At 39.9% G+C, this 57,671-nt stretch carries 49 protein-coding genes, 2 tRNA genes and 3 pseudogenes (1 of these 54 running past the window's edge); 30 read left to right on the top strand and 24 right to left on the bottom strand.

The features are described from left to right. Positions 1-235: 235 nt before the first annotated feature. The 20 genes from FTU90_RS09325 to galE all read left to right on the top strand — a co-directional run bounded on the left by FTU90_RS09325 (position 236) and on the right by galE (position 23,071). Positions 236-442 carry a hypothetical protein gene (locus tag FTU90_RS09325; RefSeq protein WP_373687592.1) on the top strand — a complete coding sequence of 69 codons (207 nt, stop codon included), beginning with the start codon at positions 236-238 and terminating at the stop codon, positions 440-442. A gap of 153 nt (positions 443-595) precedes the next feature. Continuing rightward, positions 596-1,873: a Vi polysaccharide biosynthesis UDP-N-acetylglucosamine C-6 dehydrogenase TviB gene (tviB, locus tag FTU90_RS09330; RefSeq protein WP_180072429.1), complete on the top strand. Its 1,278-nt coding sequence runs from the start codon at positions 596-598 to the stop codon at positions 1,871-1,873. An 18-nt stretch (positions 1,874-1,891) separates the two neighbouring features. After that, positions 1,892-2,917: an NAD-dependent epimerase/dehydratase family protein gene (locus FTU90_RS09335; RefSeq protein ID WP_180072431.1), complete on the top strand. Its 1,026-nt coding sequence runs from the start codon at positions 1,892-1,894 to the stop codon at positions 2,915-2,917. Between the two features lies 1 nt (position 2,918). Beyond that, the gene (locus FTU90_RS09340; protein ID WP_180072433.1) at positions 2,919-4,436 is read left to right on the top strand and encodes a hypothetical protein; all 1,518 of its coding nucleotides are present in this window, start codon (positions 2,919-2,921) and stop codon (positions 4,434-4,436) included. Next, positions 4,433-5,773: a Coenzyme F420 hydrogenase/dehydrogenase, beta subunit C-terminal domain gene (locus FTU90_RS09345; protein ID WP_180072435.1), complete on the top strand. Its 1,341-nt coding sequence runs from the start codon at positions 4,433-4,435 to the stop codon at positions 5,771-5,773. Before FTU90_RS09340 ends, FTU90_RS09345 begins: the two co-directional genes overlap by 4 nt. Position 5,774: 1 nt before the next feature. Continuing rightward, a complete protein-coding gene (locus FTU90_RS09350) occupies positions 5,775-6,920 on the top strand; it encodes a polysaccharide pyruvyl transferase family protein (RefSeq protein WP_180072437.1) in 1,146 nt (381 codons plus the stop codon). 3 nt (positions 6,921-6,923) lie between these two features. Beyond that, positions 6,924-7,898, top strand: coding sequence for a glycosyltransferase (locus FTU90_RS09355; RefSeq protein WP_180072439.1), 975 nt, complete (start codon positions 6,924-6,926; stop codon positions 7,896-7,898). After that, entirely contained in the window at positions 7,895-8,977 is a 1,083-nt protein-coding gene (locus FTU90_RS09360; protein ID WP_180072441.1) for a glycosyltransferase family 4 protein, read from the top strand. Before FTU90_RS09355 ends, FTU90_RS09360 begins: the two co-directional genes overlap by 4 nt. A 31-nt stretch (positions 8,978-9,008) precedes the next feature. After that, positions 9,009-10,094, top strand: a complete 1,086-nt coding sequence (locus FTU90_RS09365) for a glycosyltransferase (protein ID WP_180072443.1) — start codon at positions 9,009-9,011, stop codon at positions 10,092-10,094. 54 nt (positions 10,095-10,148) lie between these two features. Further along, positions 10,149-11,498 (top strand): phenylacetate--CoA ligase family protein, encoded by a 1,350-nt coding sequence (locus FTU90_RS09370; RefSeq protein ID WP_180072445.1) that lies wholly within the window; start codon positions 10,149-10,151, stop codon positions 11,496-11,498. Position 11,499: 1 nt separating this feature from the next. After that, positions 11,500-12,639, top strand: a complete 1,140-nt coding sequence (locus FTU90_RS09375) for an EpsG family protein (RefSeq protein WP_180072447.1) — start codon at positions 11,500-11,502, stop codon at positions 12,637-12,639. Further along, positions 12,636-13,778, top strand: coding sequence for a glycosyltransferase family 4 protein (locus tag FTU90_RS09380; protein ID WP_180072449.1), 1,143 nt, complete (start codon positions 12,636-12,638; stop codon positions 13,776-13,778). Before FTU90_RS09375 ends, FTU90_RS09380 begins: the two co-directional genes overlap by 4 nt. Further along, on the top strand, positions 13,779-14,387 hold the full coding sequence (locus FTU90_RS09385) for a sugar transferase (RefSeq protein WP_180072451.1): 609 nt from the start codon (positions 13,779-13,781) through the stop codon (positions 14,385-14,387). It abuts the gene before it with no gap. After that, positions 14,387-15,040, top strand: a complete 654-nt coding sequence (locus FTU90_RS09390; RefSeq protein WP_180072509.1) for an acetyltransferase — start codon at positions 14,387-14,389, stop codon at positions 15,038-15,040. Before FTU90_RS09385 ends, FTU90_RS09390 begins: the two co-directional genes overlap by 1 nt. Positions 15,041-15,071: 31 nt before the next feature. Continuing rightward, a complete protein-coding gene (locus FTU90_RS09395; protein WP_180072453.1) occupies positions 15,072-16,247 on the top strand; it encodes a DegT/DnrJ/EryC1/StrS aminotransferase family protein in 1,176 nt (391 codons plus the stop codon). Between the two features lie 113 nt (positions 16,248-16,360). Beyond that, a complete protein-coding gene (locus tag FTU90_RS09400) occupies positions 16,361-18,235 on the top strand; it encodes a nucleoside-diphosphate sugar epimerase/dehydratase (RefSeq protein ID WP_180072454.1) in 1,875 nt (624 codons plus the stop codon). A 12-nt stretch (positions 18,236-18,247) separates the two neighbouring features. Next, positions 18,248-19,123 (top strand): UTP--glucose-1-phosphate uridylyltransferase GalU, encoded by an 876-nt coding sequence (gene galU, locus FTU90_RS09405; protein WP_180072456.1) that lies wholly within the window; start codon positions 18,248-18,250, stop codon positions 19,121-19,123. 15 nt (positions 19,124-19,138) lie between these two features. Further along, complete coding sequence (locus FTU90_RS09410; protein WP_180072458.1) at positions 19,139-20,395, top strand: nucleotide sugar dehydrogenase; 1,257 nt, start codon at positions 19,139-19,141, stop codon at positions 20,393-20,395. 35 nt (positions 20,396-20,430) lie between these two features. Next, positions 20,431-22,062 (top strand): glucose-6-phosphate isomerase, encoded by a 1,632-nt coding sequence (gene pgi, locus FTU90_RS09415; RefSeq protein WP_257222403.1) that lies wholly within the window; start codon positions 20,431-20,433, stop codon positions 22,060-22,062. After that, on the top strand, positions 22,055-23,071 hold the full coding sequence (gene galE / locus FTU90_RS09420) for a UDP-glucose 4-epimerase GalE (RefSeq protein WP_180072462.1): 1,017 nt from the start codon (positions 22,055-22,057) through the stop codon (positions 23,069-23,071). The genes pgi and galE overlap by 8 nt, the downstream gene beginning before the upstream one ends. Positions 23,072-23,148: 77 nt before the next feature. Here galE and FTU90_RS09425 read toward each other — a convergent pair whose 3' ends face one another. The 6 genes from FTU90_RS09425 to FTU90_RS09450 all read right to left on the bottom strand — a co-directional run bounded on the left by FTU90_RS09425 (position 23,149) and on the right by FTU90_RS09450 (position 32,455). Further along, positions 23,149-24,519 carry a phosphomannomutase CpsG gene (locus tag FTU90_RS09425; protein ID WP_180072464.1) on the bottom strand — a complete coding sequence of 457 codons (1,371 nt, stop codon included), beginning with the start codon at positions 24,517-24,519 and terminating at the stop codon, positions 23,149-23,151. Between the two features lie 196 nt (positions 24,520-24,715). Next, positions 24,716-26,305: a Tn7-like element transposition protein TnsE gene (locus FTU90_RS09430; protein WP_159516577.1), complete on the bottom strand. Its 1,590-nt coding sequence runs from the start codon at positions 26,303-26,305 to the stop codon at positions 24,716-24,718. Beyond that, a complete protein-coding gene (locus tag FTU90_RS09435; RefSeq protein WP_005268147.1) occupies positions 26,298-27,839 on the bottom strand; it encodes a TnsD family Tn7-like transposition protein in 1,542 nt (513 codons plus the stop codon). Before FTU90_RS09435 ends, FTU90_RS09430 begins: the two co-directional genes overlap by 8 nt. A gap of 26 nt (positions 27,840-27,865) precedes the next feature. Beyond that, complete coding sequence (locus FTU90_RS09440; protein WP_159516578.1) at positions 27,866-29,548, bottom strand: AAA family ATPase; 1,683 nt, start codon at positions 29,546-29,548, stop codon at positions 27,866-27,868. Continuing rightward, entirely contained in the window at positions 29,545-31,665 is a 2,121-nt protein-coding gene (locus tag FTU90_RS09445; protein ID WP_180072466.1) for a Mu transposase C-terminal domain-containing protein, read from the bottom strand. Before FTU90_RS09445 ends, FTU90_RS09440 begins: the two co-directional genes overlap by 4 nt. Then, positions 31,652-32,455 (bottom strand): heteromeric transposase endonuclease subunit TnsA, encoded by an 804-nt coding sequence (locus FTU90_RS09450; RefSeq protein ID WP_060513852.1) that lies wholly within the window; start codon positions 32,453-32,455, stop codon positions 31,652-31,654. Before FTU90_RS09450 ends, FTU90_RS09445 begins: the two co-directional genes overlap by 14 nt. Positions 32,456-32,883: 428 nt before the next feature. Here FTU90_RS09450 and FTU90_RS09455 point away from each other — a divergent pair, with 428 nt between their 5' ends. Both FTU90_RS09455 and FTU90_RS09460 read left to right on the top strand, forming a co-directional pair. Further along, positions 32,884-33,150, top strand: coding sequence for a DUF1778 domain-containing protein (locus FTU90_RS09455; protein WP_039890759.1), 267 nt, complete (start codon positions 32,884-32,886; stop codon positions 33,148-33,150). Continuing rightward, on the top strand, positions 33,140-33,625 hold the full coding sequence (locus tag FTU90_RS09460) for a GNAT family N-acetyltransferase (RefSeq protein ID WP_180072468.1): 486 nt from the start codon (positions 33,140-33,142) through the stop codon (positions 33,623-33,625). Before FTU90_RS09455 ends, FTU90_RS09460 begins: the two co-directional genes overlap by 11 nt. A 607-nt stretch (positions 33,626-34,232) precedes the next feature. Here FTU90_RS09460 and glmS read toward each other — a convergent pair. From glmS to FTU90_RS09505, 9 genes are all read right to left on the bottom strand, one after another. After that, positions 34,233-36,071 carry a glutamine--fructose-6-phosphate transaminase (isomerizing) gene (gene glmS / locus FTU90_RS09465; protein WP_180072470.1) on the bottom strand — a complete coding sequence of 613 codons (1,839 nt, stop codon included), beginning with the start codon at positions 36,069-36,071 and terminating at the stop codon, positions 34,233-34,235. Between the two features lie 12 nt (positions 36,072-36,083). Further along, positions 36,084-37,448, bottom strand: coding sequence for a bifunctional UDP-N-acetylglucosamine diphosphorylase/glucosamine-1-phosphate N-acetyltransferase GlmU (glmU, locus tag FTU90_RS09470; protein WP_180072472.1), 1,365 nt, complete (start codon positions 37,446-37,448; stop codon positions 36,084-36,086). Between the two features lie 20 nt (positions 37,449-37,468). After that, the gene (locus tag FTU90_RS09475; RefSeq protein ID WP_180072474.1) at positions 37,469-37,990 is read right to left on the bottom strand and encodes a phosphatidylglycerophosphatase A; all 522 of its coding nucleotides are present in this window, start codon (positions 37,988-37,990) and stop codon (positions 37,469-37,471) included. Continuing rightward, a complete protein-coding gene (gene thiL, locus FTU90_RS09480) occupies positions 37,968-38,885 on the bottom strand; it encodes a thiamine-phosphate kinase (protein WP_074383718.1) in 918 nt (305 codons plus the stop codon). Before thiL ends, FTU90_RS09475 begins: the two co-directional genes overlap by 23 nt. A gap of 18 nt (positions 38,886-38,903) precedes the next feature. Further along, entirely contained in the window at positions 38,904-39,353 is a 450-nt protein-coding gene (nusB, locus tag FTU90_RS09485; RefSeq protein WP_004728813.1) for a transcription antitermination factor NusB, read from the bottom strand. A 4-nt stretch (positions 39,354-39,357) separates the two neighbouring features. Next, positions 39,358-39,828 (bottom strand): 6,7-dimethyl-8-ribityllumazine synthase, encoded by a 471-nt coding sequence (ribE, locus tag FTU90_RS09490; RefSeq protein ID WP_004280926.1) that lies wholly within the window; start codon positions 39,826-39,828, stop codon positions 39,358-39,360. Positions 39,829-39,846: 18 nt separating this feature from the next. Next, the gene (gene ribBA, locus FTU90_RS09495) at positions 39,847-40,962 is read right to left on the bottom strand and encodes a bifunctional 3,4-dihydroxy-2-butanone-4-phosphate synthase/GTP cyclohydrolase II (protein ID WP_180072476.1); all 1,116 of its coding nucleotides are present in this window, start codon (positions 40,960-40,962) and stop codon (positions 39,847-39,849) included. 404 nt (positions 40,963-41,366) lie between these two features. Next, on the bottom strand, positions 41,367-42,878 hold the full coding sequence (locus tag FTU90_RS09500) for an aldehyde dehydrogenase family protein (protein WP_180050399.1): 1,512 nt from the start codon (positions 42,876-42,878) through the stop codon (positions 41,367-41,369). A gap of 347 nt (positions 42,879-43,225) precedes the next feature. Beyond that, entirely contained in the window at positions 43,226-44,188 is a 963-nt protein-coding gene (locus tag FTU90_RS09505; RefSeq protein WP_179999835.1) for an alpha/beta hydrolase, read from the bottom strand. A gap of 366 nt (positions 44,189-44,554) precedes the next feature. On the opposite strand from FTU90_RS09505, the gene FTU90_RS09510 reads away from it, so the two are divergent. Further along, positions 44,555-46,255: an NAD-dependent malic enzyme gene (locus FTU90_RS09510; protein ID WP_005094687.1), complete on the top strand. Its 1,701-nt coding sequence runs from the start codon at positions 44,555-44,557 to the stop codon at positions 46,253-46,255. A 269-nt stretch (positions 46,256-46,524) separates the two neighbouring features. Here FTU90_RS09510 and FTU90_RS09515 read toward each other — a convergent pair whose 3' ends face one another. After that, positions 46,525-46,761 (bottom strand): VF530 family DNA-binding protein, encoded by a 237-nt coding sequence (locus tag FTU90_RS09515; protein ID WP_005173763.1) that lies wholly within the window; start codon positions 46,759-46,761, stop codon positions 46,525-46,527. Between the two features lie 115 nt (positions 46,762-46,876). Continuing rightward, a pseudogene (locus FTU90_RS09520) lies at positions 46,877-47,082 on the bottom strand (type II toxin-antitoxin system HipA family toxin); the annotation flags it as partial. Positions 47,083-47,428: 346 nt separating this feature from the next. Here FTU90_RS09520 and FTU90_RS09525 point away from each other — a divergent pair. After that, positions 47,429-48,520, top strand: coding sequence for an ATP-binding protein (locus tag FTU90_RS09525; protein WP_074383713.1), 1,092 nt, complete (start codon positions 47,429-47,431; stop codon positions 48,518-48,520). Between the two features lie 48 nt (positions 48,521-48,568). On the opposite strand, the gene FTU90_RS09530 is transcribed toward FTU90_RS09525, so the two are convergent. Further along, positions 48,569-48,877: a helix-turn-helix transcriptional regulator gene (locus FTU90_RS09530; protein ID WP_005173768.1), complete on the bottom strand. Its 309-nt coding sequence runs from the start codon at positions 48,875-48,877 to the stop codon at positions 48,569-48,571. A 354-nt stretch (positions 48,878-49,231) separates the two neighbouring features. Between FTU90_RS09530 and acnA the strand changes: the two genes are divergently transcribed. Further along, positions 49,232-51,988 carry an aconitate hydratase AcnA gene (gene acnA / locus FTU90_RS09535; protein ID WP_180072478.1) on the top strand — a complete coding sequence of 919 codons (2,757 nt, stop codon included), beginning with the start codon at positions 49,232-49,234 and terminating at the stop codon, positions 51,986-51,988. A gap of 267 nt (positions 51,989-52,255) precedes the next feature. On the opposite strand, the pseudogene FTU90_RS09540 reads toward acnA, so the two are convergent. The 5 genes and pseudogenes from FTU90_RS09540 to FTU90_RS09565 all read right to left on the bottom strand — a co-directional run bounded on the left by FTU90_RS09540 (position 52,256) and on the right by FTU90_RS09565 (position 54,361). Beyond that, positions 52,256-52,518 (bottom strand): annotated as a pseudogene (locus FTU90_RS09540) (helix-turn-helix domain-containing protein). Continuing rightward, entirely contained in the window at positions 52,478-52,840 is a 363-nt protein-coding gene (locus tag FTU90_RS09545) for an MbcA/ParS/Xre antitoxin family protein (protein WP_180072480.1), read from the bottom strand. The pseudogene FTU90_RS09540 and the gene FTU90_RS09545 overlap by 41 nt, the downstream one beginning before the upstream one ends. 128 nt (positions 52,841-52,968) lie before the next feature. Next, positions 52,969-54,009, bottom strand: a pseudogene (locus FTU90_RS09550) (site-specific integrase); the annotation flags it as partial. A gap of 155 nt (positions 54,010-54,164) precedes the next feature. Then, a tRNA-Gly gene (locus tag FTU90_RS09560) sits at positions 54,165-54,240 on the bottom strand. Positions 54,241-54,288: 48 nt separating this feature from the next. Next, positions 54,289-54,361 (bottom strand) — tRNA-Gly (locus FTU90_RS09565). A gap of 234 nt (positions 54,362-54,595) precedes the next feature. On the opposite strand from FTU90_RS09565, the gene FTU90_RS09570 reads away from it, so the two are divergent. From FTU90_RS09570 to FTU90_RS09590, 5 genes are all read left to right on the top strand, one after another. After that, positions 54,596-54,904: a BolA family transcriptional regulator gene (locus tag FTU90_RS09570; RefSeq protein WP_005094610.1), complete on the top strand. Its 309-nt coding sequence runs from the start codon at positions 54,596-54,598 to the stop codon at positions 54,902-54,904. A 9-nt stretch (positions 54,905-54,913) separates the two neighbouring features. Continuing rightward, on the top strand, positions 54,914-55,306 hold the full coding sequence (locus tag FTU90_RS09575) for a SirB2 family protein (protein WP_159516716.1): 393 nt from the start codon (positions 54,914-54,916) through the stop codon (positions 55,304-55,306). A gap of 95 nt (positions 55,307-55,401) precedes the next feature. After that, positions 55,402-56,238, top strand: a complete 837-nt coding sequence (locus tag FTU90_RS09580) for a ParA family protein (protein WP_005094607.1) — start codon at positions 55,402-55,404, stop codon at positions 56,236-56,238. A gap of 13 nt (positions 56,239-56,251) precedes the next feature. Beyond that, a complete protein-coding gene (locus tag FTU90_RS09585) occupies positions 56,252-56,644 on the top strand; it encodes a hypothetical protein (protein ID WP_180072482.1) in 393 nt (130 codons plus the stop codon). 193 nt (positions 56,645-56,837) lie between these two features. Next, positions 56,838-57,431 carry a hypothetical protein gene (locus FTU90_RS09590; protein ID WP_005094603.1) on the top strand — a complete coding sequence of 198 codons (594 nt, stop codon included), beginning with the start codon at positions 56,838-56,840 and terminating at the stop codon, positions 57,429-57,431. Between the two features lie 21 nt (positions 57,432-57,452). On the opposite strand, the gene FTU90_RS09595 is transcribed toward FTU90_RS09590, so the two are convergent. Then, positions 57,453-57,671: the 3' portion of a DedA family protein gene (locus FTU90_RS09595; protein ID WP_074383709.1), read on the bottom strand. Its footprint extends 420 nt past the window's final position; 219 of the gene's 639 nt are visible here — the last part of the coding sequence; the start codon falls outside the window, past its right edge; the stop codon is at positions 57,453-57,455.

A 57,671-nucleotide genomic window follows, 5' to 3' on the forward strand; every position in this document is an offset into this window, starting at 1 on the left:
TGAATTTGCTGCCAGATATCATCGGTGAGAAGAGTACGTGCCATTGAAAAAATATAGAAATCAAAAGAGCTTAAAGGAGGATTTTAAGTATTTAAAACCAATTTTTCAAATGAGGACACGCCCTAGCTCAAGGCTACATCGGTAAGATCTTTGGCGATCGTGGCTACATCAGTGAAGTTTAAAAGATAAATTAGCGAAGCAAGATATTGAATTAATGACCTACCATCGCGAGAATATGCGGCCAGTGGAACTATCATCAGACGATGAAGCAATGCTGAGACAGCGGAATAAAATAGAGACCATCTTTAGCTTATTGAAACAACAATACAACTTGGTAAGCAGTCGCCATCGTTCCATTTCAGGTTATTTCGCTAGGATTTATGCATCGTTATGTGGTTATCAAATCTGTTATCAAAATAAGCCTCAATTTACAATGATGTAAAACTAGGCTTATCCATGATTCGGATTAGTTAAATATTTTCTTATTTTTTTGTTTTTTGGTGTTAAATCACAACAGAATTTTCATATTTTTCTGCTAGTATGCCTGCCGAAAGATTTAATCTTCATAAGTACAGTACATAAATAAGGCGTTGAAATGCTATCTATTGCAGATTTAAAAATTGCGGTGATTGGTTTGGGCTATGTGGGCTTACCACTTGCAGTTGAATTTGGGAAAAAAGTACCTGTAGTTGGTTTTGATATCTACCAGAAACGAATTGATGAACTTAAAAGTGGTCAAGACCATACCCTTGAAGTTTCCCCAGAAGAACTCAAACAGGCAAATCAACTTAGCTATTCAGCAAATTTAGAAGATTTAAAAAGCTGTAACTTTTTTATTGTGACTGTACCTACCCCAATTGATGAATTTAAGCAGCCAGATTTAACGCCGCTTGTTAAAGCCTCGACCAGCATTGGACAGGTACTGAAAAAAGGCGATGTGGTGGTGTATGAGTCTACGGTATATCCGGGTGCGACTGAAGAAACCTGTATTCCGGTTCTGGAGCAAGTGTCAGGCCTGAAGTTCAATCAGGACTTTTTTGCTGGTTATAGCCCAGAACGTATTAACCCAGGCGATAAACTGCACCGCGTCACCAATATTCTGAAAATTACCTCAGGTTCTACTCCTGAAGTCGCAGAACTTGTTGATCAAGTGTATAACCTGGTGATTGAGGCAGGTACACATAAAGCGACTAGCATTAAAGTGGCTGAAGCGGCAAAAGTGATTGAAAATACCCAGCGTGATGTCAACATTGCTCTGATTAATGAACTGGCTGTGATCTTTAATAAAATGGGAATTGATACGGAAGCAGTTTTGCAGGCTGCCGGTACCAAATGGAATTTCTTGCCATTCCGTCCAGGTCTGGTCGGTGGACACTGTATTGGTGTTGATCCGTACTATTTAACCCATAAAGCGCAGTCTATCGGTTACCACCCTGAAATTATTCTGGCGGGTCGCCGTTTAAATGACGGTATGGGGGCTTATGTAGTGACCCAGCTGGTCAAGGCGATGATCAAGAAAAAAATTCAGGTCGAAGGTGCCAAGGTTCTGGTTTTAGGCTTAAGTTTTAAAGAAAACTGCCCGGATATTCGTAACACCAAAATTATTGATATTGTCAATGAGCTGACGGAATACAATATTGCTGCCGATGTGTATGACCCGTGGGTAGATGCGGGCGAAGCTCAACATGAATACGGAATTACTCCAGTCGCAAATCTGGAACAGGATCAGTATGACGCAGTGATTCTAGCCGTTGCACATGATCAGTTTAAAGCCATGGGTGTTGAAGTATTACGTGCCCTAGGTAAGTCCGCACATATTTTATATGACCTGAAATATGTACTGGAACAATCTGAATCTGACCTTCGTCTGTAATTTATAGGGATCATAAATATGAGCCAATATCAAACTGTATGCGAGCAATTACAACAAGCACCTAAAACCTGGTTAATTACCGGTGTGGCAGGCTTTATTGGCTCAAATTTATTGGAAACCCTGTTAAAGCTGAACCAAAAGGTGGTGGGTCTGGACAATTTTGCCACAGGTCATCAGCATAATCTGGATGAAGTGCAAAGTCTGGTCAAGCCTGAACAGTGGGGAAACTTCAAGTTTTATGAAGGTGATATCCGTAATTTTGCAGACTGCCAGACAGCATGTGCGGGTGTGGAGTATGTCTTGCATCAAGCCGCCTTAGGCTCTGTACCACGTTCGATTACTGATCCGATTACTACCAATGCAGCCAACATTACCGGCTTTTTAAATATGCTGACTGCTGCACGTGATGCAGAAGTGAAAAGCTTTACCTATGCCGCCAGCAGTTCAACTTATGGTGACCATCCGGCACTACCTAAAGTGGAAGAAAATATCGGCAAGCCACTTTCGCCTTATGCCGTCACTAAATATGTCAATGAGCTGTATGCTGAAGTCTTTGCTCGGACTTATGGGTTTAAAACTATTGGCCTGCGTTACTTCAATGTTTTCGGTAAGCGCCAGGATCCGAATGGTGCCTATGCAGCGGTGATTCCAAAATGGACAGCGACTATGATTGTTGGTGATGATGTTTTCATTAATGGTGATGGTGAAACCAGTCGTGATTTCTGCTTTATTGAGAATACAGTTCAGGCCAATATTCTTGCAGCAACTACGCAAAATGATGAAGCTAAAAATCAGGTTTATAATGTGGCAGTAGGTGATCGTACTACTCTTAATGATTTATTTAATGCTATTAAAGCTGCGTTAAATGAAAATGATATGAATTATACGAAAGAGCCTGTGTATCGTGATTTTCGTGCTGGGGATGTTCGACACTCACAGGCGAGTATTGAAAAAATTAAAGAAAATTTAAATTATCAACCAACGCATACAATAGGTATAGGAATAGAAATTGCAATAAACTGGTATTTAGCTAGAAATAACTAGAATGTCAAAAAATTCTATAATTCTAAAAAATGCTTCGTATTTAGTATTCCGTACTCTACTCATTAGTTTGATAGGGTTATTTACTGTTCGTGAGGTACTTAGACTATTAGGCGTTGAAGAGTATGGATTATTTAATCTAGTTTTTGGTATTGCGGCCTTATTTGCTTTTATCAATGGTGCAATGGTTTCATCTACTCAAAGATATTTGTCATATTATATTGGTAAAAAAAATAACAAACTATTTGAAGATGTCTGGAATAGTAGTTTATTGCTACACTTATTAATAGCAGTCACTGTTTCGGTTGTTCTACTCGGTATAAAAGACTTAATGTTGAATAGAGTCTTATCTATTGATTTAAACTATATGGAATCTGCAAACTTTATATTCTACTTTGCTATAATTTCTATTTTTATTTCAATATTTCAAGCACCTTTTAATGCATTGATATTAGCAAAAGAAAAGATGTCTTTTTATGCAGGATTATCTTTGTATGATGCTATTTCTAAATTAGGAATAGTTTTTTGCTTATATTTCACGCAAGAGTCGTTGTTGGAAAAGTATACAATTTTGTATGTAAGTTCAAGTTTGGTGGTCTTTATTATATATGTTTTATATTGTTATAAAAAGTTTGATAAAAAAATATATTTAAAAGTTTCAAATGTTCCTTTATTAAAGGAAATGTTTTTTTATTCTTCATGGAATATTTCTGGTAATTTTGCTGCTATTTCTAAAATACAAGGCATAAATATTTTACTGAATATTTTCTTTGGAGTGATAGTTAACTCTGCATATGCTATAACAAATACAGTTATAGGTGTGGTGGGTGGTTTAATAAATTCAATTTCTACTGCGATTAATCCACAGATATATAAAAGTTATGCAGAAGAAGATTATATGCGTAATAGCTTATTAATTAATATTGGGTCAAAATTTAGTTTCTTTTTTTGTCTCCTAATAGTTTTGCCAATCTTATTTAATACTCAATATTTATTAGAATTATGGCTACATGAAATTCCTAGGTATTTGATATACTTTGTACAGTTAGCATTGGTTATTATGCTAATAGATTGTCTTTCAGGAACATTAATGACGGGAATACAGGCAACAGGGAAAATTAAAGTATATCAAATTATAGTAAGTATTTCAGTTTTCATGAATCTTCCTTTATCCTATTTAGCATTACAATTTATACCTAAACCATGGGTTATTTATTGGGTTGCATTATTGATGTCTTTTGTAAGCTTAGGGCTAAGATTATATTTTTTAAAACATTTGGCTAAATTTAGTATAATCGTATATATCAATTCAGTTTTGGTCAAAATAGCTCTTGTTTTATTTTTTTCAGTATTTTTCTCTTGGTTTTTGAGAGAACTTTTTGAAATTGATGATCAAATGATTTCATTTCTTTTATCATCAATTATTATAGTATTAATTGTAGTGGCTAACATCGTTTTATTTGGGCTTTCAACTATAGAAAGGCAGTTTATACAAAATAAAATAAAGGTTTTTTTAAAATGAGTATTGATTTGATTGTTAAAAATCACTTATGCACTGGTTGCGGAGTTTGTGTTTCTGAGGATCAAACTCATCAGGCAAAAATGATCTGGAATAATGAGGGATTTCTTGTACCCTCATTAGGTAAAAGCTCAACTCAAGATAAGATGATTAAAGTTTGTCCTTTTGCAATTCAACAAAAAAATGAAGATGAATTAGGGGAGTTGTTTCTAAAACTGCCAGAAACTCAATATCACGATAAAATTGGATATTATTATGGGCTTTATGCAGGATATAGTAAGGAATTCCGTGAAACGTCTTCATCCGGTGGGATAGCCACTTATGTTTTTAATGCTTTGTTAGAGCAGAAGATAGTAGACCATTTGTTTATCGTTAAAGAAGTTGATGGTCAATATGCTTATCAGTTTTTTTCTAATGTTGAAGAAATTACCCAGATATCAAAAACAAGATATACCCCTGTAACTTTAGAGAAGCTATTTCAAGAACTTTCGAAAGTAGATGGAAAAGTCGCAGTTTCTGGTGTGGCTTGTTTTGTTAAGGCAATACGTTTAAAGCAAATGTATGACCCAGTTTTAAAAGAAAAAATAGCTTTTATTGTAGGCATTATTTGTGGTGGGTTAAAAAGTAGATATTATACAGATTATTTAGCACAGGAAGCAGGATGTAAAAGCGAATATAGTCATGCTCAATATCGTGTAAAAAATAAAGAAAGTTATGCTTTAGATTATAAATTTTCCTGTATAGAAAAATCAGATAAAAAAATTCATATGGTGGATATGCAAAGCCTTGGGGATATGTGGGGAACAGGCCTATTTAAATCGAATGCTTGTGATTTTTGTGATGATGTTTTAACTGAACTAGCGGATATTTCATTGGGAGATGCATGGATTCATCCTTATGATCAAAGTGGTTTAGGTAATAGTATTATTATTACTAGGAATAAAATAGTAGAAACTCTAATTAAAAATGGTTTAAATCAAAATTCTCTTACTTTAGATAAGGTAACTGAAGGAAAAATATTACTATCTCAAAGTGGTAGCTTCAATCATCGTCATAAGGGAATGCTATATAGAATAATGAAAGCAAATAAAAGTATGAAAATTGTTCCGAAAAAACGTGATAAGCATCTAGATGAACAAGGAATTTTCTTTAATTTTGTTCAAAGCTCTAGATTAAAAACACGTCAAAAAAGTTTGGATTTTTGGCTAGAAACTGCTGATAATCTTAAATTTAAAATGAAAATGAAACCTTATCTAGATGAATTGAAGTTTTTTACTTTATGGAATCATCGTTTAATTAAATTGAAAAAAATTATTTTTAGTAAGAAGAAGGGGGCTTGAAATGACCAAAAAAATTGCGATATTAACACAACCTTTGCATGTAAATTTTGGTGGAACATTACAAGCATTTGCATTGCAAAAGACTCTTATTGGTATGGGGCATCAGGTAGAAACTCTTAATTATGATTGGAAAAAGTCCTCTGATTTAAAGAAGATTTTATCTAGTTTAAAGCATAAAATTTTATCAAATAAAAGTATTTTTCCTTTTTTTGAAAATGAGTTACAAGCTATTAGAGCTGAGCATAAAAAATTTATAAAAAATAATATAAAGTATTCCGAAAGTTTATATTCTCATCAAGATCTGAAAAACTATATTGAAAGTCAGAGTTTTGATGCTGTAATAGTTGGAAGTGACCAGGTATGGCGGGTTGCATATTCGCCACGTATTGAAAGTTTTTTTCTAGATTTTTTAAGTCATGATAATCAAATTAAAAAGATTGCTTACTCAGCCTCCTTTGGTATTGATCAGTGGCAGTTTAATAAGCAAAAAACAATAGAGATAAAAAGGCTATTAAAAAAATTTCAGAGTGTTTCAGTGCGTGAAAAGTCTGCAGTTGAACTGTGTCAGCAATATTTGAATGTAGAGGTTAAGCATACTCTAGACCCAACTCTTTTATTGGAAGCTAGAGAGTATTTAAAATTATTAAATCCTCAGCAAAAAGACAGTAGGAATATCGGAAAAATTTTCGTATATGTTCTTGATAGAAATGAAAGAAAAAAGAAAATAGTTAAGAGTATTTCTAAAAAATTAGGGAAGGAAACTTTTTATAATCAACCTGAAAAGACTGTTAAGGAAAGTTTTATTATTAAAGACTTAAATCCTTATATTTATCCTCCTATAGAAAATTGGATAAAGTCTTTTACTGAAGCTGATTTTATTGTGACTGATTCTTTTCATGGTACGGTATTTTCAATTATTTTTAACAAACCATTTATTTCTATCGTAAATAAAGAAAGAGGTGCTTCCAGATTTGAATCTCTATTAGGGATATTGGGGCTAGTGGATAGAATGATAGATGAAGACACTATAATAACTCATGATTTATTTGAAAATAGAATAGACTATAATAAGGTTAACTGTTTATTAAATGAGTGGATTGCTTACTCATATAATGAACTGAAGACTGCGCTTGTTGACAAGGAATAACCTGTGATTGTAGCTCCAAAACTAAGTGTTATTGTTCCTATATATAACATGGAAAAATACTTACCAGATTTTTTTCAATCAATTTTAGATGCTAATCCACCACGAGAGGTTGAATTTGTCTTTGTAAATGATGGATCTACTGATTCAACTAATACTTTGTTAGCTAATTTTATTTATGATAATGAGTTAAATATAAAAATGATCAATCAAGTCAATCAAGGAGTAAGTGCAGCAAGAAATACAGGGGTTTTAAATGCAAATGCTGAATACATTGCTTTTATAGATCCTGATGATATGGTTGTAAGCAATTATTTTGAAAAAATTCTAGAAATTTTAAACTATAATGATGTAGATATCATTCAATTTGGTGCAAAGCGTTTTTTTCAGGATGTAGCAGATGGTTTTATAATGACAAACTCTATGTTTAATGATGGTGTTCATGCCTTAACTGAAGAAAATTTGATGAAAATCTTTTCCAATGGTTTTTGGGTCTGTTGGTTGAGAGTATTTAGAAAAAAATTATTTGAAAATATTGATTTTCCTAAAATATATAGTAGTGAAGACTTAGCTGTTATTCCTATTGTTTTTTTAAGAGCTTCTTCAATTTATTATACTAGTGAGCCTTTATATTTATATAGGTTTAATCCGAATAGTTTGACTGCTTCAAAAGATGAAGGCTATATACATCGTGCAGAAAATTCATATAAATATATTTTTGACGATTTTAAGAGTAAGTATGCTCAATACCCTTTATTATCTACTACCATTGTTCCGATAATTAGGGGGCATATTTACTTTTTAATCAAAAATAAAAATAATGCTTATGCTAGGGAAAAATGGAAATATTTTAAGAATGAATTAAATAACTCTAAATTTGATCCAAGATTAATCAGAAAATTGTCAAATAAATTATTTTACAGATTTGGTATTGATTTTTTAATTATATTTGAATTTATTAAAGGTTTAATTAAAAAATGAAAAAGAATATTTGTTTCTTGGTTGGAAACTTGAATAACCCAGGAGGTACTGAGCGTGTCTCTTCAGCTATTGCAAATGAGCTTACTAATTTGGATTTTAATATTCATATGCTAAGTATATGCGAAGGTCAAAACCCTTTTTTTTCATTAAGCAATGAAATTGAAGTTAGCAGTATTTTTGCTAAACCTAAGAATATGATTTTTAACTCTTTATTTCTAATGTATAAAATTAGAAGTTTTGTTATTAAAAATTGTATTGATACTTTGGTTGTTGTTGATAGCATTTCTTGCATTTTTACCACGCCAGCATTATTTGGATTAAATATTAAACATATATGTTGGGAACACTTTAATTTTAATGAGGATTTAGGGATTCGATATAGAAAATGGGGTAGGATTCTTGCAGCAAAGTATTGTGATAAAATCATTACACTTACTCATAAAGATAAATCATTATGGTTGAAAAACATAGCTAATAGTAATTTAAGTGAAAAAATTATTGTTATCCCTAATCCCAATCCATATGAAAATATGCAGTTTGTATCTAAAAATAAATCAAATAGGGTTTTAGCTGTTGGGAGGTTAACTCATCAAAAAGGTTTTGATTTATTAATACATGCATGGGCATTAGTTTGTAAACATAATTCTGATCGAATTTTAACCATTGTTGGGAATGGTCCAGATGAAAATAATCTTAAAGAATTAGCTATTAGCTTAGAGGTTGATTCTAGAATAGAGTTTTTACCAGCAACAAAGAATATAGAATTTTATTATAGGAACTCTTCATTTTTTTGTCTAAGTTCAAGGTATGAAGGTTTTGGTATGGTTATTCTCGAAGCCCAAGCTTTAGGTTTGCCTGTTGTTAGTTTTGATTGTGACTGTGGTCCTTCTGATTTAATTAAACATGATGAAAATGGATATCTAGTTGATCCTGGTAACTATCAATCTTTAGCTGAAAATTTATTAAAGATGATTAATTTGCCTGAAGAAACCTTTATAAAATTTAGTAAAAACTCAATTGAAAGTGCCAATAAATTAAATGTAAATAATTTAATTCCTAATTGGTTATCTATTTTATAGTTTATACAAATAATCTGAGTTGAATTATCTTATGAATATACTCCATATAATATCTTCACCTGCATCTGGTGGTGCTGAAGTTTATGTTAAAGATCTAGCTAAGTGCTTAGCTAGTCAAGGTCATAATTTACATATAGCATTTTTAAGTAATGCATCTGATATTGGTAGAGATAGTGTATATGAAAAGAATTTTCTAAATGATTTGAAGCTCTCAGGAATTCATATTTATATTATTGGTAATGAAACTCGTAAAAAACCATGGATAGGTGTGTTGCGTATAAAAAAATATATTTCTGATTATAATATAGATATTTGTCATACTCATTTAGCATATGGAGTTTTTTTTTCTATTCTATTAAATATTCCTGTTATATATACACACCATACCATCTCGCCACGTTGGGGAATTCTCACTTATTCTTTATTTAATAAAATTATTAATCAATATATTGGTATATCTAGGACTTGTGCTATAGCTTTATCAAAATATACTGGTAGAAAAGTAAATACAATAATGAATGCAGTTTCTGATGATAAGTTTCGAGGATATATACGAGAAAGGAAAATAGAACAAGTTATAACGATAGCTATGGTTGGTCGACTCAACATTCATAAAGATTATTTAAATATGTTGCAAGCATTAAGTATCTTGGATAATTCTTATAAAACGAGAATAAGAGTATTAATTGCAGGAGAAGGCGATTTAAGTTACAAAAGAAAATTAAACGATTTTATTGAAAAAAATAAATTAAAAAACATAGTCTCATTTGTTGGTGTAAAAGAAAATATTCCAGAGTTTTTATTCGGAGCCGATGTGTTCTTAATGAGTTCTTCTACAGAGGGGTTGCCCATTGCTCTTGTTGAAGCTACTTTATCTGGTTTGCCTTGTATTGTTACTGATGTGGGTGGGTGTGCAGAAGTTATAGAGAATAGTAAAAATGGTATAGTTGTTTCTCCGGGTAATCCACAGGCTTTAGCCGATGCTATTTGTAGGTTGGTCTCTGAACCTAGACTTATAGAAGAGTACTCTAAAAATGCTATTCACAATGCATCTCAGTATTCAATTTCAAAAGCAGCTCAACTTCATTTAGACTTATATAGTGGTATCTTAAGATAGAAGTAAATATAGTGTACTTGCGTTGTTTAATTTATACAAATATCGAGCTTAAAAATGTCACTTAAAGAAAGCCTAGTTCGTTTTAGCCCTCACTTTATTCAAAATGTAGCGGTTACATTATTTAATGTATATCAGTATAAAATTCGACATGGGGGGAGTTATTCTGATTTTAGAGAATATTATAAAAAAGTAGATCGTTTCTCAAAAGATGAGCTAGAGCAGGAAGCCAATATCAAGAAAAGTGATTTTTTGACTTATGTTATAAATAATTCAGAATGGTATAAAGAAGAAAAATTAGATAATTTAGACAAAGTTAAAGTGCTTGAAAAAGAAGATATTATTAATAATTTAGATAAAATAAAAACAATAAATGAGTCAGAAGGTATCGTGAGTTTAACAGGAGGCACAACAGGTGCCTCTATGAAAGTAATTTATACCAAAAAAGATATGCAAGAACGTTTTGCTATTTTAGATCATTTTCGTGCACAGCATGGTTATGAGCTAGGCAAAAAAACAGCCTGGTTTTCTGGTAAAAATCTTATTACTCAGAAGGATATAGATAAGGGAATTTGTTCTCATTATGATTTCGTAAATAAAATCAGATTTTACTCTACTTTCTTAATTAATGAGAAGAACTTTGATATTTATTGGAAATCCTTAAATGAATTTCAGCCTGAATTTCTAGTAGGTTTTCCCTCTAGTGTTTTCGAGATTTGTCAAATTGCTCGAGAGAGGGGATTAAAATATAAAGGAAAAGCAAAAGTTTTTTTCCCGACAGCAGAAACTGTTTTACCAGAACATCGAGAAGTAATATCTAAAATACTGGGTTGTAAGCTAGTAGATCAATACGCATCTTCAGAAGGTGCACCTTTTATTTTAGAATGTAGTAAAGACCATTTACATATTCATCCATTAACTGGCATCTTTGAAGTTGTCGATGAAGATTTAAACCCTGCTCAATCTGGTCAGATGTTAGTGACTTCTTTCACTACTCATGGAACTCCACTCATAAGATATAGAATTGGGGATTCAATCACTCTGGCTGATAACTCAAAAAAATGTGATTGTGGATCTATTTTTCCTTTAGTTGAACGTATTGAGGGGCGGACAAACGATTATATTCTTTCCCCTACCCACGGTAAGGTTAATCTAGGCAATATCAGTAATTCAACTAAAGACACTAGAGGTATAGTCTGTTTTCAGTTAACCCAAGATAAAATTGATCATCTAGAAGTCAGAATTGTAGCAAGTAAAGATTTTGATAAAAAACAAGAGATGAATTTTATTTCTTCATTACGTGAAAGAATTGGGAATAATATGGAATTAGATATTAGATATGTTGAAGCCATTGAGAAAGAGAAAAGTGGGAAGTTTAGAATTGTTAAAAATTTAGTAGGTAAATAAGATGTTAGAATTTGATTTTTATCAAAATAACTTAACTTTTCTTTTTTTAATAATTACTTTTTTTATTGTTTTTATTATAGGTTGTAAACATAAATCTGATATTAAAATAATTTTTGGATTATTTGTTTGGCATACTCTATTTTCTTTATTTTATTATTATTTTACTTTATATAATGTTTCAGATGCAGGGAAATATTATAGAATCTCAAAGATTAGTGAGGTAGAGTTCTATCCTGGTTCTCCTTTTATTTACTATTTTTCCTCTATATTTTCTAAGTGGGTGGATGCAAGTTATTTAAATGTTACATTTATTTATAATATTTTTGGATTACTTGGGCTTGTTCTTTTATATCATTCTTTAAAAAAATATATTGAAAAACTTTCTTGGTATTGGTTTTTCTTATTGTTTATACCCTCTATGAGCTTTTGGAGTGCGGGGTTAGGCAAGGATGCCATTTCATTTTTTTCAGTATGTTTATTTTTATACACTATAACTTCCAATAAGAAATTATATATTCTGCTTCCAATATCATTTTTCTTTATGTTTATGGTGCGACCACATATCGCATTAATGATGATTGTATCATTTGTAATTTATTTTATTCTCCGGTCTAAGATTCACTTATTAGTTAAATTAATTACTTTGCCTGTTATTATAGCGGGAGTTGTTGTTTCCTCTGGTTTTGTGCAGCAGTATGTTGGGTTAGATGAAGCGTCACTTGATAGTGTTAGCGGTTATGTAGATGATCGTCAGAACTCTAACCAAGGGGGGGGCTCTTCTATAGATTTACAATCCATGAGTTATCCAGTGCAAATGTTTACTTATGTATTTAGACCTTTACCTTTTGATGCTCATAGTGCATTAGCTTTATTTACCAGTATTGAAAATACTATACTGTTAATATTGTTTTTATATGTCCTATTTAAAAATAAGTTTAGACTAAATTATTTTATAGAGGGCAAAAATGCCTGGCTATTAATTTATGCATTTTTGACATGTAGTATGTTAGCAATTACTACAGCAAATTTAGGTATTGCTACTCGTCAGAAATGGATGTTTATGCCAATTTTAATTTATTTATTAGTTTATACATTTTATCAATTTAAAGAGTCTCAACGTATAGGTAGGCTTAGAAAATGACCTTTCTAATTATTTCTAGCTTTCTCCCTTCAGTCTTAAACTTTCGTGGAAAGCTACTCGAAGCGATCCATCAACAAGGCTATGAAATCCATATTATTGCACCTGATCTGGCTTTTTTCCCTACTGAGTATGAAAAACTCCTAAATTTAGGTTATTACGTACATGAAGTTTCCATGCAGCGTACAGGTACCAATCCGGTAGCAGACTTAAAAACATTAGGAAGCATGTATACGCTTATAAAAAAAATCCAACCTGATTATGTCCTGTCTTATACGATCAAGCCGGTGATCTATGGAACACTGGCCGCGTGGCTGGCACAGGTACCACATCGCTATGCTTTAATTACAGGTTTAGGTTATGCCTTTCAAAATGTAGAAAATCAAAGTAAACGTAGTATTTTCCAGAAACTGGTTCATGGTTTATACCAACAGGCCTTATCGCGCAGTCATAAGGCATTTTTCCAAAATCCAGATGACCTGAAACTTTTTCAGGATTTAAAGCTTTTAAACGCTCAAACGCCTACAGTAGTAGTGAACGGTTCTGGGGTTAATGTTGCCGACTTTAATATATTACCTTTACCTGTAACCGTTGATCAAAAAGTTAAAATATCCTTCTTGTTGATTGCACGTTTACTGGTAGATAAAGGTATCCGTGAATATGCTGAAGCAGCAAAAATTATCAAATATAAATATCCACATGTAGAATTTAATCTGGTGGGATGGATTGATGAAAATCCTTCAGCAATTGACCAGCAAGAACTGGATCAATGGGTAGCCAGTAATACATTAAACTACTGGGGAAAATTATCCGATGTTCGCCCTGCAATTGCAGAAAGCTCGGTGTATGTGTTGCCGTCGTATCGTGAAGGCACACCCCGTACTGTCTTAGAAGCCATGGCCATGGGGCGCGCAATTATTACTACAGACGCACCAGGTTGTCGTGAAACTGTTACCGATGGCGATAACGGCTTTCTGGTTGAAGTAAAATCCGTAGAAAGTTTAGTAAAAGCAATGGAGAAACTAATTCTTCAACCAGAGCTTATCGCTAAAATGGGAAGTCGCTCCCGAGAAATCGCACTTCAAAAATATGATGTCCATCAGGTCAACGCACATATGATGCAAGAAATGGATTTAATTTAAATGCTAAAACGCCTTCTCGATATTATCATCGCTTCCATTGCCCTGATCCTGCTTTCACCACTTTATGCCTTTGTGGCTTACAAAGTGAAAAAAAATCTGGGCTCTCCGGTCTTGTTTCGCCAGGTGCGTCCCGGTTTACATGGTAAGCCCTTTGAAATGATCAAGTTCCGCACCATGAAAGATGCTGTGGACGAGCAGGGTAACCCATTGCCGGATAGTGAACGTTTAACGCCTTTTGGTCAAATGCTGCGTTCTACCAGTCTGGATGAAATGCCGGAACTGTGGAACGTGATTAAAGGCGATATGAGTATTGTTGGCCCACGCCCGCTGTTGATGGAATACCTGCCGCTTTACAGTCCTGAACAGGCCAAACGCCATGATGTAAGACCGGGCATGACGGGTCACGCGCAGGTCAATGGCCGCAATGCCATTGGCTGGGAAGAAAAATTCAAGCTGGATACCTGGTACGTCGAAAATCAGTCCATTTGGCTCGACTTCAAAATCATGTTTAAAACGGTACATAAAGTTTTAGCAAAAGATGATATCAGTGCTGAGGGGGAAGCGACCATGACACGCTTTATTGGCTCACAAAACAAGGATGAAACATGATGACAGCTTTATATATTGGTATTTATGGTGCAAGTGGTTTTGGTAAAGAAGTTATGCCATTGGTTCGCCAGCAATTTCCAACCTTAGCCAAAGATAACTTTGTTTTTATTGATGATGGCCAAGCTGGCACTAGTTTAAATGGCTATGTTGTTTTAAGTTATCACGATTTTCTCGGCAAACCAAATACACATAAGGCTGTGACGATTGCTATCGCAAATAGTCAAGTTCGTGAAAAACTGGTTCAGCGTTTAAATGAAGACCAGATACAGCATCTAGATGTTCAGGCAGGCAATACAGTTATTCTGGATGAGGTGCATATTGGTGAAGGGAGCTTACTTTGTCCTTTCACCTGTCTGACATCCAATATTAAAATTGGAAAATTCTTTCATGCCAATATTTATAGCTATGTTGCTCATGACTGTGTCATTGGCGATTACGTCACCTTTGCTCCCGGGGTGAAATGTAACGGTAATATCCATATTGAAGACCATGCCTATATTGGTACAGGTGCCGTAATCAAACAGGGTACACCTGACAAGCCTTTAGTGATTGGTAAGGGGGCTGTGGTTGGTATGGGTGCTGTGGTCACTAAGAGCGTTCCACCTGGCGTAACGGTGATTGGCAATCCAGCAAGAATTCTAGAGAAAAAATAAGTTTTTAAATTTTAAAAATTCAGGAAACATCATGTTAAACACTGCATTTGAACCATGGCCAAGTTTTACTCAGGAAGAAGCGGATGCGGTTTCCCAGGTTTTGTTGTCGAATAAAGTCAACTACTGGACCGGACAGGAATGCCGTGAGTTTGAAAAAGAATTTGCCGAGTTCGCAGAAACCCGGTATGCAGTGGCATTGGCCAATGGAACTGTAGCACTTGATGTCGCACTCAAGGCATTAGGTATTGGCGCAGGGGATGATGTGATTGTGACCTCACGCACCTTTCTGGCCTCGGCCAGTTCTATTGTCACTGCTGGGGCAAATCCGGTCTTCGCCGATGTCGAACTGGACTCCCAAAATATCTCCCGCCGCACCATTGAAGCGGTAATTACACCCAATACTAAGGCCATTATCTGTGTGCATCTGGCAGGCTGGATGTGCGACATGGACCCGATCATGCAGCTGGCTTCCGATAAAGGCCTGTATGTGATCGAAGACTGTGCACAGGCGCATGGCGCGAAATATAAAGGTAAATCTGCCGGTTCAATCGGCCATGTTGCGGCTTGGTCCTTCTGCCAGGACAAGATTATGACTACAGGCGGTGAAGGCGGTATGGTCACCACCAATGACGAAACCCTGTGGAAAAAAATGTGGTCCTATAAAGATCATGGCAAGAACTTTGACAGCATCTATAACAAACAGCATCCACCGGGTTTCCGCTGGCTGCATGATTCCTTTGGTACCAACTGGCGCATGATGGAAATGCAGGGTGTGATCGGCCGTATCCAGCTGAAAAAAATGCCGGAATGGACTGAAAAACGCCTTGCCAATATGGAGAAGATTTATGCGGAATTTGCAGACAGTCCATATTTTAGCGTTCATCGTCCATCCGATGATTATGTGCATGCTGCCTATAAATGTTATGTGCAGGTCAATATCGATGCTTTGCCTGAAGGCTGGTCACGTGACCGGATCATGCAGGAAATCAGTGCGCTGAATGTGCCTTGTTTCAGTGGCTCCTGTTCAGAAGTTTATCTCGAGCATGCTTTTGATGATACGCTATGGCGTCCAGCACAGCGTTTGAAAAATGCGCAGCAATTGGGTGAAACCAGTCTGATGTTTTTAGTTCATCCTACTTTAAGTGATAACAGTATGAATAAAACAGTTATGGCAATTCAGCACGTTATTGCTAGAATAGTTAATTAAATTTTTGCAAGATAAATGCGCCAAATTTGGTGCATTTATCTATAAAATATTACTTTAAATCCTGAATAGAATTGTAATTCATTAAAACATATTAAAATGAGACGGCACATCTTGTGAAATCGATCATTACTCCCTTTGTAGAGTCACCACGAGCATTAAAACTCGCCTTTTTAATTTTTCTTGATTTCTGTACTTTTCCCGTTCTGATCTGGCTTTGTTACGCCATTCGCCAATTTGATCTCGGGGCAGATGTGGTACCGAATCTGGCTCTTGGTACGCTATGGGTCAGCGTAATTGCAGTAGCCTCACTTTTTATCTGTGGGGTGTATCGCTTTATTGTCCGTACTTATAATGAAGTGTTTATGATCAAGATGGGGCTGGCGACGGCATTGACTGTCGCTGGTCTTTATGCCCTGGCTTATTTTACCCCGGCATTTATTCCGACCTCTATTCCTCTGATGTTCGGCTTTATGATGTTTGCCTGGATCTGGTTTAGCCGCGGCATCATCCGTTTTATTATCCGTTCCTACTTGCAGGCGGACGTACAGAAAAAACGTATTGCAATTTATGGCGCGGGTCATGCAGGTCAGCAGGTTGCTGCTGCACTGTATCGTTCCAATGAACATTTGCCGATCATGTTTATTGACGACAAACGCTCGCTAGCGGGACAGCAGCTGGGTCGACTTAAAGTCTATGATGCCCAGACTGCCTTAAAACTCATGCGCAAGCAAAAAATTGATGAAATCCTGATTGCGTTGCCTTCGGTAGGGCGGGTCCGTAAAAGTGAAATCATCAAGTTTTTAGAACCGGCGCATTTAAAAATTACTGAAATTCCAGGTCTGACCAAACTGGTCGATGGTGAAATTCGAATTTCTGATATTCAGGAAGTAGATATTATTGATTTACTGGGACGTGATCCTGTTCCGCCGGTTCCTGAGCTGCTGGCCAGAAACATTAAAGATAAAGTGGTGATGGTCACAGGCGCGGGCGGTTCGATTGGTTCAGAACTCTGCCGCCAGATCATTAAAAACCAGCCGGCCAAAATTATCATTTATGAACTGACTGAATTTGCGCTCTATAGTATTGAAAAAGAGTTACGCCTCACGGCAAGCTGTGAAATTATTCCGATTCTGGGCTCTGTACTGGATGAATCCAAGCTGGAACGGGTGATTGAACAATATGGCGTACAGACTGTTTATCATGCTGCCGCCTATAAACATGTCCCGCTGGTGGAATGTAATCCTCTGGCAGGGCTAAAAAACAACGCTGTCGGAACCGCCTTTAGTGTGAATGCAGCGGTGAAGAAAGGTGTCGAAACCTTTGTGTTAATTTCAACCGATAAGGCGGTACGTCCAACCAACGTGATGGGGGCGACTAAACGGATGGCAGAGTTGTACTGTCAGGCTATGGCAGAGGCTCAGGATCAGACTCAGATCAGTATTGTGCGCTTTGGCAATGTACTCGGTTCTTCGGGCTCGGTGGTGCCGCTGTTTAAACAGCAAATTGCCAAAGGTGGTCCGATTACCGTGACTGACCCGGAAGTGACCCGGTTCTTTATGACCATTCCGGAAGCCTCGCAGCTGGTGATTCAGGCCGGTGCTTTGGGTACAGGGGGCGACGTGTTCCTGCTGGATATGGGCGAGCCAGTACGGATTCAGGATCTGGCTCGTCAAATGATTGCCCTTAGCGGACTCAAAGTCAGAGATAATAAAGACCCGAATGGCGATATTGAAATTCAATATACTGGATTACGTCCAGGTGAAAAACTTTATGAAGAGCTGCTGATTGACGAAGCAAATACAGAAATTACCGCGCATACGCGTATTCTACGATCTGTCGAGAAACATTATCCATTGGCAGAAATTTTGGCAGTATTTAACCGTATACATGAACTTAGCGCGACTCAGGCCGATATTGAATGGGCACTGGCACAACTAGAATATTATGTGGACGGTTATGTACGCGGTAAAGAAATTAAAGTGAACTAGGTTTTTATAGATATGATCAAGAAAGCAATTCTTCCTGTAGCGGGTTTGGGTACACGTTTTTTACCTGCGAGTAAATCAATTCCGAAAGAAATGGTGACAGTGGTAGATCGCCCTGCGATTGAATATGTGGTTCGTGAAGCAGTTGCTGCCGGGATTGAACAGATTATTCTGGTCACTCATTCTTCCAAGGCCTCGATTGAAAATTATTTTGACCGTAACTTTGAGCTTGAAACGACCCTTGAGCAAAAAAACAAAACCGACCTGCTGAAAGAAATTACTGAAATTTTGCCTTCGGGCGTGAGTGTGATTAGTGTACGCCAGCCGCAGCCTCTGGGTCTGGGTCACGCAGTACTGTGTGCCAAAGCCGTGATTGGTGATGATGATTTTGCAGTGCTGTTACCGGATGTGCTGGTCAAGGATCAGGATCCTGAAAATGATCTGGCACGCATGATTCAGCGTTATGCTCAATCTCAGGCTTCACAAATCATGGTGGAAGCGGTACCTGAACATCTGGTGGATCAATATGGCATTGTCGATGTGGCAGAGTCACCAGCCGAAGGTCACAGTATTGTGATGCAAGGGATTGTCGAGAAACCGGCAGTTGGGACGGCACCATCGAATCTGTCTGTGGTGGGGCGTTATATCCTGCCGGCAAAAATCATGCAGCTGTTGGAACAGACACCACGCGGGGCGGGCAATGAAATCCAGCTCACCGATGCCATCGCCATGTTGCAGCAGACTGAAGCGGTTGAAGCTTATCGTATGAAAGGTCAAACTTTTGATTGTGGTAACAAGCTTGGCTATTTAAAAGCTGTTTTACATTATGGCGTGGATCATCCCAAGCTTGGTCACGAGTTTAAAGCATTGATTCAGGAACTGGCATTATAATAATCAAGGGATACTATGAAAGTCGCGGTACTGGGAAAAACCTTATTTTCAGGGGTCATTGCAGCCCTTCTAGCTGAATGTGGTCATCGGGTAGTGTGGTGTAACAGCTTCAGTAGCGATGATCCGGCACGGACTTATTTTCAGGATGAAGCACTACAAGCATTGCTGCAGAAACAGGAAAAATCCGGCTTTTTAAACTGCTGTGATTTTCAGCATCTGGATTTCAATCAGGATGCTTTTTTCTTTAGTTTTAATGCAACCGAAGAACATATGGCATTGCAGATGCTGGATACCATCCGGCATGCCTGTTTTGCCCATCCCAAACTGATGATCAATGCCTCGACTTTTGGCTTGCACGGAACGCAACGTTTTCAGCAACTTCTGCCAAATGATGACTGGATTTACCTGCCAGATATCATTCAGGAAGGCAATGCGATTCGAAGTTTTATGCAGGCCAGCCAGCTGATTGTCGGCTGTGACCAACCGGATGCACAGCTTAAAATCAGAGAGCTGTTACGGCCCTTATTTCCGCGTGCACAGCAGTATCTGTTTATGCCGGTACTGGATGCCGAATTTACCAAACTGAGTATTTCCGGCATGCTCGCTACCCGGATCAGTTATATGAATGATCTGGCCAGTGTGGCAGAAAAACTCGGCATCGATATTGAGCAGGTACGGCAAGGTATGGCGGCGGATAACCGCATCGGTTCCGCCTACTTGTTCCCTGGGGTCGGTTTTGGTGGAGAAAATTTCTCGCATGATATCCGGACCCTTACTCACGCTGTGGCAGATTCAGGAGTGAAAAACCAGCTGTTAGAGCAGGTCTGGGAAATTAACGAACAACAAAAAGAATTGCTGTTTCGCAAGCTCTGGAATTATTTCCGTGGCGATTTACAAGGCAAAGTGGTGGCAATTTGGGGTGCAGCCTTTAAAGAAAATACCCCGAGTATCCAGCAATCTCCAGTGCATGCCATGCTGACTGCATTATGGGCGCAGGGCGTGACAGTCAAACTGCATGATCCACAGGCACTGGCCAATATTGAAAAGGTCTATGGTGCACGGGATGATTTAATCCTGTGTGAAGATCAATATCAGGCTGTCGAAGGTGCAGATGCCTTGTGTCTGATGACGGCCTGGAAACAGTATGGCAGTCCGGATTATCCTTATCTGATTAAACTGATGCAGCATCCACTGATTCTAGATGGGCGTAATCTGTATGATCCGGCTTATATCAAGGCACGTGGTTTTAATTATATTGGGGTAGGACGCTAATGTTGAGCCAGTTTAATCCAGATCCAAATCCTGAAATGGTGTGTCAGAAACTTGCCTCGAGCAAGCAGCAACTTGACGCGGTTCATCTGCGAGAACTGTTTGCTGCCGATCCTCAGCGCTTTAACCAGTATTCCATTCAGTTTGAACAACTGCTATTCGATTACAGCAAACACAGAATTAATGACGAGGTGATGCACGGCCTGATTGAATGGGCGGATGCACAGAACCTCAGATCCTGGATCGGATCTTTATTTTCCACTCAGGCAATCAACTATACTGAGCAGCGTGCAGCCATGCATTGGGCCTTACGCTTACCGGCACAGGATCAGCAACATGCCGATCTGGCCGCTGATGTGCATGCGCAACTTGAGCGTATGTATGCCTTGGTAGAACAAATTCATGCCGGACAGCGTCGTGGTGCCACTGGTGAAGTGATTCAGGATGTGGTCAATATTGGGGTAGGTGGTTCAGATCTTGGGCCGTTGATGGTTACGCATGCCTTATCTGATTTTAAATATCAGTCTGCCCAGCCACTCAACGTACATTTTGTTTCGACCATGGATGGCAGTCAGTTGTCCGAGTTGTTGCATCAGTTGCGTCCGGAAACCACTCTGTTTATCATTTCATCCAAATCATTTGGTACGATTGATACCCTCACTAATGCCCAGACCGTGCGTTTGTGGCTGGAAAAAGCATTGGGTCAGCATCCTTATATTCTCAAGCATCATTTTATTGGGGTATCGACCAAACCGGAGAAAATGACCGCTTGGGGGATTGCTCCAGAAAATCAGCTGTTGTTATGGGACTGGGTCGGAGGGCGTTATTCGCTGTGGTCGTGTATCGGATTGCCGATTGCCTTGAGTATTGGAATAGAGGGCTTTAAGCAGCTGCTGGCGGGTGCACATGCAGTAGATCAGCATTTTCAGTATCAGCCTTTTGAACAGAATATTCCGGTCTTGATGGGCCTGTTGGGGGCCTGGAATAACAATTTCCTGGATATTCAGACCCATGCCATCCTGCCTTATGATGGCCGGCTAAAATACTTTGCTTCCTACTTGCAGCAGCTGGAAATGGAATCGAATGGCAAGTCGATCCAGCGCAATGGTGAAAAAGTGCAGCTGGATACCTGTCCAATTATTTGGGGAGAGGTTGGCCCGAATGCGCAACATGCTTTCTATCAACTCCTCCATCAAGGTACGCAGTCAGTGAGTTGTGACTTTATTGCGCCAGTCAAGCGCTATAACAGTCAACAATATACCTATGCAGACAGTGCCGAAGCATTAATTGAACAGCATCATTTGGCCCTGTCTAACTGCTTGGCGCAATCACGTTTACTGGCCTTTGGTAATGAGGCTTTGGACCCAAAAGAATTAGAGAGCTTGCCAGCCTATAAACAGTATGAAGGCAACCAACCGAGCAGTACGCTGTTGATGCAAGAGCTGAATCCTTATAGTCTGGGTATGCTGATTGCTCTATATGAACATAAAGTTTTTGTGCAATCGGTGCTGTGGAATATCAACCCATTTGACCAGTGGGGCGTGGAAAAAGGCAAGGAAATTGCCAACCAGTTGCTGCCTATTTTGAATGGTGAACAGTCTGAGCTAGGTGGTCTGGATGGCTCAACTCAAGGTTTAATTAACATTTTATTAGGGAAGCAGCATGGCTAAAATTCTGGTAACGGGCGGGGCAGGCTATATTGGTTCGCATACTTGTGTTGAGTTATTAAATGCCGGCCATGAGGTGGTGGTTTTAGATAATCTTTGCAATAGCGCTGCTGAGTCTTTAAATCGGGTGCAACAGTTGACCCAAAAAAGCCTGACATTTATACAAGGTGATATCCGTGATGCTCAATTATTAGATCAGGTATTTCAGCAACACTCGATTGATGCAGTGATTCATTTTGCCGGGCTTAAAGCCGTCGGAGAAAGCCAGCAAATACCATTGGCTTATTTTGACAATAATATTGCCGGTTCAATCAGCCTAGTTCAGGCGATGCAGCGCGCGCAGGTTTTTAAACTGGTGTTTAGTTCCTCAGCAACGGTCTATGGCGAAAATAATCCTTCACCTTTAAATGAAGAGATGCCTACCGGAATGCCGACCAATAACTATGGTTATACCAAGCTGATTGTGGAGCAGCTCTTAGAAAAGTTGTCTGTGGCGGATGAACGTTGGTCGATTGCCTTATTACGTTATTTTAATCCGGTCGGCGCGCATAAAAGTGGCCAGATTGGAGAAGATCCACAAGGTATTCCCAATAACCTGATGCCTTTTGTGACTCAAGTGGCAGTCGGTCGTCGTGAAAAGCTATCTATTTTTGGTCATGATTATGACACGGTGGATGGGACTGGTGTGCGCGATTATATACACGTAGTCGACTTAGCCAATGCACACTTATGTGCTCTCAATAATCGTTTAACTGCGCAAGGTTGCCGTGCCTGGAATATTGGTACAGGTAATGGCATTTCAGTGCTACAAGTTAAAGATACGTTTGAGCAAGTAAATGGGGTTGCGATTGCATTTGAATTAGCCCCTCGTCGCGAAGGCGATGTGGCCACCTGTTTTGCAGACAATACCCGTGCAGTCCAAGAGTTGAGCTGGACACCACAATATGGCCTGGAAGATATGCTCGCTGACAGCTGGAACTGGCAGAAACAGAATCCGAATGGCTATCGTTAAAATTTTTATAACGATATAAATAAAAATGGGAGCTTTTGATGAACAGCTCCCATTTTATTGTACTGTATGCGTGAAGATTAACTCTGAATCAGCTGAGTCAATTCATCGACATAATTCTGCATTGGTCGTGGATTATGATCACGACGGCTTTCAATATTCAGACGCAATAGCGGTTCAGTATTCGATGCCCGCACATTAAAACGCCATGCACCAAAATTAAGGCTGACCCCATCGGTCTGATCGATCTCCGGCTGCTGATCGGCATAATGATCGAAAAGTTTTTGGATGGTCGCTTGGGTATCGGCGACTTTAAAGTTGATTTCACCACTGCATGGGAATTTGGCGATCATCTCCTCCACCAGAGAAGATAAAGATTGCTGTGTTTCTGATAATACGGCAATAGCCAGTAACCATGGAATCATGCCGCTATCGCAATAGGCAAAGTCACGGAAATAATGATGGGCACTCATTTCCCCACCATAGGCCGCATTATGCTCACGCATCACATCTTTAATAAAGGCGTGACCTGACTTGGACTGAACCGTGATCCCTTGGTATTGCTCTACAATATCCAGTGTATTCCAGACCAGACGTGGATCATGTACAATTTTTTCGCCAGATTGCTTCAGCAAGAACGCTTGAGCCAGAAGGCCGACAATATAATAGCCTTCAATAAACTGGCCTTTTTCATCGAACAGGAAGCAGCGGTCAAAGTCACCATCCCAGGCAATGCCCATATCTGCGCCATGCTGAATGACCGCATCACGGGTACTGTCACGGTTTTCAATTAAAATCGGGTTGGGAATCCCGTTCGGGAAAGTGCCATCGGCTTCATGATGAATCTTGATAAATTCGACCGGAATATTGAGTTGTTGAAATTTTTGTTCAATCGCATCGACCACATGGCCTGCTGCACCATTCCCGGCATTCATGACCAGTTTCATCGGACGGATTTTTACCGGATCAATATAGCTCATCAGGTGATTTACAAATTCAGGCAGAATATTGTATTTTTCAGTATTGCCTTTATTGCTGACGTCAATAAATTCATCTGATTCTGCTAAAGCCTGAATCTCTTTAAGACCAGTATCGGCACTGATTGGACGGGCATTTTCACGTACCAGTTTCATGCCATTATAGTCCATCGGATTATGGCTGGCCGTGATTTCAATACCACCTTGCACATCCAGATGGAAGGCGCCAAAATAGACTTCTTCCGTGCCGGTCATGCCCAGATCCAGAACATTGACACCCGCATCATTTAAACCGTGAATGGTGGCCTGTTTTAAACCTTCACTGCTGAGCCGGATGTCACAGCCAATGACCACCGTTTTAGGTTGATAAATCTGTCCATAAGCACGGCCAATTTTATAGGCAATCTCTTCATTGAGCTCGGTGCCAAGTTTGCCGCGAATGTCATAGGCTTTAAAACAAGTGAGTTCTGTCATCTGAATTCTCTAAATAATTCCTGAGAAGTGAGGAAGTATCATTATAGGAGGAAAATAGTTCCTATATGCCAAGTTACTGTTTAACTTTTATATCTTCTTTAAAAATAGCTGTTTAAGTGTATAAAGTACTTATTCATCTAATTTTTAAAGTTTAGTACTTCAGCATGCTATTTTATATGTTAGCTCTTAGTGAAATTTATATCGATTTTACCTTTGCCAAGATCCGTTCCGCCCAGTCAGCGTAATAATTTACATCTTCTACCTCTTCCTTTTTTGAAGGATGATTAATTGTAGTTATTGCAGTAATACCTCTCATTTCAGATAGAAACTTTTTAGGCCAACTGAGTGATTGAAACAGTATTGAATTATTTAATATTTCTAAATCTGTCTCAATTAATCGTTGAGTTTTTTCTTCATATGGGAGTAATAAGGTAGAGATATTTTTTTTACCATCTGAAGTATCAATTTCACACAAATAAAATTGATGATTATTTTCTATGTTTAAAATTTTATAGACATAAAAGTAGCGTAATTGATTGTTTGCAAACTTATGCCCTCTGAAACGTTTATATTTTTTAAAAGGTGAGTTCTTTATTTCTTTGATTTTATATCCTTTTTTCTCAATTTGTTCCAGTAGTTTAATCAAGTCTTTATAAGTGACTCGCTCTAGTTGAATTTCTGATTCAGTTGTACATCCAGGCACTGTACCCTCTATATCTCCTTCTCCACCAGCAAATCCTTCTTCTTGATTTTGATCTTTATCCATTTGCTTTCGTCTTTTACGTACTACAGTTTTAGCAGGAGGTGTCTCTAAAGAAATTTTTAATTCTTCAATTGTATAAATTTCTCCAGGTAGGTTTCTTAGCTTGGCCAGTAGTTTATCGATATCTGCCTCAGCATTTTTATTCAATTTCTCTTTAGGTTGACTCGCTGGTTTTGGTTTGTTTGAACCTTGCCCTTGAGCATTTTTGACCTGTTGTATGATTTTTTTTGAAGTGAAATGAAATTGAATAGGGCGGTTGATAGCTGTATCAAGATTTTTGAAAGATGTAATGCGCTCAATTCTGTAAATACCTGTTTCTTTATCATAAATTCCATCTACCGTTAGATCAATATTTTTAAGATCAGGCACTTCCATGTCAAAATTAAAACTTTTAGCGCCTTTTTGATCAATAATTGTTTTCTGATAAATACTAAGGAAGGCTTTATTTAAATCAGGCTGTAATAAAATTAAAGCGAGCTTCTTCAAAAAATGAGGATCAGAGACATCTGCGTTCATAATTTTTTTGTTTTTTGCTATATTAATATGAATAGCCTTTTCATCATTTCTATCCACTAAAACATCGGTTGAATAATTTTCTGCAAAAAGTGCCGCCCGAATTAAATAAGGATGAGAGAAAAATAAATCGCGGGCCAAGATAAGCTTAGGTATTTGAATAGTAATATTTTTCTTTAAAACTGTTGAGTAGTAATTAAATTCAAAACATATCCGGCCTTCATGTATTTTTTGATCCTCACCCTCCGGTAAAATAATAGTTCTAAATGTTGTGAAATTTACATGTTCAAGTGTGTGAGTGAATAATTTTGTAGGAGAGGCATCAATTTGGGTTCTATAGCGGTATAGAAGAACACTCTCAATCGGTAATTTAAGTTGAATAGGACGGTTAATAATAGGGTTAAACAAATGAGTATCAATATCAAACCGAGTTTGACCGCGTCGACTAATTTTTGTCGCAGTATAGTAAATCATCTCTTTTGGTAAAAAGTCGGTTGAACAATCACTCATTTTTTATTTCTTCCCAAATATTATTAAAAAATCGACGTGCTTCTGGCGTTAATCGCTGCTCACTTAATCCTGATACACGTAAAAAAACACTCGGTGGATAGTATTTATTCTCAGTTTGTTGACGAATATATGTTCGTGTCAGACGACGTATTTGATAACAATCCACCGACTCAGCGTAGCGCTCCAAAAATGCTTTGGTCAACGGCAGAAAATGCCAGTTTTTTTCAATTAGGCTGACATGCCCGAGTTGTTTAATTAAAAACTTTTTGGTCCATTGTGGGGAGTCTAAGTCTTCTAATAATTCATCACGTATTTTAATCAATTGTTTCATAAACTGACGATCCCGAATACTCCAATCGACACGTGGTTTGGGTAGAGAGAGTGGTGTCATGATAGCGGTTTGATTGATTTGTAACAGCCAATCTTTATGATTGCGATATAAACGTGCGTACAGTGCACCATCATGTTTACGAGCTAGTTTGACTGACATATCCTGAATCAATTGTATCCATTTCAGTTGATCATCTGACAGGACTTGGTAAGTCTTGTGTTTTACAGTGACAGGAATGGCTTGTTCCTCTATACCTACTGTCGCTAGATCCAAATACTGTTGGTATGTATAAATAGGACTTTGTTCGGGAACAAGTGCCTTTAATACGATGAGATGCTCAAGATAAGAAAATGCTTTACGATGTTTTCTACAGATATTCTTGAGCCAGCAGTTCTCAGAGCTCAGATCACCTAATTGATAATATTGAAGAAAACTTTCGCCCCAATAATCGACAACAAGCTGACGGACTTTTTCGTAATTGATATTTTTGCGATTTAATAGTAAATCTCTATCTTTTAAGAGAAGGAAATAAGTATCTGATAAAGTAGAAAAATCTTGCACACTAATGGATGTTGAATGAGCGAGTAGCTCTTCGATCAGTCCTGCAAGCTCGATATGATGATTTACGTCTTGAGGATTAAACACAAGCTGTGAAGAGTCTTTCAGTGCATTCAAATGAGCAAAATAGAATTTTCGGTCTATCCCATTACAAGACATAGAACTCACAGAAAGAGATTGCTGATGCCTTGTACAATATTCGTATCCAGTAATCTGCCAGCTGCGTTTCCAATAAACTTCACCGTATTGCTGCATCTGTTCTTGCCAGCAATGAGGGCAGAACCGGAAAAAACTCACAGCTTTGATCCGCGATGCATTTTTTCCTAATTTGGTATGCAGGGATTGATACTGCTCACCTCGCAATGCCTGCACAGCATAACGCATTACTGTATCAGGTTGAAATGGTTGGTAAATTGGTAACAGGGTGTGTTGGTTGATTAAAATAAGCGCATCATAGTGATCTGGTAAGTAACTGGCCACCCTGTCTAGATGAGAAGGTAAATCGTAAGTTGGTGTCAAGTTCCTATTATTGAATAATTCTTCAGTGAGATATTTTGGACTCAGAATCCCATTGTGAACAGCATAACGAGCAATCACACTGTAAATCAATTCATTTGGATATGGTGCTGGAAAATTTGAAATCATGATACCTTACCCTCCATTTTTTCTGCTTAATGCAAAATGGGACGGGTAGGATCAAACAAATAGTGAGATGATTTTAATAACTCATAAACATCTACTTCCTGTTCTTGTGCCTGACTGAAAAAAACTCGTAAGTCATTGGCTTCAGTACTTTTCCATTCCTCCGGCTTCATGACTTTACGAGATGTCCGTGGCTTCCTTGCCGGAGTCGTGGTTTGATGCTGTTTAAACTTATCTTCTGCTACAGGGCTGTCTAATACTTCCAGAATATGCTGGAGGAGTACCTGTAAGTTTTCGTTTGGATATTTTTTTAATGCAGAAGTGACATGCGGTTCTATTGTAGCGGCGGGATGACCTAATACTGTCAGCATACCTATTAAAGTAGAATAATGCGGTCCCAGATCTTTATGCTGTTTTTCTGTTTTTAATGCGGCTTTAAAACGGTGTTGTTCAACATACTCCTCAATTTGAACTTGAGGGATAGTGAGGTCAGAATACCGTGCAATACGTGCAGGATTGCCTGAACGCAGTGCATCTAGAATATCGTGGACTGGCTGCAATTGTTCTTCGTAGACTTTTTTAAATAATTCTGAGGTGATTTTTTCCAGACCGATGGTGATTGCATGAATTTGTACCAGACAGAACAACTTAACCACTAGATCCGGAATACCTTGCGTATAATAATACCAAGTGGCTCTTAATTCATCGGTCAGTTCAGCTGGTTGTTGAACCCACTGATACTGCCATAGCTTATTTGTAAAAGTATGCCATTCAGAAATAATCATTTGATCGGGAGTACTAGGATCGGGGGTAGGGGCTTCATTACGCATAGGTTCCCAGATTAAAGAGCCTAATCCTGCACTGCGTCTAGCTGATCTCAAGTCTTCTTGCAAAATTTCATTGGCTTTGGGTGTCCCAATCATCACGATCGGAATGGATGCGACATTCACCAAGGTTACAAAGAAATTAAGAATAATCTCGGCCCCACCAGATTTTTTTGTATTCAAATGCTGGATTTCATCAATGATTAAAAGTCCAATTGAATAGTTATTTGCGATGATTTTCATCTGCTGCAGCATGGCATTTACATTTAAGCGGCTTCTGGTAAAACGATGCTCGAAGTTAGTATCTCCTAATGCTAAATCTACTGCTCTAAAAAAGTTTGAGCATAAGTTTTTTAAAGAGCTGTCATGCGGGCAATCAATTTTAAGATAAACAATTTGCTTTAACCCCAGTTCTTTATGCTCAATCACTTGCGGATAATAACGCAAAATCTTGTTCATCGTGGTCGTTTTCCCACTCCCAGAACATCCTATAATAGACATACTAGTGGCTGTCGATTCTGGAGGAGCGTAGCGGTAAGAGCTTTCGTTTGAAGGTTCTAGTTGTTGAAAAGCCGCGTGCAAATGCCTGTGTCGATCACCATTATTGATGTTTCTACTCACATAACCTTGCCGGATCATGATAGAAATTTTTTGTTCAAGGGATAGATGTTTGGTGAGTGGTTGGAAAAAATCATGAGGCAGTTGAGCAATTAGATGAATTCTTTCTGGTTGAGGCAAAAAACGCTGCTCTGGAATAAATTTTAGTTTCCCTCGTAGGTGTTTAATAACCGACTTCGTGTCAAGAATGGGCGGTAATTGAGTAATGAGAGGATTATCCCCATAGATGTCTTCTATCGATGTGTTGACCGCGAGTTCATTATTATTCATTCTTCATCGTCCTCTTCAAATAATTGTCTCATTAAGTCTGGTTGACTGGTCAAATCCAGATTGCTGCTGTGAGATGGGGGTGTTGGAGGATTGTCTTGGTTGGGATGGATAGTCCGGATAGAATTGACGGACCTATTTTGGAGATGTTCCTCACGTTCCACCTGAATTGCTTCTTGTTTGTTCTGACGAATATCCCGAGTACGTTGTGCTTTAGAAAGTTGGTGAACTCCTGCTTGAGCCTGCCGGCTCTGTGCTGTGTGGATGATTTTGTCAGTAAAATCCTGCAATTCACTGATGGCTACGGACTTTAGTTGTGAATGTTGTTTTTCAACAGTTTTGATTGCTTTTTGAATTTGTTCAGCTTCCCACCAGGTCAGATGCTGATATTGACGTGAGGCATCACTTAAGTGCGCTTCCCAGTATTCCAACTTATTTTCATCAAAGAAAACATAAATGGTATTTACTGAGTATGGGTCAAAACCAATCCGCAACTTTTTCGGGCGGGATTTGGTCGTGTTACGAATAAACCAGCCTTGTTGATGCATTTCCAGACATTGATAGAGTAAGCCTTTGACTTTAAGTCCCTTGTCACTTAAGGAGGCGTCGGTCCTAGGTAACAAGCCAACATATAGTGATTTGTTATCCACTTGTCTTAACATCCCAGTACGGTGCTGTAGACCCCACTGCCAGAGCTTAAGGGGGATAGAAGGCAGGTCAGTCGGCATATCGGCACTACGATCATATTTCGTCAAAATATCAAAATTATTGCGTAAAAAGACGCAGCTTAAGATGATTTTTCTGAACTCTTCCAGAGTTAGACAAGCTTCTAGTCGATAATCATGTCCGCCTTTCTTTTTTTCCTTGAATCCAGAAACAACACCAATATTCTCGTAGGATTTAAAGCGTGACTGAATGAGTCCGAAAGCCCTCTCCACAATACCTTTGGCATCGCTTCGATACGGTGGCGCATTTTCAATACGAACAGAAAAGTTTTTTTCAAGAAGTTCAATTTGATAGCCAATTAGTTCACCGCGGTCTGCAAGTATGGCACCAGGTAAACCATAAATAGGCCAGTCTTCTGGTTGTATTTGCAAGCCATAACTCTGACAGAATGTCACTTTATCTTGGATTGCAACGCTGAGGCATTGTATGGCTGTATTAAAGGAACTGTTTTCCATGCCGACATAAAGCCCAGTAATCATCCGGCTGAATACATCGATAACAATATATACGGTAGGTCGGCCAATAATCTGTGATGGATCCCTTGATGATACAAGGTAGATGTCAGCGATTGTTGAATCTATCTCATAACGTGCACCAGGACCATTTGCTTGCTTGGTCGCTGTTGAAGTCAGAGGTTTGTGATCTTTCAGAGTTTTCTGATTCTTCAGAATTTCCTTGGAATTGTTCTTATTTCTATATCGCTTATTATAAAAATAATAGAATTGGGCATAGGTTGGAATATCTGCGGCTTGCACTTGATGAAAGTGCTTAGAAAATAAATTTTTAAACCGAAGATAAGTTTCGTTAATGGATTGTTTTTTGACAGGAACTAAATACTCTTCGATGGCTTTCTTAAAATATAATTCAACCTGTTCAGTGATATTCTTACCTTCATTCGATTCATAGATGCGTGGTCTGCCAATTTTTTTATCACCTATAGCTCTTTTTTGGCCTTTTCCACCTGAGTTTTCATAGTCCGGTACCAAAGCATTTATCGTTTGACCACGCTGCCAGTAGCGTCTTAGGAGTCGTAGAATTTTATTAATTGATACCTCTTTCTCTAGATGTATAGTTTTAATTTTTGCAGTCCTGATTTTTGTATTGATAAGAACTTGTTCATCATTAATTAAATCTTGAATAATTAAAAAGTTTTCATCTCTTTTTTTGAGTTGAATAGAATCTTCATTCAAGTTTAATCGTTTTAAGTATTCATAAGGATCTTGCGCTGGTATCAGGCTTTGATCATCTGAGAGAGTTTGAAGTTCCTTAGACAAAATGAGTTCAGGAAAAGCATTTTTATTATCAATCGCAATCCATACCGTATACTGCGGTAAGAATTTGAGTATTCGGTATTGTGTTGAATTCAAGATGTAAACTGAATTAATTAGTTGCATGGACTGTATTCTCATTCTGGAGCAAATTACTTGCATGAATATCAGAGAGTTTAAGCTCCAAATACGAAATTTCTAGATTAAATTGAAGTATTCGCAGTGCAAATAATTTTCTAAACAATGCGAGCGTCGCTCCGATACCCATTTTTTGAGTTTGGTCAGAATGCTTACAAAATTGGATTAATGAGCTTTGAGGGTACTGGCTAATTTCTTCCATAAAATAAACTGCTTGATCAATCATGTGATTTGTTATTTCAAGGTCATTTTTTTCTACATACAGCCATTTAATGTTCTCTAGTACCGTAGCAGGAATGTCTTTTTCAGTAATCAGTTTGAACGGCGTATTGTGCTCTTCTTCCCAGTAACGACGTTTAATTTCTAATGACTCAATAACATGAGCTTTATTCAGATCCTTGCTGTAAAGAGTGTCAAGGGCTATAGAAAACTTACCAAAATCAACTAAAAAATCTGAAGATAGGGTAAAAGGTATATAGTCAACCGATACTTTTTTCATTCGGAAACGAGAACAGATGGAGTTAAGATCATAGATATCCAAAGGATAATGTTCGCGAATATCTGTAACGTTCTGATTCCAGTCAAGCAGTAAAAAGGTAGATAGCTCTAGATCAGAAAATAAGTGATGAAGACGTTTACTCACGCGGCCTTGTACTCTGTGAGAGCGACCAATTGAACTGAAGTTTTGAACAGTTTTACAAGGTTTATAATCGCGTCCATGGCCCTGGCCATACCCTTCTGTTACTAATTCCTCATAGTTTTTTATAATTTTTGCCATACAGAAGACCTGTGGATTTTGGTGGATAATTAATCATATCTGAAGGAGGTTAATTTTGTATTTGGCAAAAAAATACAAACTTAAATATATTTACATACAAACAAAATTTTATAATTTTTATTTAATTATTTATTTAATTCAGTAACTTAATAATTAATATGGTATTTTAATACTCAATTGATGAGTTTAAAAAACGTTGATGATAGGCAAAAGTATTCAAATTACATCTTAGTAAACATCGTTGCATATTCTTATGTAAACCAACTGCATATTCAGACTCAAACCCGACCATTCATTCTGGTTCATAGTAAAATGCTTATTTTCTATTCCAAATATTTTAGAACAAAATATGTAAATTTGGATCTTAAAGTACTACCTTAATCTGCTATAATTTGTACATCATTATGATGTACAAATTGGTGGAAAATATGGCTAACTTAGCAACAGAACGAATCAATGTTCGTTCAACCGTAGATGCAAAGAATGTAATTGAGCAAGCTGCGAATTTATTGGGTCTTAGTGTGAGTTCCTTTATGATCCAATCCTCATTTGAACGAGCAAAAGAATTACTTAAATCTAATCACGAGTTAAAAGTAAATAATGCTGATCGTGATATGTTAATGAATTTGCTTGAAAATCCGCGCCCTGCAAATGATGAGATGAAAAATTTAATGAGTTTATTGGATGAAAATTGAGGTTTTACAAGCCCATCATCAGAAAAAATCATTTAATTGTGGGCAAGATGATTTAAATAAGTTCATAAAACAATACGCATCCCAACATCAGAAATCAGGAACAAGTAAAACCTATGTTGCTATTGATGATGCACAGGTGAGGGGGTTTTATTGTCTATCAAGTACCTCTATAGGATTTGATGGGGTTGATGCTGTTCTCATTAAACGATTACCTCGTTATCCCTTACCTTGTGTGGTTGTGGGGCGCTTTGCCGTTGATCAAGCTGCACAGGGGCAAGGAGTTGGAAAAGTACTTTTGGCACATGCTCTTAAACAAGTTTCAAAAGTTGCTCAAATTATTGGTGTTAATTTTGTTGTAATACATGCTAAGGATCAAAAAGCTATGGAGTTTTATCAGCGGTTTGGCTTTATCTCATTAACATCAAATCCATTAACATTAATATATCCAGTGAATGAAATACCTCATTTTAAATAAGGTGGGTTGCTAGTAACAGGAATAGCTAATAGACTTATTCAGAGTTTGCACATAGTTCCTTATCCCTTATTTTGCTTTATGACCAAATACTGCGTCTAATTATGGTAATTTAATTAAGTTTGTTTTATTTTTGATTATAAGTTGTTGATATATATTATTCATTGTTTTTCAATTTTAAAATTAAGTTTGTATTAGAATTTGGTATCCTGAATTTTAGATGAAATTAAGTTTGTATTAAGTATTGGATTCTTCCACTTTAAAATACGAATTCTTGCTCAGAAAGGCGAAGCATACTTTAAATAAAAATGAAATGTTTTCAAGATGAGGTCAAAAAGGGATGCTTTTTGAATCTAGGGTGAGATTTTTATATATCTATATCGTTGAATATATTAGTAATAATTTTATATTTCTGGTGTGATTCTAATTTGAATTTATTTATATTAAAAACCCTGTAGACTTGGTGAAGAATCACCGGGTCTACAGGGTAGGGTTTTGTTCGTTTACTTCATTAATATCCAAACTTAAATAATTAAATCTAAACTTAATTATTTGGTACAAACTTAATTATACGAACACAAATACAACCCCAGCCCTGATTCAATTTTAATTATTCTACCGTAACCGATTTTGCCAGATTACGTGGCTGATCGACATCTGTACCACGCAGCACTGCCACATGATAAGACAGTAACTGCACCGGGATGCTATATACAATCGGTGCCAGCACTGCATTAACTGCCGGAATATGTACCACATGCTGGCGTTCTTTGGCTTTAATGCCGCTGTTTTCATCGGCAAAGACAAACAGTTCGCCACCACGTGCCTGAACTTCTTCCATATTGGATTTCAGTTTATCCAGCATGTCATCTTGCGGTGCCAGAATCACCACCGGCATGTCATTGTCGACCAGTGCCAATGGGCCATGTTTTAGCTCACCTGCAGCATAACCTTCAGCATGAATATAGGAAATTTCTTTCAGCTTGAGTGCACCTTCCAGTGCGATCGGGAAGTGCGTACCACGGCCCAGGAACAGGCAATGCTGCTTTTCAACAAACAGCTCAGACAGACCTAAAATTTCATTATCATGACGTAAAGTGTCCAGAATCACTTTAGGCAAATGCCAGAGTTCCGTGCTGATCTTCGTCATCTGTTCTGTAGAAATGCTATTTTTGACCGAACCAATTTTTAATACCAACAGCATTAAAGCAGCAAGCTGGGTGGTAAAGGCTTTGGTAGACGCCACACCAATTTCAGGGCCTGCCAGTGTCAACAGACTATGCTGGGTCTCACGCACCATCGATGATGTAGCGACATTACAGATGGTCATCGTAGTGATGTCCAGCCCTTTGGCCGCCGCACGTTTCTGTGTATCACGTAATGCAGCCAAGGTATCGGCAGTTTCACCGGATTGGGAAATACACACATAGAGTGTGTGATTCACAATGACTGGCGTACGATAACGGAATTCGCTGGCGATCTCGACCTGACACGGCAGATCAATCAGCTGTTCAAACCAGTATTTGGCGATCATGCCAGCATGATAGCTGGTACCACAGGCAATAATCTGGATTTGCTGGATTTTTGTGAAGTCCTGTTCTGCACTGGCAAGGAAGTCTTTGCGCAGGTCATTGCCATTTAAGGCTTGAGAAATGGTCTGTTTGATCGCTTCAGGCTGCTCATAAATTTCTTTGAGCATGTAGTGCTTATATTCACCTTTAGAGGCATTGCTGACCGCAGCATCCAGTTCCTTGACCGGACGATCGACCAGTTGACCATCGACAAAAACTTCAATCGTGCTGCGGGTCAAACGCGCAATATCACCTTCTTCCAGGTAGATAAAGCGGTTGGTAATCGGGAGCAGTGCCAGCTGGTCAGAACTGATAAAGTTCTCGCCAATCCCCACACCAATGACGAGTGGCGAACCTTCACGTACGGTAATCAGTTCATCCGGATGATCTGTATGCACGATACCTAGGGCATAAGCACCTTTGAGTTGTGGTACCACCTGGCGCACAGCTTCCATTAAGCTGGGGGTAGATTTCAGGGCGTCATTGATCAGATGTGCAACCACTTCTGTATCGGTCTGTGAAGTAAAGACATAACCCAAAGCTTCAAGATCATCTTTAAGTTCTTGATAGTTCTCAATGATTCCGTTATGGACCACTGCCACATTTTCAGAAATATGCGGATGGGCATTTTCTTCAGTCGGTTTGCCATGGGTTGCCCAGCGTGTATGTGCAATGCCAAGTGAACCGCTGATCTGTGATTCATTTACGGCCTGTTCAAGGTTCGCGACCTTGCCGACACGACGTTCACGCAGGACCTGGCTATTGTTGATGAGTGCCAAACCTGCTGAATCATAACCCCGGTATTCCAGGCGTTTTAAGCCTTCAATCAAAATATTGGTAATGCTACGTTCTGCAATGCCACCGACGATACCACACATATTTATTCCCCCTTATTTCTTGATTTTTTGCGGACGTGGATAGTTTTCTTTGGCAAATTGCTTAGAACGTTCTACCGCCAAACTGTTGTCTTCCACATCACGAGTAATCGTCGAGCCTGCACCCACTGTAGCACCATTGCCAATTTTCACAGGTGCAACCAATGAACTGTTCGAACCAATGAAAGCCTGATCACCAATGATGGTTTTAAATTTATTCACACCATCATAATTGCAGGTAATGGTACCTGCACCAATATTAGAACCGGCACCGATTTCAGCATCCCCGAGATAGGTGAAGTGGTTGGCTTTAGAGCCTACGCCAATTGTGGTATTTTTCACTTCTACAAAGTTACCGATATGCACCTCGGCAGCAAGCTTCGCACCCGGACGCAGTCGTGCAAAAGGGCCAATCTGGGTATCTTCACCGACGATAGCATTGTCAAAAATGCTATAAGGTTGCACTTTAGTCCCAGCTGCAATTTTGGTATTTTTGATGATACAGCCAGCACCAATTTCAACATGGTCGCCCAGCTCGCAATCACCTTCGATGATGACATTGATATCAATCTGTACATCTTGACCGACAGTTAAATTACCACGCAAATCAAAACGGCTCGGATCAATCAGATGTACACCTTGTTGCATCAGCTGTTTGGCCTGACATGCCTGAAACTGACGTTCTAATGCTGCCAGTTGCACACGGTCATTTACGCCTTCAACCTCAAAGGCCATTTCCGGTTCTACTGAAGCAACCTGCATACCATCGGCCAGAGCCATCGCCACAATATCGGTCAGATAGTATTCACCCTGAACATTCTCATTGCTTAAATTTGGCAGCCATTGATGCAACTTGGCATTGCTGACCGCATAAATGCCAGTATTAATTTCTTGGATCTGACGTTGCTCGTTCGTTGCATCTTTATGTTCAACAATGGCCTGAATCTGACCATTTTTACGCACGATGCGACCATAACCATTGGCATCTGGCAAGGTGAGTGTGACCAGACCAATGCCAGTTTCTGCAGTGGCATCGAGTAATTTTTGCAAGGTAAGCGGGTTAATACAGGGTACATCACCAGAAAGAATCAACGATACGCCGTCTTGGGGCAGGACAGGTAAAGTCATTTGTACGGCATGACCGGTCCCCAGCTGTTCGCTCTGTTCAACCCATTTAATTTTTTGCGCTGTAAAAGCAGCTTGAACCTGCTCGCCACCGTGCCCGTAAATGGTAATAATATTATCTGCGTTTAATTTTTTTGCTGTGTCAATGACATGACCCAGTAAAGGACGTCCTGCAAGCGGTTGTAATACTTTCGGTAAGCTTGAACGCATGCGCGTGCCTTTACCTGCAGCAAGAATAATAACAGTCGTTGACATGTTCTAATCCTAAATATGGCTTATGCCACGGTGAAGTAAAAATAAATCAAAATACAAAGAGCCGCCCATAGGCCAGCAATGATGTCATCCAGCATGATGCCAAAACCGCCGTCGACCTGACGGTCAATGACCCGAATCGGCCACGGTTTCCAGATATCAAATAATCTGAATAGCGCAAAACCGACCAACAGCCAGAGCCAGTTCATCTGGCCGAGATAGATCAGGGGTAAAAATGTGATGGATTGTCCGGCGAATTCATCCCAGACAATACGGCCATCATCATGAACGCCCATGACCTTGGCAGTATGCCCGCAGATATATATGCCAATCAGGGACATGATGGCAATGGCAAAAAGACTGTTTAGAAAATCAAGATGCAGCCAAATCGGGATAAATAAAAGTGCAAAGGCCGAACCAAAGGTCCCCGGTGCTTTAGGCATCAGTCCTGAGCCGAAGCCAACGCCACTAAATACAATCAGTCGGTCGGTCCATGACATGGCTTTAAAATTGATCGCAGGTTTATGCAAAATGTTGATACCCATTAAATTGAAGCAAATGATCTACGCCATCTTTTTCAAAAGTTAAGCCGTGCTGCTGCTGAATTGTGCCGACTATACTAATCGAAACATCAAGTTGTTTTTGCAATAATTTTTCGTAATTTTGCGGGCTTATTGTAAAACATAATTCATAATCGTCGCCACCGGCCAGTGCATATTGCCATTTTTGTGCTTCACTTAAGGCCTGCAGGGCAGGATTGATCGGTAAGTGTTCCAGTTGTAGCTTGGCACCGACTTGCGAGGCTTTGAGAATATGTCCAAGATCTTGGGCTAAACCATCCGAGACATCAATCATGCTATGCGCCAGACCTTTTAAGGCGGCACCGAGCTGACAGCGTGGCGTCGGATAGTCCAGACGTTTCTGTAGCGGATGACCTAAATGATTTAAGGCAAAAGCAGCATCGCCGACAGTTCCACTGACGCAGATCAGATCACCTGGTTTTGCACCTGAGCGTGGCACCGCTTGGCCGATATCGACCCAGCCTAAGGCTGTCACAGATAAAGTGAGATGCGGACTTTGGGTGGTATCACCCCCGATTAAACTCACGCCAAATTGATCGCAGCAATCATACAAACCCTGACTAAAGGCTTTGAGCCAGTCATGATCAATTTGGGGTAGGCTCAATGCCAGAAGAATACTATGCGGTTTTGCACCCATCGCGGCAATATCGGAAAGATTAACAGCAACCGATTTCCAGCCAATGGCATGCGGATTTGTATCGAGAGGAAAGTGTCGTCCAGCAACCAGTGTATCGGCACAGATGACCAGTTGTTGCTGAGGCGGAGGGGTGAGCAAGGCTGAATCGTCACCGACGCCTAAATCGACAGAATGGGTATTCTTGCGATTGAAATAGGTGTCGATAATCGAAAATTCAGCCATACAACAATTCGACTTTAATTAGTTGGCTTGTTGCTTTTCTGCTGCACGTAAAGTTGTCGCTAAACGATCCAATACACCGTTGATGTATTTGTGGCTGTCGGCACCGCCAAAATGTTTAGCCAACTCGATCGCTTCGTCTAGAACCACACGATATGGAATCTCAAGATGTTCTTTGAGTTCATACGCGCCTAGACGCAAGGTTGCGAGTTCAACACCATCCAGTGCTGAAAGTTCACGATCGAGTACCGGAATTAAGAGCGCATCCAATGCTTCATGATTGGCAACCACTTGAGTCAACAATTCATGATAATAGCTCAGATCCACTTTATGCATGGCATTTTCCACACGCGTACGTGCTTCAATCTCATGCACCGGATTGTGGCTCATTTGCCATTCATAAATTCCTTGTACAGCAAAGCGACGTGCTTTACGTTTTGCTGCATAAGTTGCTTGAAGTGTTTGCGACATAGCGTTAAATAGCCTTTAACAAGTTAACCATTTCAATCGCAGTCAGGGCAGCTTCGCTACCTTTATTGCCTGCTTTTGTTCCAGAGCGTTCAATCGCTTGTTCAATACTGTCCGTAGTGAGTACACCGTTAATGACAGGTAAGCCAGTGTCCAGGCCAACCACGCCTAAACCTTTGGCACATTCGCCTGCAACGAAATCGAAGTGAGGCGTGCTACCACGAATCACGGCGCCAAGCGCGATGATGGCATCGAAACGATCTGAAGCTGCCAGTTTTTTCGCAACTACAGGAAGTTCCCAGGCACCAGGGGCATGAACAACAGTGATATTATCCTCTGATACACCATGACGTTTCAATGTATCAATGGCACCTTCTAACAGATGTTCAACCACAAAGCTGTTAAAACGACCAACTAAAATCGCATAACGGTCTTCGTTCGCGAGATGTAACATACCTTCAATACGGCGAACTGCCATAACAACCTCGATGATTTCTTAAGATGTTTGTTGTGCGGTGATGTATTCCACCACTTCTAAGTTAAAGCCTGATAGTGCATTGAAGCGCAATGGAGAGCTGAGCAGCTTCATTTTTTCAACGCCTAGATCACGCAAAATTTGTGCACCGACACCAATGGTCTGATACTGCTGAGACAGTGCAGCATTCGATTTTACATTTTTTGGTGCTTTAAGGGTATCTAATGCTGGGCCCAAATCTTGTAAATGGCGCTGGCCAATCCAGACCAGTACACCACGATCGCTATTGGAAATTTCTTTCAGGGCACGATCCAGGTTCCAGGCCGGTTCGCCATCCTGTTTCTTCAGTTTAAGCAAGTCGCGGGTCGGGTTAAAACCATGTACACGCACCGTGGTCACGCCCTCTTTAGGCTCACCTTTAACCAGGGCCAGATGGATATCCGGGTTACCCAGTTCACGATAGCGGTACAGGTCAAAGCTGCCGTATTCAGTATCGATACTTTGCTGATCAATACGCTCAACCGTTTGTTCATTGGTCATGCGGTAATGAATCAGGTCGGCAATCGTTCCGATTTTCAGGCCATGCTTTTCAGCAAACACTTCAAGATCAGGACGGCGCGCCATAGTGCCATCTTCATTGATGATTTCACAAATGACTGATGCCGGTTCCAGTCCTGCCAAACGGGAAAGATCACAACCTGCTTCGGTATGACCGGCACGGTGCAATACACCGCCTGGCTGTGCCATCAGCGGGAAGATGTGTCCTGGCTGTACAATATCTGCCGGTTTGGCATGAGCAGCCACCGCAGTTTGAATCGTGTGCGCACGTTCAGCCGGTGAGATCCCGGTAGAAATACCTTTGGCTGCTTCAATTGACAGGGTAAAATTGGTTCCATGCTGGGCACCGTTTGCATCGACCATCAAAGGCAGATTCAACTGCTGGCAACGCTCTTTGCTTAAAGTCAGGCAGACCAGACCACGTGCATGGGTGATCATGAAGTTGATGTCTTCAGGACGTACGTGCGTGGCAGCAATCACTAAGTCGCCTTCATTTTCACGATCTTCATCATCCATCAGGATGACCATTTTTCCTGCACGGATATCTGCTACAAGCTCTTCAACAGTATTGAGCGGCATCAACCTTCACCTTCTTTTTTGATCTTGATCAGACCGAATCATGACATTATTGGGTACATAGTCTAACGCTTTTTAAGCAATTTTGCCTATGCTTATTAGTTTCCCTATAGTGGTTCAATGTTATACACAGTCTTGGGAATCATGAAAAGCCGACTTTAAATGAAAGCCAGGGCTTTATGCAGGTTTTTTGAACAGTTAAAATGCATAAAAAATGAAAAACTTAGGCGAAGTCCTTCTAAGTTAAAGTATTAATTTGTTTTTTATACAGTTTTATTCCTGTTTTTGTGATTTTCAGGCTTTTATTTTGCTGGTCAACGATCAAGAGCAGAAAAATTTACCAGATATTAAAAAACTTGAATAAAACAAAAAAGCGAACCGCAGTTCGCTTTTGAGAAAATTCATACTTAGAAGAAACCAGCCGGTTTGGTTGAATAACTCACCAGCAGGTTTTTGGTCTGTTGATAATGATCCAGCATCATTCTGTGATTCTCACGGCCAATCCCTGATTTTTTATAGCCACCGAAAGCCGCATGTGCAGGATAAATATGATAACAGTTGGTCCAGACCCGACCCGCTTGAATCGCGCGTCCTGCACGGTAAGAGGTGTGTGCTGAACGTGACCACACACCTGCTCCTAAACCATAAATGGTGTCATTGGCGATTTTAATGGCATCATCAAAGTCCTTAAATGTCGCCACCGCCAGCACCGGCCCGAAGATTTCATCCTGAAAGGTTTTCATGTCATTGGTGCCTTTGAAAATGGTCGGTTCAATATAAAAACCTTGTCCCACTTCCTGACGTGCTTCACCGCCGGTCAGAATCTGCGCACCTTCTTCACGGCCAGTGGCAATACAGCCCAGAATCTTGTCCTGCTGTTCCTGTGAGGCTTGCGCACCAATCATGGTGTCGGTGTCGAGCGGATGACCGGTTTTAATGCGTTGCACCCGTTCTACCGCACGCGCCAGAAACTCATCGGCAATACTTTCCTGCACCAAGGCACGAGAAGGACAGGTACAGATTTCACCCTGATTCAGGGCAAACATGGCAAAGCCTTCCAGTGCCTTGTCCAGATAATCGTCTTCCTGATCCATAATGTCGGCAAAGAACAGATTCGGTGACTTTCCGCCAAGTTCCAGTGTTACCGGAATAATATTCTCGGTGGCGTATTGCATGATTTGCTGACCGACTGCGGTTGAACCGGTAAAGGCAATCTTGGCAATGCGCGGATTGGTCGCGAGTGGACGACCGACTTCGATACCATAACCATTGACAATATTCAGTACACCCGGCGGCAAAATGTCCTGAATCAGTTCAGCTAAAACTAAAATGCTGACCGGGGTCTGTTCCGCAGGTTTCAGCACGATACAGTTGCCTGCTGCCAAGGCAGGTGCGAGTTTCCAGGCCGCCATCAGGATCGGGAAGTTCCACGGAATGATTTGACCAACCACACCCAACGGTTCATGGAAATGGTAGGCAATGGTATCTTCATCAATCTCGGAAATGCCGCCTTCCTGAGCGCGGATACAGCCGGCAAAATAACGGAAATGATCAATACATAGCGGAATATCGGCCGCTAAGGTTTCACGGATCGGCTTGCCGTTGTCCCAGGTTTCTGCCACCGCCAGCAGTTCCAGATTTTGTTCCAGACGATCTGCAATTTTTAGCAGGATATTGGAACGGGTGGTGGGCGAGGACTTATTCCACTGTGCTTTGGCCTTGTGCGCTGCATCCAGGGCCAATTCGATGTCTTCTACAGAAGAGCGCGGCACTTTGGTAAAGACTTTGCCATCTACCGGAGAGATATTGTCAAAGTATTCGCCTTTGACTGGAGCGACCCATTCGCCGCCAATGAAGTTGTCGTATTGGGCTTTAAATTGAATTTTTGCACCGTCAGTATTGGGGTCTGCATAACGCATAATCTATTCCTTTATATGATTGTTATTGGTACATGCTGACCCTATTTTCTCAATTGAAAATGCTACAGTTTCAGCAGTCAGCTCTACTATAAAGAGGGAAAAAGACAGGTGGTGCTTTGATTACACGCTTGCTACAAAAGACAACATTTGGAATATGAAGTATAGGAATTAAATTTTATATTTAATCGAAGCTTATCGTGAGAAATAAGCATTTAACTGGCGCTTAAAAAATCGAAGGATTCATGTATTTCTGATGGTTGCGGATTACATTCAAGAGGGCCATTTTATTCAATCAAAACACTTAACAGAAAACAGGAGCCTAAAATCATCTTTCCTGTTTGCCGGCATTATAGTCCTTTGCTGTTGAGCCATTGAAACAGCTGCTGATAAACCTGTTCACGTACAGATTTGTCTGAAAGCACCAGATCGTGTAAACCATTCTGAATGCTTTGAACCGTGACATCAGCTTTAATTTTTTTGGCATATTTCTGAATGTCTTTAACTCCCAAAATCACATCACTAGTTTGCGCTGCCTTGCCCCATTTTTTTGGATATAAAGTCTGATGCGAATGCATGACCAGAACCGGAATATCGAGTTCGATGCCGCGATGAATTTCTTTTTGTGCTTCATAGATGGCACGAATAAAACTGATCCGTACCCTTGGGTAGCGGGTCTTTTTCCAGTCCAGACTGAAGTCCCATTCCCCTTTTAAATCCTTGTGCAGACTGGTGGCATACCATTTATTTAACTCACTCGGAAATTTAAGGTCGGGAAAAATTTTCGCCAGTTTGCTTAACTGCGGGATGCCGAGCGCACGTTTTATCGGATTCATATTAAAGTTATAAAATGGACTGTTGACCCAGAGTGCTTTGATTAACCGATGATTAGGGTGATGTGCCGCGAACAATGTGGTGATGAGGCCGCCGGTAGAATGACCACAGAGCAGGGCAGCATCATGGCCCTCGCTTGCGATAATATCCAGTGCCTGGCTAATTTCTGCATCATATTCAGACAGCTCATGCACATTATAATAGTTCTGATGCGGCAGAATCGAACGGCCATATTTTCTTAAATCCAGCGCATAAAAATCAAAACCTTGCTGATTAAAGCGTTCCGCCATTTCAGTCTGGAAGAAATAATCAATAAATCCGTGAATATACAAAACTGCTTTAGGAGTAGGCTGCGCTGCTTTTTTACGTATCAGGGTTGCTACAACTTTGCCCTCATAGTCATCTGGAAAGCTCAAGGTGGCTTGCTCATAGCCGATGCCTAAAATATCAGCTTGATAAAGGGGCTGGAATTCACTCATTTTTATACTCATTTATATTATTGAATTTATACTTTATCCTTGATGAGCTTTAACTTTTTGTCAAATCAATCTTCTGCCTTAGCAGTATGAAAAAGATCAACACTATTTAAATAGGCCATAACCCATTTTAAATCAGTGAAATTTTAAAATAGAACAAGCATTTTTGATGGATAAAAGAAATTTATTACAAAATTAACCAAAATCTCTCCTATCACGCTACGTTATCAGATTATAAAATCCTGCTAAAAGCATTATCAATTTACTAAATACCCCAAAAGGCTAAAATCAGGATAGGCTATATAAAATAACGATAGTGATGTCATTGTTTTCGGCGAAGTGCCGAGGATTGATTAGAAGAGTTAAATAATGCCCAGAGAAAATTTGAACAGTAAACGCCCTTTATATATTCCGTATGCCGGAAATACCTTATTAGAACTCCCGTTACTCAATAAAGGTTCTGCATTTACTGAAGAAGAGCGCAGAAGCTTTAATTTGCATGGTTTAATTCCTCATGTGACCGAGACCATCGAGGAGCAGAGTCAGCGCTCTTATCAGCAATATTGTGCTTTTAATAGTGATATCAACAAGCATATTTATTTGCGTAATATTCAGGATACCAATGAAACCCTGTTTTATCACCTGATTGAAAATCACCTTAGCGAGATGATGCCGATTATTTATACCCCGACTGTGGGGGAGGCATGTCAGCGCTTTTCTGATATTTATCGCCGTCATCGCGGAATCTTTATTTCCTATCCGGATCGCGATCAGATCGAACAGATTATTCACAATATTAATAAAAAGAACGTGAAAGTGATTGTGATTACCGATGGCGAACGCATTTTGGGTTTAGGCGACCAGGGGATTGGCGGAATGGGGATTCCGATTGGTAAATTGGCACTCTATACTGCCTGTGGGGGAATCAGCCCGGCGTATACCTTGCCGATCACTCTCGATGTCGGCACCAATAATCAGCAATTGCTGAATGATCCAATTTATATGGGCTGGCGTGAACCGCGGATCAGCGGCGATGAATACTATGCTTTTGTCGAAATGGTAATTCAGGCCATTCAGCAGCGCTGGCCGGATGCATTGATTCAGTTTGAAGACTTTGCGCAGAAAAATGCCATGCCTTTGCTGGAAAAATACCGTGATCGCATTTGCTGTTTTAATGATGATATTCAGGGAACCGCTGCGGTTTCGGTCGGAAGTTTAATTGCCGCTTCACGTGCAGCAGGTAAGCAGTTGAAAGATCAGGTGGTGGCATTTCTGGGGGCTGGTTCAGCTGGTTGCGGGATTGCGGAACAGATCATTAAACAAATGATTGCGGAAGGCTTGAGCGATAGCGAAGCACGTGCACGAATCTTTATGGTCGACCGCTTTGGTCTGATCACTGAAAATCAGCCGAATTTACTAAATTTTCAGCGTAAATTGGCACAGCCTGCTGAACATGTAGAAAGCTGGGCAGATGCTGAAGCCATGATTTCATTAACAGATGTCGTGAAGCATGCTAAGCCAACAGTACTGATTGGGGTTTCGGGGCAACCGGGATTATTCACACAGGAAGTGGTTGAAGCTATGGCTGAGAATAGCGTGCAGCCAATTATTTTCCCTTTATCCAATCCGACTTCACAGGTAGAAGCAGTACCGGCAGATATTTTGCAATGGACTAAGGGTAGAGCGCTGATTGCCACAGGTAGCCCCTTTGCACCGGTGAATTATCAGGAAAAAATCCATCATATTTCACAGTGCAATAATTCTTATATTTTCCCCGGAATTGGGTTGGGGGTGATTGCTTCGGGTGCGAAGCGTGTTACAGATAATATGCTGATGGCTTCTAGTAATGCTCTGGCGGATTGTTCGCCTAAGTTGCAAGACCCACAAGCGGATTTATTGCCGAGTCTCGATTATTTGCAGTCTATTTCAAAGCAGATTGCGTTGAAAGTCGCCCTTGCTGCCATTGAGGATGGGGTGGCGCCTAAAGTAAGTATTGAGGACTTGCAGTTAGCGATTGAGCATAATTTCTGGACACCGCAATATCGTGATTATCAGCGGGTCACTTTCTAATTTTAAATGAAGACAAACTTTGACTAAGCACTCGTTTCGGGCTGGTCAGCGTTTATTGGTTAAAATAGGCAATGCCTAAAAAAAGCCCCGATCTTTCGATCAGGGCTTTTTTGAATCTGGAGCGGGAAAGGAGACTCGAGCTCTCTGATTCCAATCTCGATAAAGTCGCTGAGATTTATTTTATTAAATAATATTAATTTTAAATATATGATTTAATGTAAAATATTTTACTGACTGGTATAATTTGATGATGAGAGAGGGGCCTGGGTCTACGGTTTCTGTTTTGCCTTTTGGCGTAAGACGTACAAATATAAGCTTTCTACTTTTTCACGTGCCCATGGTGTGGTACGCAAGAATCGCAATGATGATTTAACACTTGGGTCTATGCAAAAACATCTAATTTCAATTTTACGACTTAAACCTTCAAAGCCACCGTAGTAATCCAATAATTCATCCAAAATGTCAGCAAGTTTTTTGCCGTGTAAAGGGTCATTGGGGGTGTTCATAATAGATCAATCGTATTTTGGGTGACCATTATTATAACCTGAGCTAATTGGAAAACTAGAGCGTTTGAATGTAGGTAATGATGGACTGAATAACCATCAAAATTCTGGAGCACGCCCAGCAATCGGGTGAGGCATCATATATATGACTTGGTAATCCCATGTGCTGTGTAGGAAAGTTTTTTCTTAATGGGTCACCTTCTTAATGGGTCACCTTCTTAATGGGAGTAGGTACGAGGAGCGTTCTAAACCTTTACGGATCGCTTCAGCACTGTATTCAAAGGCAATTAATGGTCGACCTGTGATTGCTGTTGAGGAGACCAGTGTACCCCAAAGCCAATATTCACCCCATCAATTATAGTAAGCATTAAGTTTTTTGAGCGTGGATTTATTTCCAGATAAAGTCGTTCTTTACGAAGCCTCTCACATAAAACGCAACAACTTCTTCAGGTTTTTCTGAATCTTAAATCCATAATATTGGGTCTTATGTTTAGATATGGCTATTAAGCCACAAAATAATGGAGTTATAAAATGTGTCGGTTGATCGGTGCAAAGGTGCTTTATTGGATGATTAGATCCTATTAGATTAAAGAAGTCTAATTAGACATTTACAATCTAATGGAATCTAATACAATCTATAGCAATAAAGAATCATTGCTGAGTAATTAAAATGAGTAGCATCTCCAATGACCCTTGGCATTTTCCACGTACAGAACTAGCTAAACAAATTTTAGGCATGTTTGAGACTGGACTAGCTAGTTCTCTGACTTTTTTTGCCCCACGCCGGATGGGAAAAACTGAATTTTTACGAAAAGATATTACGCCCTTAGCAGAACAGCTTGGATGGCGCGTTTTTTATTTCAGTTTTTTAGATGCAGGCCTGCATAGTGAAGGACAGTTTGTAAAAGCTCTTGATGAGTTTTCACAGCAAAATGGCTTGATTGGTAAAGCCAATCATTGGATTAAAAATATTGGCTCTTTAAGTACAGAGGTGGCAGGTGTAAAAGCCGAAGTGACTCTTGCACAAGGGCAAGTGAATTCCAGTATTTTATCTAGTATTACAAAACTGGCTCAGCAGGGTAAACCTATTTTATTGTTACTTGATGAGATTCAGGCTTTAGCTAGTTCAAAATATAAAACAACTATTGCCAGTTTACGTACTGCTTTAGATATGCATAAAGAAACGATAAAAGTAATTTTTACTGGTTCAAGTCGAGAGGGCTTGAGACAAATGTTTTCTGTGAGTAGTGCTCCATTTTTTCATTATGGGCAGAATTTACCTTTTCCAAATCTAACAAAAGCATTTACAGATCATCTGGCAGATGTATTTAATCAAACAACAGGACGTAGTTTGGATAAAGAAATTTTATGGTGTGCTTTTTTAGATATGAAGCAAAGTCCTCAACTGGTGAGGTCATTGGTTGAGCGTTTAGCATTAAACCCAATGCTGGCTATAGATTTTGCAAAGGAACAGCTTATAGCCGATACAATGGGGCACCGTGACTTTTCAGGATTATGGGGAGAGTTTAAGTTATTAGAACAGCTGCTCTTAAAAGCCATAGCTGAATCACAAGTTGAACTTTACAGTATTCAATTTAGACAGCATCTTGCTGACTCCATCGGTGTAGACAGCATTGCAGTATCAAGTATTCAATCTGCCCTACGTTCTTTATCAAAAAAACAAATTATTTTTAAACCAGAAAATGGTACTTATGAAATCGAGGATGCTCTTTTTAAAGAATGGATTATGGATGAAGCATAAATTTTTTAATAATGGTCAGTACCCGGTAAAATACCTCGTTAAGAGGATTCATGATTCCTCATCTCCGAGAAGACCCTTCCATGGGTTGGTCATTAAGTCATCCTGATCTTCGATCGTGATTTTAATTTCATCATTCAATAATTGTCTGATTAAATGAACTTTATCATCTGGAATGAGCATCAGTTGAGCATTTAATCCTGCCGCGATAATTTCTAAGGTCTCTAATCGTGGATTGCCCTGACTTTCCAGTTTTTGGTACTGCTGTCTTGAAATGCCGGTACGGGATTGCATATTAACTTGCTTTAAGCCCAATAGGGTTCGTCTTTTTTTGATTTGCTGAAGTAAAGATTCATTCATTGTAGACACATTTATTTCTTTTAGGTTCTATAAGAAACATATTAGTTTCTTTTTTAAAGCAATTTATCATTTCGATCTGTAAAACAGCCCTAGCTACGTAGTGATCTGAAATCACTCTGAAAATACGCGGTTCAATTTAACTTATCTCCTTACGGAATTGGCAGAAAGATTGTCGATGCCGGATCTGAACTGTCGACAACTCTCTGGCAAAAATTCCTGGCAGCCCTGCATTTAACTGCCTAGCACAATCCGATAATAAATAATAACAAACCCGCCGCGCAGTTGGCATACAGTAAGTAAAGAAGTGGTGGACTGTGATCATAAAAATAACATCTCAAGCCGGAGGTAAACTAGATGGCCAAGTATAGTGATATCAATAGTTTTAATACCTTAGAAACATTGACCGTCGGTTCAGAACACTATCAGATTTTCAACCTGTCCAAATTGCAAGTGCAGTTGGGCGACCTGTCCCGGCTGCCAAAATCTTTAAAAGTCTTGCTGGAAAATTTACTGCGTTTTGAAGATCAGCTCACGGTGAAAACCGAGCATATTCATGCGCTGGCAGGGTGGTTAAACAACCAAACCTCAGAACAGGAAATCCAGTATCGTCCGGCACGGGTGCTGATGCAGGATTTTACCGGTGTTCCCGCAGTGGTTGATCTTGCCGCGATGCGTGCAGCGGTGGCCAAAGCCGGCGGTGATCCGGAAAAAATTAATCCGTTGTCACCGGTGGATTTGGTCATCGATCACTCGGTGATGGTCGATTACTTTGCCAGTCCGCAAGCTTTTGAGCAGAATGTCGCCATTGAGATGCAACGCAATGGCGAGCGCTACCAGTTTCTACGTTGGGGGCAGGCTGCGCTCAATCAGTTTCGCGTGGTGCCGCCAGGAACCGGGATTTGCCATCAGGTTAATCTGGAACATCTGGCACAAGTAGTTTGGAGCAATGAGGTCGATGGGCAGCGCTTTGCCTTTCCTGATACCTTAGTCGGTACCGATTCACATACCACCATGATCAATGGCTTAGGCGTGTTAGGTTGGGGAGTAGGCGGCATCGAAGCGGAAGCGGCCATGCTGGGCCAACCGATCTCCATGCTGATTCCGGAAGTGATCGGCTTTAAGCTCATAGGTAAACTCAAAGAAGGTATTACAGCAACTGATCTGGTGCTGACCATTACCCAGATGCTGCGCCAAAAAGGCGTAGTTGGAAAATTTGTCGAATTTTATGGCGATGGTCTGGCCGATTTACCCTTGGCTGACCGTGCCACTATTGCCAATATGGCACCCGAATATGGTGCTACCTGTGGCTTTTTCCCGGTTGATGAGGTGACGCTTTCCTATTTACGTTTAACTGGACGTCAGCCGGAAAGAATTGCCTTGGTAGAGGCCTATAGCAAGTTGCAAGGATTGTGGCGCAATCCGGGGGATGAACCCGTCTTTACAGACACTCTGGCTTTAGATATGTCGACGGTAGAAGCCAGTCTGGCGGGTCCGAAACGTCCGCAGGATCGTGTGCTATTGTCGCAAGTGCCAAAAACCTTTGCTGCCTTCATGGATCTGACCTTGAAACCGGTCAAAGAAGAAAAAGAGCGTCTGGAAAATGAAGGAGGTGGAGGTACGGCTGTTGAAGCGAAACAGGCCAACCTGCCACATGAGAATCCTTTTTGTATGATTGAGGGTAAAAAATATCCGTTGCAGCATGGTGATGTAGTGATTTCAGCGATTACCTCCTGTACCAATACCTCGAATCCCAGTGTCATGTTGGCAGCAGGCCTATTGGCCAAAAAAGCAATCGAAAAAGGTTTGCAGCGAAAACCTTGGGTGAAAAGTTCACTGGCTCCAGGTTCCAAAGTGGTCAGCGATTATCTTGATGCAGCAGGGTTGACGCCTTATTTGAATCAACTAGGTTATAACCTGGTGGGTTATGGTTGCACTACCTGTATTGGTAATTCGGGACCTTTACCTGAAGTGATTGAAGAAGCTGTGCAATGTTTTGATTTGAATGTAGCCTCAGTGCTTTCCGGAAACCGTAACTTTGAAGGACGGGTGCATCCTTTGGTGAAAACCAACTGGCTCGCCTCGCCACCCTTAGTAGTTGCCTATGGTCTGGTCGGGAATATTCGAACTGATCTCACTGCTGAGCCGATAGGTGAAGGCTTTGATGGCCAAGCAGTTTATTTAAAAGATATCTGGCCAACACAAACGGAAATTGATGCAGCACTGCAGTATGTGAATACCGAGATGTTCCAGAAAGAATATGCGGAAGTGTTTGAAGGCGATGCCAAGTGGAAAGCGATCCAGATTCCACAAAGTCAAACCTATGCTTGGGATGAACAATCAACCTATATCCGGCATCCTCCCTTTTTTTCAAAAATTGATCAGCCGGTGCGACCAATTCAGCCGATCAAACAGGCACGGATTTTAGCTATATTAGGCGATTCAGTCACGACGGACCATATTTCCCCGGCGGGTAATATCAAAAAAGATAGTCCGGCCGGCCGATATTTGCAGCAACAGGGGGTTGAGGTAAAAGACTTTAACTCTTATGGTTCCCGCCGTGGCAACCATGAAGTGATGATGCGAGGTACCTTTGCCAATATCCGAATCAAAAACGAAATGCTGGGTGGCGAGGAGGGTGGCAATACCCTGCATATTCCAAGTGCAGAAAAACTCTCGATTTATGATGCGGCAATGCGCTATCAGGCAGAACAAACCCCACTCGTAATGATTGCTGGGAAAGAATATGGTACCGGTTCTTCACGTGACTGGGCGGCCAAAGGCACCAACCTGTTGGGGGTGAAAGCGGTGATTGCTGAAAGTTTTGAGCGGATTCACCGTTCCAATCTGGTTGGCATGGGGGTGTTACCTTTACAGTTTGTAGAGGGTCAGAACCGGCAGATCTTGAACCTGACCGGCCATGAAACACTGTCAATTTTAGGCTTGTCGGATGATATTCATCCGCATCAAATGCTGAAAGTAGATGTGCAACATACCGATGGTACGTGTAGCCATTTTCAAGTGTTGTGTCGTATTGATACCTTGAATGAGGTGGAGTACTTTAAGGCCGGTGGTATCTTGCACTATGTCTTGCGCAATTTGCTCGCTTCCTAAATTGAATGATGAAAGCCCGATACCTACCATAATGCCGGTCAGTTAAGAATTGAAAAACTAAAATTATGCTCAATTAAGACATAAATTTAGATCAATTTAAATTCAAATATAAGGAAATTTAGATTTTTTTTCATCCAAATTTCCTTAACTGACTGGTATTAATCTTTTGATGGGTCTTTTCATAATCTAATGGAGAGCGCTGACCATTGGAACTATGCCTACATTATTAGGTGTAGATATCAAATGTGAACATAGATCTAATCTAATTTATTCATCATATTCCGCAAATATTTCTTCAATTTCATCCCATTGGGGCAAGTTAAACTTTTTTTATTCACTTCGAATTGTAAACCCATGCCATCAAGCACACGTTCAAATATGTCAAATGAACCTGTAAAATGACCATTCTCTATCTCTGAAATTGTTGTTTTATTCACTTTAGTCTTTTCTGAAAGACTTTTCTGTGTATAGCCTAATAATTTGCTTATCTTAAAGTTTAGCCCGAAGACCTTCCACCAATTGTAAAACAGAGGCCAATCCCTGAGGGTTCTGAATCTGTTCTATTGGAATGCCATTCATCAATTTATTGGGTGATTTCATAAAATGCTGCATCCAGGCTGTATCCCCACCTGTCAGAGCATCTAGTGATGTGGTAATACGGATTAAAGTGAGGGCGATTTCTCCCTGTTTTGAAGTGGGATCTAATTCAAGAGAGGTTAAATTTTTCACCGAATCTATACTGAGTATTAAGGCTAGTTGATCGTGTGCAAGACCAAGTCGTTCAGCAGCAGCTAAAACTGCCTTAGCTAATATCATTTTCTGTTTTGCAGTTTTTTCTGATGTTGTACGCATGACCGATCCCTGTTTCAGACGCTGCTAATTCATAGAGTTTATACTATTTAATTATCATTGATCAGACACTCAATTTTTACTAAATATATTAAATTTGGCTTTACATAAAGAAGCAACGGTTAAATTATTTAACAGCATGTAGTTATTTTTAGACCTTCAGCTTTAAGTTCAAGAGATCGTGGTCTACCGATACAGGCTAAATGTAAACAGAATTTAAATGCGGCCAGTGCTTTGGCATCTTTTGTTGAGTAAAGCTGGAGACGAACATAATCTTCTTGAGTCTTAGGATGCTCTGTTGTGCTCGATTTAGCCAGCTTTAGTAATAAAGGTTGTTTCTTTTTATCTAGCAATTGTACCAAGTCTTGTCCAAGCAAATGCCAAAATTGATGGGGAAACAGGTCTTTTACCTTGGAATAAAATGATTCCAATTGATCGATTTTATTCCATCGATAATGAATGCCAGTATGCGAAACCGTAACACGACTTAAAAATGTCTCAAGCACCGCTTTTATTTGATCTGGCTTTTTTTCAAAGATATTTTGAATATTTTCAAAGAAATAGTTCCTTGCTGTGCACTCTTCAATGGTATCAATCATGGCGGGTTTTAAAGGTTTATCAAGATGATTCGTGTTGTTGAGATCAAATAACCTTGGGTTGTTTTTTGAGACTTGAGTTGGCCCAGTTGTTTGGCATTTTTATACCAGTACTCAACCAGTTCTATAGGTAAGCTCATTTCCTGTGAGACCTGATCTGGATCATGATGAATTTCCAGTAAATTTAGGCACTTAAAAAACCATGCAAATGAGATTTTGGATTCCTTTGTTCCTGCGAAATATTTAGAAAAATCATGAGGCTGTGAGTTAAATGAAACCTCATCCAGAATGTCTTCTATGTTACTTTTTAACCAGTCAGTTTGGTCGTTGAGTATCTATGTCTGGATGATATTGCAGTATTTTATGCCCAGCGATCAGGTAGCTCAGATGAATATAGCTTTTAAAGGTTTCTGTAGGGTCAATGTGACCCAGTAAATGGGCAATCATAAACCAATGATTTTGACCATGCGTATTACGGAGTAACTCTGTCCGAATGGGCTGATATTCTTCTTCGGTATAATCCGTCACATTCTTGACCAGTGGAGCGTAATTACAGTTCAGAACAACGGATAAGGTCGTGGGCACGCCATGGTCACATCTTGGTCACAAAATATAAATTACATTAAGAATATTTTTTATTAAATTGAATAACAAAGGAAGGGGGATTTTTAAAAATATAATAAAATCAACAATAAAAAAGCCCCCATCTTTCGATGAGGGCTTTTTGAATCTGGAGCGGGAAAGGAGACTCGAACTCCCGACCCCAACCTTGGCAAGGTTATGCTCTACCAACTGAGCTATTCCCGCGGAGTCTATAAAGTTTTTTAAATGAAAAAACTAAATAAAAAAATTTTGAGCGGGAAAGGAGACTCGAACTCCCGACCCCAACCTTGGCAAGGTTATGCTCTACCAACTGAGCTATTCCCGCATGCCGTGTATAATACAGCATGAAAAAATGTGGTCAACACCTTTGTTAAAAATCTTGTATCAATTGCATAAAATAAAAGCAAAATACTTTGGACCAGACAATAAATCGCCAATATTCATGTGGGAATTCATGAAACTTCGCCACAATCAACAGATTGCGCTGTGACAGATTACTAAAATACTCAGCAGAACAAGGTATACTGACTTTATATTTTCAAAGATTGGAGTCAAGGCCATGAGCTTAGAACAACAACTGAAAGATCGTTTAGCACAATTATCTCCGACCCATTTAGACGTGGTGAATGAATCTTCGGGTCATGGCGGTTATTTCCCTGGAAAAGAGTCTCATTTTAAAACTGTGATTGTCAGTCAGGCCTTTGCCGGTTTACGTCCAGTCCAGCGTCATCAGAAAGTCTATGCTGCTGCTGGTGATTTACTGGCCAAAGACAAGATTCATGCGCTGGCAATCCATGCATTTTTGCCTGAAGAATGGGCAGGGCAGGACACGACCAGTCCAGCTTGTGCACATGCACCAAAAAACTAAGAGGAAATGATGGAAACTCAACTTTTAGTCAAAATTATTCATATGTCAGCAGCAGGATTGGCGATTGTCGCCATTCTTGCCCGTGCCTTGACTTTGTTTATTGGTACACAAGGCAACCTACCGAATCCAAAGGCAAGAATTGCGCTGGTGGCTTTACAGCATCTGGCCATTACGGTGATCGCGTTTACAGGTATTGTGTCATTGGTGATCAAGGATTTTGATGTGCAGCCCTGGTTTTATGCCAAGGTTATTTTATTTTTTGTGCTGGTATCCTCTTTAGCTAAAGCCTATAAAAAAGATGATTCAATCTTGCTGGCACAACGCCGGGCTGGCTTATTTATTGCGGTAGTTGCATTGGTTTCTATTTTGATCTTGGTGATGATCAAGCCGAATTTTGGCTAAAAGCAAGCAGGCTGTGACTTCAAGTGCAGTCTGCCTATGTGAATAATTAAAAAATACAAGTGTGATAAAAGTAGTTAAAAATAACAGGAGGGGACATGCATACACGTGTGGTATTTAATCAAAAAGGTGGGGTGGGTAAGTCCAGTATTACCGTTAATCTGGCCGCGATCAGCGCACATCAGGGTTTAAAAACTTTACTCATTGATCTGGATCCACAAGCCAATTCCAGTCAATACGTATTAGGTGACGATGCGACCTATTCAAGTGACAAGCCGGCATTAGAACCGAATATTGAAAACTATTTTGAAAATGTGCTGGGCAATCAGCAAAGTAAAGGCTTGCTCGGCAATGCAATTGGCTCGATTTTGAAAAGCCGTAGCAAAGGTCTGGAAAGTTATGTGCATCAGTCTCCCTTTAAGTATCTGGATGTGATTCCAGCCAGCCCGACACTGGGCGCCTTGGCACATGCACTGGAGTCCAAGCATAAAATCTACAAACTGCGAGATGCTTTACAACAATTGTCCGGGCAATATGATCGGGTGTTTATTGATACCCCGCCGGCATTTAATTTCTTTACACTGTCGGCTTTGATTGCTGCAGACCGCGTGCTGATTCCATTTGACTGTGATGTGTTTTCTAAACGCGCCTTACAGACCCTGATTGAAAATGTCATTGAAACCCAAGATGACCATAATGAAAGACTGGAAATTGAAGGTATTGTGGTGAATCAGTTTCAGGCACAGGCCAGATTACCGCGTGAAGTGGTGCAGCAACTGAAAGATGAAGGATTGCCCGTACTCAATAGTATGTTACCGCCCTCCATCTTAATGAAAGAATCTCATCATAAAAATCAGCCCCTGATTCATTTGGCTACTGATCATAAATTGACTCAGGCCTATCAATCGTTGTTCAATGAGATAGAGCAGAACTAAGATCGAGTTAACTATGAAACTTGTGAAATTAAGCCTGAGTATTGCAGCATTTGCATTGCTGAGTGCTTGTGCAACAACGGTAAAACCCACCTATGTGTCCCCGACCCAGTATCAGACCTTGGGTTGTCAGCAGCTGCAAGGCGAATATAACCGTATTCAGCAATATATCGACAATGGCGTGGAAGCGCCAAAACGCACGGGTGTAGGTGTGGGCGTCGGTCTGGGTGGTGGCTGGGGCAGTCGCGGTGGTTGGGGAATTGGTCCGAGTGTTTCCGTCAATATGGGACAGTCATCCAATACCAAGCGAACCGAGCTGGCACGGCTTTTAGGTGAACAGGAAGCGATTGTTCAGGCCGCCCGTTACAAAAATTGTCCGATTGTGGTTCGTCAGAATATTGCTAAATAACGAATTCCTGATCTCTTCATAAATGCTGATCTTGGGTCAGCATTTTTATGATTTTTTCAAAATAGCCGAGCTGATATTCCGCTTAATATCACTTGAAAGGGCGCGTATCGTCTCAGCATCCTAGATTTATAGAGCTGTTCTGGCATGAGAATATTGATTAAGCTATAAGCTAGGCCCGGAATAGTTCATCACGATGATTGAAAATTGGTTATTTGTATTGGGGCTAATCGCCGTTCTGATGATTCCAGGGCCGGCGAATGCCTTGGTCGCCAGCTCTGCGTATCAGCAGGGTCAGGCCAAAACCAGCCTTTATATTCCTGCCATTCTGATGGGCTATTTTTATGCGATTAATGTCTGGGCTTTGTTAATTCATCTGGCTTTACCGATCTGGCCAAATTTCAAAAGCTTGTTGTATGTCCTGAGTACCATCTGTGTGGGCTGGATGACGCTGCATTTATATAAGGCCCAGCAGTTAGAACGCTATAGCAAAAATCATCCGCAGATTCGTCCCTGGCAAATGTTTACTGTCACCTTAAGCAATCCTAAAGCAGCATTGTTGGCCTCCGGGATTTTACCCATGGAAACCTGGCAAAGTCCGACCAACTTTGTTCTGGTGTTTGCTGCCTTTTGCTTGAGTACCGTTCCAGTAGGGATTTTCTGGATGGTCTTTGGTCAGGCAATTTTGAGCAGTCACTCTGAAAAAATAAAAGCCGGCCTTATTTATAAAGGCTCGGCTCTGTTTGTACTGCTTTGTCTGATCCCATTACTGATCAAGCTTTGGGATTAAATGCACAGGCTATAAAAAATCTTAAGCTGTTTTACTTTTTTTGAGTCTTTGTTGAATAAAGCCGATCACACCTGGCAAGACACTTAAAATAATAATACCGAAAATCAAATAGGTGAAGTTATCTTTGACGATCGGCATATTACCGAACATATAGCCCAGAATGACAAATGAGCTGATCCAGATGAATCCACCCACTACATTATAGCTCAGGAAATATTTGTAATTCATGCTGCCAGCACC

Origin of the sequence: Acinetobacter sp. YH12200, from assembly GCF_013418175.1 — a bacterium.
Classification (GTDB): domain Bacteria; phylum Pseudomonadota; class Gammaproteobacteria; order Pseudomonadales; family Moraxellaceae; genus Acinetobacter; species Acinetobacter pseudolwoffii.

What these genes read in the sequence shown, in the direction of transcription:
- galU (WP_180072456.1), top strand. Translation starts at nt 18,248, where the DNA reads ATGATCAAGAAAGCAATTCTTCCTGTAGCGGGTTTGGGTACACGTTTT.
- glmS (WP_180072470.1), bottom strand. Translation starts at nt 36,071, where the DNA reads ATGTGTGGTATCGTCGGTGGCATTGCAGAACGTAGCATTACCAATATT.
- FTU90_RS09450 (WP_060513852.1), bottom strand. Translation starts at nt 32,455, where the DNA reads ATGGCAAAAATTATAAAAAACTATGAGGAATTAGTAACAGAAGGGTAT.
- FTU90_RS09395 (WP_180072453.1), top strand. Translation starts at nt 15,072, where the DNA reads ATGTTAAACACTGCATTTGAACCATGGCCAAGTTTTACTCAGGAAGAA.
- FTU90_RS09570 (WP_005094610.1), top strand. Translation starts at nt 54,596, where the DNA reads ATGAGCTTAGAACAACAACTGAAAGATCGTTTAGCACAATTATCTCCG.
- nusB (WP_004728813.1), bottom strand. Translation starts at nt 39,353, where the DNA reads ATGTCGCAAACACTTCAAGCAACTTATGCAGCAAAACGTAAAGCACGT.
- glmU (WP_180072472.1), bottom strand. Translation starts at nt 37,448, where the DNA reads ATGTCAACGACTGTTATTATTCTTGCTGCAGGTAAAGGCACGCGCATG.
- FTU90_RS09375 (WP_180072447.1), top strand. Translation starts at nt 11,500, where the DNA reads ATGTTAGAATTTGATTTTTATCAAAATAACTTAACTTTTCTTTTTTTA.
- FTU90_RS09500 (WP_180050399.1), bottom strand. Translation starts at nt 42,878, where the DNA reads ATGCGTTATGCAGACCCCAATACTGACGGTGCAAAAATTCAATTTAAA.
- FTU90_RS09545 (WP_180072480.1), bottom strand. Translation starts at nt 52,840, where the DNA reads ATGCGTACAACATCAGAAAAAACTGCAAAACAGAAAATGATATTAGCT.
- FTU90_RS09585 (WP_180072482.1), top strand. Translation starts at nt 56,252, where the DNA reads ATGAAACTTGTGAAATTAAGCCTGAGTATTGCAGCATTTGCATTGCTG.
- FTU90_RS09340 (WP_180072433.1), top strand. Translation starts at nt 2,919, where the DNA reads ATGTCAAAAAATTCTATAATTCTAAAAAATGCTTCGTATTTAGTATTC.
- FTU90_RS09505 (WP_179999835.1), bottom strand. Translation starts at nt 44,188, where the DNA reads ATGAGTGAATTCCAGCCCCTTTATCAAGCTGATATTTTAGGCATCGGC.
- FTU90_RS09440 (WP_159516578.1), bottom strand. Translation starts at nt 29,548, where the DNA reads ATGAATAATAATGAACTCGCGGTCAACACATCGATAGAAGACATCTAT.
- ribE (WP_004280926.1), bottom strand. Translation starts at nt 39,828, where the DNA reads ATGGCAGTTCGCCGTATTGAAGGTATGTTACATCTCGCGAACGAAGAC.
- FTU90_RS09360 (WP_180072441.1), top strand. Translation starts at nt 7,895, where the DNA reads ATGAAAAAGAATATTTGTTTCTTGGTTGGAAACTTGAATAACCCAGGA.
- FTU90_RS09575 (WP_159516716.1), top strand. Translation starts at nt 54,914, where the DNA reads ATGGAAACTCAACTTTTAGTCAAAATTATTCATATGTCAGCAGCAGGA.
- ribBA (WP_180072476.1), bottom strand. Translation starts at nt 40,962, where the DNA reads ATGCCGCTCAATACTGTTGAAGAGCTTGTAGCAGATATCCGTGCAGGA.
- FTU90_RS09590 (WP_005094603.1), top strand. Translation starts at nt 56,838, where the DNA reads ATGATTGAAAATTGGTTATTTGTATTGGGGCTAATCGCCGTTCTGATG.
- FTU90_RS09455 (WP_039890759.1), top strand. Translation starts at nt 32,884, where the DNA reads ATGGCTAACTTAGCAACAGAACGAATCAATGTTCGTTCAACCGTAGAT.
- FTU90_RS09350 (WP_180072437.1), top strand. Translation starts at nt 5,775, where the DNA reads ATGACCAAAAAAATTGCGATATTAACACAACCTTTGCATGTAAATTTT.
- FTU90_RS09325 (WP_373687592.1), top strand. Translation starts at nt 236, where the DNA reads ATGCGGCCAGTGGAACTATCATCAGACGATGAAGCAATGCTGAGACAG.
- pgi (WP_257222403.1), top strand. Translation starts at nt 20,431, where the DNA reads ATGGTGTGTCAGAAACTTGCCTCGAGCAAGCAGCAACTTGACGCGGTT.
- galE (WP_180072462.1), top strand. Translation starts at nt 22,055, where the DNA reads ATGGCTAAAATTCTGGTAACGGGCGGGGCAGGCTATATTGGTTCGCAT.
- FTU90_RS09435 (WP_005268147.1), bottom strand. Translation starts at nt 27,839, where the DNA reads ATGATTTCAAATTTTCCAGCACCATATCCAAATGAATTGATTTACAGT.
- FTU90_RS09530 (WP_005173768.1), bottom strand. Translation starts at nt 48,877, where the DNA reads ATGAATGAATCTTTACTTCAGCAAATCAAAAAAAGACGAACCCTATTG.
- FTU90_RS09445 (WP_180072466.1), bottom strand. Translation starts at nt 31,665, where the DNA reads ATGCAACTAATTAATTCAGTTTACATCTTGAATTCAACACAATACCGA.
- FTU90_RS09385 (WP_180072451.1), top strand. Translation starts at nt 13,779, where the DNA reads ATGCTAAAACGCCTTCTCGATATTATCATCGCTTCCATTGCCCTGATC.
- tviB (WP_180072429.1), top strand. Translation starts at nt 596, where the DNA reads ATGCTATCTATTGCAGATTTAAAAATTGCGGTGATTGGTTTGGGCTAT.
- FTU90_RS09335 (WP_180072431.1), top strand. Translation starts at nt 1,892, where the DNA reads ATGAGCCAATATCAAACTGTATGCGAGCAATTACAACAAGCACCTAAA.
- FTU90_RS09460 (WP_180072468.1), top strand. Translation starts at nt 33,140, where the DNA reads ATGAAAATTGAGGTTTTACAAGCCCATCATCAGAAAAAATCATTTAAT.
- FTU90_RS09380 (WP_180072449.1), top strand. Translation starts at nt 12,636, where the DNA reads ATGACCTTTCTAATTATTTCTAGCTTTCTCCCTTCAGTCTTAAACTTT.
- FTU90_RS09430 (WP_159516577.1), bottom strand. Translation starts at nt 26,305, where the DNA reads ATGAGTGATTGTTCAACCGACTTTTTACCAAAAGAGATGATTTACTAT.
- FTU90_RS09370 (WP_180072445.1), top strand. Translation starts at nt 10,149, where the DNA reads ATGTCACTTAAAGAAAGCCTAGTTCGTTTTAGCCCTCACTTTATTCAA.
- FTU90_RS09510 (WP_005094687.1), top strand. Translation starts at nt 44,555, where the DNA reads ATGCCCAGAGAAAATTTGAACAGTAAACGCCCTTTATATATTCCGTAT.
- FTU90_RS09425 (WP_180072464.1), bottom strand. Translation starts at nt 24,519, where the DNA reads ATGACAGAACTCACTTGTTTTAAAGCCTATGACATTCGCGGCAAACTT.
- FTU90_RS09345 (WP_180072435.1), top strand. Translation starts at nt 4,433, where the DNA reads ATGAGTATTGATTTGATTGTTAAAAATCACTTATGCACTGGTTGCGGA.
- FTU90_RS09390 (WP_180072509.1), top strand. Translation starts at nt 14,387, where the DNA reads ATGACAGCTTTATATATTGGTATTTATGGTGCAAGTGGTTTTGGTAAA.
- acnA (WP_180072478.1), top strand. Translation starts at nt 49,232, where the DNA reads ATGGCCAAGTATAGTGATATCAATAGTTTTAATACCTTAGAAACATTG.
- FTU90_RS09580 (WP_005094607.1), top strand. Translation starts at nt 55,402, where the DNA reads ATGCATACACGTGTGGTATTTAATCAAAAAGGTGGGGTGGGTAAGTCC.
- FTU90_RS09365 (WP_180072443.1), top strand. Translation starts at nt 9,009, where the DNA reads ATGAATATACTCCATATAATATCTTCACCTGCATCTGGTGGTGCTGAA.
- FTU90_RS09410 (WP_180072458.1), top strand. Translation starts at nt 19,139, where the DNA reads ATGAAAGTCGCGGTACTGGGAAAAACCTTATTTTCAGGGGTCATTGCA.
- FTU90_RS09475 (WP_180072474.1), bottom strand. Translation starts at nt 37,990, where the DNA reads ATGGGTATCAACATTTTGCATAAACCTGCGATCAATTTTAAAGCCATG.
- FTU90_RS09515 (WP_005173763.1), bottom strand. Translation starts at nt 46,761, where the DNA reads ATGAACACCCCCAATGACCCTTTACACGGCAAAAAACTTGCTGACATT.
- thiL (WP_074383718.1), bottom strand. Translation starts at nt 38,885, where the DNA reads ATGGCTGAATTTTCGATTATCGACACCTATTTCAATCGCAAGAATACC.
- FTU90_RS09525 (WP_074383713.1), top strand. Translation starts at nt 47,429, where the DNA reads ATGAGTAGCATCTCCAATGACCCTTGGCATTTTCCACGTACAGAACTA.